General features: G+C 69.7%; 48 protein-coding genes, 1 tRNA gene and 2 pseudogenes (1 of these 51 running past the window's edge). 37 read left to right on the top strand and 14 right to left on the bottom strand.

The annotated features are described in order from the left end of the window. The 4 genes and pseudogenes from GFH49_RS37870 to GFH49_RS37890 all read left to right on the top strand — a co-directional run. A partial coding sequence (locus tag GFH49_RS37870) for an ISAzo13-like element transposase-related protein (protein ID WP_196218142.1) occupies positions 1 to 689 on the top strand: 689 nt, incomplete at its 5' end. Between the two features lie 122 nt (positions 690 to 811). After that, positions 812 to 1,873 (top strand): annotated as a pseudogene (locus tag GFH49_RS41780) (IS630 family transposase). A 162-nt stretch (positions 1,874 to 2,035) separates the two neighbouring features. Then, the gene (locus GFH49_RS37885) at positions 2,036 to 3,010 is read left to right on the top strand and encodes a GNAT family N-acetyltransferase (RefSeq protein WP_196218275.1); all 975 of its coding nucleotides are present in this window, start codon (positions 2,036 to 2,038) and stop codon (positions 3,008 to 3,010) included. 106 nt (positions 3,011 to 3,116) lie between these two features. Next, positions 3,117 to 3,902 carry a hypothetical protein gene (locus tag GFH49_RS37890; RefSeq protein ID WP_155060585.1) on the top strand — a complete coding sequence of 262 codons (786 nt, stop codon included), beginning with the start codon at positions 3,117 to 3,119 and terminating at the stop codon, positions 3,900 to 3,902. Positions 3,903 to 4,065: 163 nt separating this feature from the next. On the opposite strand, the gene GFH49_RS37895 is transcribed toward GFH49_RS37890, so the two are convergent. Together GFH49_RS37895 and GFH49_RS37900 are read right to left on the bottom strand one after the other, a co-directional pair. Further along, the gene (locus GFH49_RS37895; protein ID WP_155060586.1) at positions 4,066 to 4,284 is read right to left on the bottom strand and encodes a hypothetical protein; all 219 of its coding nucleotides are present in this window, start codon (positions 4,282 to 4,284) and stop codon (positions 4,066 to 4,068) included. A 679-nt stretch (positions 4,285 to 4,963) separates the two neighbouring features. Beyond that, a tRNA-Arg gene (locus GFH49_RS37900) sits at positions 4,964 to 5,035 on the bottom strand. A 103-nt stretch (positions 5,036 to 5,138) separates the two neighbouring features. Here GFH49_RS37900 and GFH49_RS37905 point away from each other — a divergent pair. From GFH49_RS37905 to GFH49_RS38030, 26 genes and pseudogenes are all read left to right on the top strand, one after another. Then, complete coding sequence (locus GFH49_RS37905) at positions 5,139 to 5,654, top strand: response regulator (RefSeq protein ID WP_155060587.1); 516 nt, start codon at positions 5,139 to 5,141, stop codon at positions 5,652 to 5,654. A gap of 267 nt (positions 5,655 to 5,921) precedes the next feature. Then, positions 5,922 to 7,448 carry an ArgS-related anticodon-binding protein NrtL gene (nrtL, locus tag GFH49_RS37910; RefSeq protein WP_408055990.1) on the top strand — a complete coding sequence of 509 codons (1,527 nt, stop codon included), beginning with the start codon at positions 5,922 to 5,924 and terminating at the stop codon, positions 7,446 to 7,448. A gap of 13 nt (positions 7,449 to 7,461) precedes the next feature. Next, complete coding sequence (lysA, locus tag GFH49_RS37915; protein WP_155060589.1) at positions 7,462 to 8,862, top strand: diaminopimelate decarboxylase; 1,401 nt, start codon at positions 7,462 to 7,464, stop codon at positions 8,860 to 8,862. Positions 8,863 to 9,009: 147 nt separating this feature from the next. Beyond that, a complete protein-coding gene (locus GFH49_RS37920; protein ID WP_196218276.1) occupies positions 9,010 to 10,302 on the top strand; it encodes a homoserine dehydrogenase in 1,293 nt (430 codons plus the stop codon). A gap of 6 nt (positions 10,303 to 10,308) precedes the next feature. Continuing rightward, complete coding sequence (gene thrC, locus GFH49_RS37925) at positions 10,309 to 11,367, top strand: threonine synthase (RefSeq protein WP_155060590.1); 1,059 nt, start codon at positions 10,309 to 10,311, stop codon at positions 11,365 to 11,367. Positions 11,368 to 11,714: 347 nt separating this feature from the next. Further along, positions 11,715 to 12,644, top strand: a complete 930-nt coding sequence (gene thrB / locus GFH49_RS37930; RefSeq protein ID WP_155060591.1) for a homoserine kinase — start codon at positions 11,715 to 11,717, stop codon at positions 12,642 to 12,644. A 408-nt stretch (positions 12,645 to 13,052) separates the two neighbouring features. Next, a complete protein-coding gene (rho, locus tag GFH49_RS37935) occupies positions 13,053 to 15,128 on the top strand; it encodes a transcription termination factor Rho (protein WP_155060592.1) in 2,076 nt (691 codons plus the stop codon). Positions 15,129 to 15,397: 269 nt separating this feature from the next. After that, a pseudogene (locus GFH49_RS37940) lies at positions 15,398 to 17,178 on the top strand (trypsin-like serine protease). A gap of 216 nt (positions 17,179 to 17,394) precedes the next feature. Then, positions 17,395 to 18,531 (top strand): LCP family protein, encoded by a 1,137-nt coding sequence (locus tag GFH49_RS37945; RefSeq protein WP_155060593.1) that lies wholly within the window; start codon positions 17,395 to 17,397, stop codon positions 18,529 to 18,531. 140 nt (positions 18,532 to 18,671) lie between these two features. Further along, positions 18,672 to 18,893 carry a 50S ribosomal protein L31 gene (rpmE, locus tag GFH49_RS37950; protein WP_030042685.1) on the top strand — a complete coding sequence of 74 codons (222 nt, stop codon included), beginning with the start codon at positions 18,672 to 18,674 and terminating at the stop codon, positions 18,891 to 18,893. Positions 18,894 to 18,998: 105 nt separating this feature from the next. After that, a complete protein-coding gene (gene prfA / locus GFH49_RS37955) occupies positions 18,999 to 20,075 on the top strand; it encodes a peptide chain release factor 1 (protein ID WP_155060594.1) in 1,077 nt (358 codons plus the stop codon). A gap of 104 nt (positions 20,076 to 20,179) precedes the next feature. Beyond that, positions 20,180 to 21,019, top strand: coding sequence for a peptide chain release factor N(5)-glutamine methyltransferase (gene prmC / locus GFH49_RS37960; RefSeq protein WP_155060595.1), 840 nt, complete (start codon positions 20,180 to 20,182; stop codon positions 21,017 to 21,019). Between the two features lie 61 nt (positions 21,020 to 21,080). Further along, complete coding sequence (locus tag GFH49_RS37965) at positions 21,081 to 21,728, top strand: L-threonylcarbamoyladenylate synthase (RefSeq protein ID WP_155060596.1); 648 nt, start codon at positions 21,081 to 21,083, stop codon at positions 21,726 to 21,728. Further along, positions 21,725 to 22,393 (top strand): arsenate reductase/protein-tyrosine-phosphatase family protein, encoded by a 669-nt coding sequence (locus GFH49_RS37970; RefSeq protein ID WP_155060597.1) that lies wholly within the window; start codon positions 21,725 to 21,727, stop codon positions 22,391 to 22,393. Before GFH49_RS37965 ends, GFH49_RS37970 begins: the two co-directional genes overlap by 4 nt. 344 nt (positions 22,394 to 22,737) lie before the next feature. Next, complete coding sequence (gene glyA / locus GFH49_RS37975; RefSeq protein WP_155060598.1) at positions 22,738 to 23,982, top strand: serine hydroxymethyltransferase; 1,245 nt, start codon at positions 22,738 to 22,740, stop codon at positions 23,980 to 23,982. Between the two features lie 139 nt (positions 23,983 to 24,121). Beyond that, positions 24,122 to 25,468, top strand: coding sequence for an MraY family glycosyltransferase (locus GFH49_RS37980; RefSeq protein WP_155060599.1), 1,347 nt, complete (start codon positions 24,122 to 24,124; stop codon positions 25,466 to 25,468). A gap of 299 nt (positions 25,469 to 25,767) precedes the next feature. Continuing rightward, entirely contained in the window at positions 25,768 to 26,214 is a 447-nt protein-coding gene (locus GFH49_RS37985) for a Cg1360 family ATP-synthase-associated protein (protein ID WP_155060600.1), read from the top strand. Between the two features lie 225 nt (positions 26,215 to 26,439). After that, the gene (gene atpB / locus GFH49_RS37990; RefSeq protein WP_155060601.1) at positions 26,440 to 27,264 is read left to right on the top strand and encodes a F0F1 ATP synthase subunit A; all 825 of its coding nucleotides are present in this window, start codon (positions 26,440 to 26,442) and stop codon (positions 27,262 to 27,264) included. 74 nt (positions 27,265 to 27,338) lie between these two features. Further along, positions 27,339 to 27,563 carry an ATP synthase F0 subunit C gene (atpE, locus tag GFH49_RS37995; RefSeq protein ID WP_155060602.1) on the top strand — a complete coding sequence of 75 codons (225 nt, stop codon included), beginning with the start codon at positions 27,339 to 27,341 and terminating at the stop codon, positions 27,561 to 27,563. 39 nt (positions 27,564 to 27,602) lie between these two features. Beyond that, the gene (locus GFH49_RS38000; protein WP_196218277.1) at positions 27,603 to 28,157 is read left to right on the top strand and encodes a F0F1 ATP synthase subunit B; all 555 of its coding nucleotides are present in this window, start codon (positions 27,603 to 27,605) and stop codon (positions 28,155 to 28,157) included. Beyond that, positions 28,154 to 28,978 carry a F0F1 ATP synthase subunit delta gene (locus GFH49_RS38005; protein WP_155060603.1) on the top strand — a complete coding sequence of 275 codons (825 nt, stop codon included), beginning with the start codon at positions 28,154 to 28,156 and terminating at the stop codon, positions 28,976 to 28,978. Before GFH49_RS38000 ends, GFH49_RS38005 begins: the two co-directional genes overlap by 4 nt. Before the next feature lie 130 nt (positions 28,979 to 29,108). After that, positions 29,109 to 30,701 (top strand): F0F1 ATP synthase subunit alpha, encoded by a 1,593-nt coding sequence (gene atpA, locus GFH49_RS38010; protein ID WP_155060604.1) that lies wholly within the window; start codon positions 29,109 to 29,111, stop codon positions 30,699 to 30,701. A gap of 21 nt (positions 30,702 to 30,722) precedes the next feature. Further along, positions 30,723 to 31,640: a F0F1 ATP synthase subunit gamma gene (locus tag GFH49_RS38015; RefSeq protein WP_155060605.1), complete on the top strand. Its 918-nt coding sequence runs from the start codon at positions 30,723 to 30,725 to the stop codon at positions 31,638 to 31,640. Further along, positions 31,641 to 33,077 carry a F0F1 ATP synthase subunit beta gene (gene atpD, locus GFH49_RS38020; protein ID WP_155060606.1) on the top strand — a complete coding sequence of 479 codons (1,437 nt, stop codon included), beginning with the start codon at positions 31,641 to 31,643 and terminating at the stop codon, positions 33,075 to 33,077. A gap of 109 nt (positions 33,078 to 33,186) precedes the next feature. Next, entirely contained in the window at positions 33,187 to 33,561 is a 375-nt protein-coding gene (locus GFH49_RS38025; protein WP_155060607.1) for a F0F1 ATP synthase subunit epsilon, read from the top strand. Positions 33,562 to 33,690: 129 nt separating this feature from the next. Beyond that, a complete protein-coding gene (locus GFH49_RS38030; RefSeq protein WP_155060608.1) occupies positions 33,691 to 34,137 on the top strand; it encodes a DUF2550 domain-containing protein in 447 nt (148 codons plus the stop codon). A 79-nt stretch (positions 34,138 to 34,216) separates the two neighbouring features. Here the strand turns inward: GFH49_RS38030 and GFH49_RS38035 are convergent, their stop codons facing one another. Together GFH49_RS38035 and GFH49_RS38040 are read right to left on the bottom strand one after the other, a co-directional pair. After that, positions 34,217 to 36,043 (bottom strand): glycoside hydrolase family 18 chitinase, encoded by a 1,827-nt coding sequence (locus GFH49_RS38035; protein WP_155060609.1) that lies wholly within the window; start codon positions 36,041 to 36,043, stop codon positions 34,217 to 34,219. A 163-nt stretch (positions 36,044 to 36,206) separates the two neighbouring features. Next, entirely contained in the window at positions 36,207 to 36,779 is a 573-nt protein-coding gene (locus GFH49_RS38040; protein ID WP_155060610.1) for a cob(I)yrinic acid a,c-diamide adenosyltransferase, read from the bottom strand. Between the two features lie 251 nt (positions 36,780 to 37,030). On the opposite strand from GFH49_RS38040, the gene GFH49_RS38045 reads away from it, so the two are divergent. The 3 genes from GFH49_RS38045 (at position 37,031) to GFH49_RS38055 (ending at position 41,151) form a co-directional block, all read left to right on the top strand. Further along, on the top strand, positions 37,031 to 37,879 hold the full coding sequence (locus GFH49_RS38045; RefSeq protein ID WP_155060611.1) for a 3-hydroxyacyl-CoA dehydrogenase family protein: 849 nt from the start codon (positions 37,031 to 37,033) through the stop codon (positions 37,877 to 37,879). Positions 37,880 to 38,028: 149 nt separating this feature from the next. After that, positions 38,029 to 38,352, top strand: coding sequence for an STAS domain-containing protein (locus tag GFH49_RS38050; protein ID WP_155060612.1), 324 nt, complete (start codon positions 38,029 to 38,031; stop codon positions 38,350 to 38,352). A gap of 258 nt (positions 38,353 to 38,610) precedes the next feature. Further along, complete coding sequence (locus tag GFH49_RS38055; RefSeq protein ID WP_155060613.1) at positions 38,611 to 41,151, top strand: ATP-binding protein; 2,541 nt, start codon at positions 38,611 to 38,613, stop codon at positions 41,149 to 41,151. A gap of 73 nt (positions 41,152 to 41,224) precedes the next feature. Here GFH49_RS38055 and nucS read toward each other — a convergent pair whose 3' ends face one another. Beyond that, positions 41,225 to 41,896 (bottom strand): endonuclease NucS, encoded by a 672-nt coding sequence (nucS, locus tag GFH49_RS38060; protein ID WP_155060614.1) that lies wholly within the window; start codon positions 41,894 to 41,896, stop codon positions 41,225 to 41,227. A gap of 299 nt (positions 41,897 to 42,195) precedes the next feature. Between nucS and GFH49_RS38065 the strand changes: the two genes are divergently transcribed. Further along, on the top strand, positions 42,196 to 42,588 hold the full coding sequence (locus GFH49_RS38065) for an SCO5389 family protein (protein ID WP_155060615.1): 393 nt from the start codon (positions 42,196 to 42,198) through the stop codon (positions 42,586 to 42,588). A gap of 83 nt (positions 42,589 to 42,671) precedes the next feature. On the opposite strand, the gene GFH49_RS38070 is transcribed toward GFH49_RS38065, so the two are convergent. Continuing rightward, complete coding sequence (locus GFH49_RS38070; RefSeq protein ID WP_155060616.1) at positions 42,672 to 43,700, bottom strand: LLM class flavin-dependent oxidoreductase; 1,029 nt, start codon at positions 43,698 to 43,700, stop codon at positions 42,672 to 42,674. Between the two features lie 299 nt (positions 43,701 to 43,999). On the opposite strand from GFH49_RS38070, the gene GFH49_RS38075 reads away from it, so the two are divergent. Further along, on the top strand, positions 44,000 to 44,332 hold the full coding sequence (locus GFH49_RS38075) for an Rv1322 family protein (protein WP_155060617.1): 333 nt from the start codon (positions 44,000 to 44,002) through the stop codon (positions 44,330 to 44,332). A gap of 5 nt (positions 44,333 to 44,337) precedes the next feature. Here the strand turns inward: GFH49_RS38075 and GFH49_RS38080 are convergent, their stop codons facing one another. The 7 genes from GFH49_RS38080 to mce form a co-directional block, all read right to left on the bottom strand. Then, positions 44,338 to 45,198: an ABC transporter permease gene (locus GFH49_RS38080; RefSeq protein ID WP_155060618.1), complete on the bottom strand. Its 861-nt coding sequence runs from the start codon at positions 45,196 to 45,198 to the stop codon at positions 44,338 to 44,340. Then, positions 45,195 to 46,778 carry an ABC transporter ATP-binding protein gene (locus GFH49_RS38085; protein WP_155060619.1) on the bottom strand — a complete coding sequence of 528 codons (1,584 nt, stop codon included), beginning with the start codon at positions 46,776 to 46,778 and terminating at the stop codon, positions 45,195 to 45,197. The genes GFH49_RS38080 and GFH49_RS38085 overlap by 4 nt, the downstream gene beginning before the upstream one ends. A 122-nt stretch (positions 46,779 to 46,900) precedes the next feature. Continuing rightward, a complete protein-coding gene (locus GFH49_RS38090) occupies positions 46,901 to 47,671 on the bottom strand; it encodes an ABC transporter permease (RefSeq protein ID WP_196218278.1) in 771 nt (256 codons plus the stop codon). Positions 47,672 to 47,673: 2 nt separating this feature from the next. Then, positions 47,674 to 48,627 carry an ATP-binding cassette domain-containing protein gene (locus tag GFH49_RS38095; protein ID WP_155060620.1) on the bottom strand — a complete coding sequence of 318 codons (954 nt, stop codon included), beginning with the start codon at positions 48,625 to 48,627 and terminating at the stop codon, positions 47,674 to 47,676. A gap of 223 nt (positions 48,628 to 48,850) precedes the next feature. Further along, complete coding sequence (locus GFH49_RS38100) at positions 48,851 to 49,786, bottom strand: coiled-coil domain-containing protein (protein WP_155060621.1); 936 nt, start codon at positions 49,784 to 49,786, stop codon at positions 48,851 to 48,853. 183 nt (positions 49,787 to 49,969) lie between these two features. Continuing rightward, the gene (scy, locus tag GFH49_RS38105; protein WP_155060622.1) at positions 49,970 to 53,818 is read right to left on the bottom strand and encodes a polarized growth protein Scy; all 3,849 of its coding nucleotides are present in this window, start codon (positions 53,816 to 53,818) and stop codon (positions 49,970 to 49,972) included. Positions 53,819 to 54,132: 314 nt separating this feature from the next. After that, on the bottom strand, positions 54,133 to 54,573 hold the full coding sequence (gene mce, locus GFH49_RS38110) for a methylmalonyl-CoA epimerase (RefSeq protein ID WP_155060623.1): 441 nt from the start codon (positions 54,571 to 54,573) through the stop codon (positions 54,133 to 54,135). Between the two features lie 178 nt (positions 54,574 to 54,751). Here mce and GFH49_RS38115 point away from each other — a divergent pair, with 178 nt between their 5' ends. Beyond that, positions 54,752 to 55,954 carry an acetyl-CoA C-acetyltransferase gene (locus GFH49_RS38115; RefSeq protein WP_155060624.1) on the top strand — a complete coding sequence of 401 codons (1,203 nt, stop codon included), beginning with the start codon at positions 54,752 to 54,754 and terminating at the stop codon, positions 55,952 to 55,954. A gap of 34 nt (positions 55,955 to 55,988) precedes the next feature. After that, complete coding sequence (gene meaB / locus GFH49_RS38120) at positions 55,989 to 56,945, top strand: methylmalonyl Co-A mutase-associated GTPase MeaB (protein WP_155060625.1); 957 nt, start codon at positions 55,989 to 55,991, stop codon at positions 56,943 to 56,945. Positions 56,946 to 57,503: 558 nt separating this feature from the next. Here the strand turns inward: meaB and GFH49_RS38125 are convergent. Then, positions 57,504 to 57,671 carry the 3' end of a PepSY domain-containing protein gene (locus tag GFH49_RS38125; protein WP_155060626.1) on the bottom strand. Its footprint extends 537 nt past the window's final position, so 168 of the gene's 705 nt are visible here — the last part of the coding sequence; the start codon falls outside the window, past its right edge — the gene reads right to left on this strand; the stop codon is at positions 57,504 to 57,506.

Here is a 57,671-nt window from a genome sequence, read left to right on the forward strand (position 1 = left end):
ACTGGCGGGGCAGGCCCCTGACCAGCCACGACGTCATCGTGAACAGCATCGCGGCGACCACCACCCGCACCGGGCTGAAAGTCCGCGCCGAACTCGACACCGCCACCTACCCCACCGGCGTCCGCATCAGCAACCGGCAGATGGCCGCCCTTCCCCTGGACCACCACGCCTGGCACGGCGACTGGAACTACAGCCTTCGCCCCGAGCCGTACGACCAGGTCAGTGACGCCCCGGACCCGTTCGACCAGCCCAGTGCCGACCTCGCCTGGCTGTGCCACCCGGCCCTGACCGGGCTCCCGGCCGAGGAGTGGACCAAGCTGATCACCACGCTCACCGCCCTCCACGAGGACCAGCGGGAAACGCACCTGGACAAACGGCGTGGCCACCGGCCGCGCATCAAGGGTGGTCCTCTCACCGGCCGTCGCCCCCTCCTCACCCTCGCCGACCGGCTCCTGGCCACCCTCCTTCACCAGCGGCTCGGGCTTCCGCAGGTCGCGATCGCCCGCCTCTTTACCGTGACACCCGAAACCATCAACCGGCGCATCCGCGACATCCGCCAACTCCTCGACACCGCTGGACACGTCATCCACCCCGCCGACGACCGACTCACCACCCTCGAGGACCTCTACGCCCTCGCCAGCGCGGCAGAGATCACCCACCCACCAAACGTCAAGACAGCGAGTTGTTAATCGGCAAGCCCTAACTACACGGCATTGGTACTAGTCCTGGCGCGGCGATTCGGCGTTACTGACCTTCAAAGCGTGGTGTCGTAGGGGCTGACGTCTCATGATCCCTGCGGTATGGCGACTGCATGAGGTATCCGCAAGGGGGCGGGTTGACCGACGAACGGCGGGCCTTCCGCGAGCAGTTGCGGTTGGAGGCGGCCGAGCGGTTCAGGCAGGGCGACGAAAATACGGTCATCGCTCACGAGCTGCGGGTCAGCGTCCGGTCGGTCCAGCGTTGGCGCAAGGCTTGGTCGCAGGACGGGCCGGGAGCCCTGGTCTCGAAGGGCCCGGCATCGCTGCCGCTGCTCAGCGACGAACTGTTCACCGTGCTGGAGCGTGAGTTGGCCAAGGGGCCGGTGGCACATGGGTGGCCGGACCAGACGTGGACCCTGTCGCGGATCAAGACGCTGATCGGACGCCGCTTCCACAGGAGCTACACAGTGCAAGGGGTGGCCGCCCTGCTCAAGCGGCACGGCTGGAGCTGCCAGGTCCCCGCCCGGCGGGCGGTCGAGCGGGACGAGAACGTGATGGCCGGCTGGATGAAGGAGACCTGGCCGCAGGTGGAAGGACCGTGGCGGCGCTCGACGCCTGGCTCGTCTTCGAGGACGAAGCCGGATTCTCGATGACGCCGCCGACCACCCGCACCTGGTCCCGCCGCGGCCACACCCCTGTGGCGCGTGCGGGGCCGCTCCCGCCGCCGCTTATCGGTGGCCGCCCTGGCCTGCTACAAGGCTGGCGAATCCTCGCGGCTGATCTACCGGCCCTGCCCGGACGCCCGGCCCGATGGGCGCAAAAGCTTCTCCTGGAAGGACTACCGCGACCTGATCCAGACCGCTCACCAGCAGCTTGGCGGCCCGATCGTGCTGGTCTGGGACAACCTCAACACCCACCTCACCGCCGGCATGCGCCGATACATCGCCGACCGCGACTGGCTCACTGTCTTCCAGCTGCCGCCCTACGCACCCGACCTCAACCCGGTCGAGGGCATCTGGTCCGTCCTGCGACGCACCACCGTGGCCAATCGTGCCTTCGCCGATCCCGATGACTTGATCACTGCCGTCCGACGCGGCCTACGCCAGCTCCAGTACCGCCACGATGTCCTCGACGGCTGCCTCACCGGCACCGGCCTCCGACGCCAGCCACCATGACGACATCACGCATTCAAGGTCAAGTAGCCATGGCGGGCTCCAATAGTTCGCTGGGCGAACTTGTCGACGGCGCTCGATCCTTGAGGTATCGCCGGACCTGTCGCTTCGCCCGCGGCGCACGTCCGTGGTGCGATGGAACTGAGGGCGGAAAGGAGAGCGATCATGCCTGCAGCGAAGCGAACGAGTGTCGCCGCCTCGGTGTCGGTCCGCCCGCTGGTTGAGCCGGACCTGGATCGGGCCGACGAGATCTTCAGGGTCGCCTTCGGGACCTTCCTCGGGGCCCCTGAGCCGGAGACGTTCTTCGGGACCGCCGACTATGTCCGCACCCGCTGGGCGGCAGATCCACACGCGGCCTTCGCAGCGACCGTCGAGGGCGAGGTCGTCGGATCGAACTTCGCCGCCAACTGGGGCAGCGTCGGGTTCTTCGGCCCGCTGACCGTACGTCCGGATCTGTGGGACCAGGGCATCGGCAGGCGCCTCATGGAACCGGTCATGGCCTGCTTCGACACCTGGGAGAACCGCCACCTCGGCCTGTTCACCTTCTCGCACAGTCCCAAGCACCTCGAGCTCTACCGCCGGTACGGTTTCTGGCCCCGATTCCTTACAGCCATCATGAAGAAACAGGTCGCCGTCAGTGCCGCAGTCCCCGGCCGAGTGCTGTACGGCGAGCTGACCCCCGCTGAGCGGCCCGACGCACTGAGCCTCAGTCGCGCACTGACGGAGGCCGTGTACGAGGGTCTGAGCCTGGCGCGCGAGATCATGGCCACACAGGCGCAGGGGCTCGGCGACACCATCCTCCTCGAGGGCGCCGACTCCGACCTCGACGGTCTGGCTGTCTGCCACTGCGGAACGGGGTCGGAGGCCGGTGCGGACGTGTGCTTCGTCAAATTCGGCGCCGTACGCCCTGGCCCGGACGCCGCGGACCGGTTCGAACGACTGCTGAATGCGTGCGAGCAACTGACCACCGAGAAGGGACTGGGGCAGCTGGACGCCGGAATGAACCTGGCCCGTCAGGATGCCTACCGGCGCATGGTCGACCGCGGTTTCCGTACCTGGCTGCAAGGCGTGACCATGCACAAGCCCAACGAACCTGGCTACAGCCACCCAGACGCCTACGTGATCGACGACTGGCGCTGAGTCCACCGCCATACTCGGCTTCGAGGAAGACCCGATGCCGTCAGGAGACGACTGACACCCGGCACGGACGGCGGACGCAGGGCATCCTGCAAGTCAAAGGTGGGGCATGGACAGCAGCGAGTACGACGAGTACGAGGCCATCGTCAGAGTCCGGAAAGGCGCGCGTTTCGCGCGGTCGAGGAAGACTGAGGGCGCTCATCGCGGCATGACACGTGACCCCGATACCAATCAGGTGGGTCAAGCCGAGATCTTCTTGAAGGAGAACGAGCCGGATTCGGTGGCGGCGTACCCGCAGGGTTGGCTCGACTCTGACCGACACGAGTCGGAGGCCCGAGAGCAGGAGCTTCGAGAGTTCGCGGAGTTCGTCGCCGAGGTACTCGTCCAGATCGGCTTCAGAGTGGGGGAGAAGGCCGCGCCGCACGTCAGGAAGTGGTGGTACGAGCAAGCGCTCCCATCCGTGAAAGCGAAGTGGAGCAGCATGGCGCGAAGCCGCACGAGTGACCGCCGGGCTGAGGCCGCGGAGGACCTGCAGGAAGTCGTCACCGTTTCAGGCGATCAGCGGACGACCATGAGCGGCGCGGAGGCGCGGAAGCGGTTCACTGCGGCTCTGATGGCCCGGATATACAGCGATGGGCAGCTACGGCTGTTGCGCAACGCCCGGATCGTGGACGAAGGGGAGGACGGTTCGGTGGGGCTGGAGGCGACGGAAGATCTCACGCCTCAGCGCATCGGGGAGCACGTCGCGTTGATGCTCGAGGCGAACCCCTCGCTGCTCGGCGAGGACACCCTGGCCGAACTCGGGAAGCTCGTCGCGAAAATTCGAGCCGACGGAGGCTACGTCCCCATTCCGAGAGCAGAAGGGGTGCTGCCGCACGACGACGGGCACGACTGACGAGGGGGCAAGGGGCGACCGCGGTGAGCTGAGCCCCGGTCGGAGTGTCAGGTTTGTTCGGTTGGCCTCCGGGAGGCACCGGAACTCTCGGACCGGCCGTGGGGAGTGGTGACCAGGGAGGACCGCTGAGGGGCAGCCTGTCCAGGCCGCCCCTCCTGGGCCACTATGCGGTGCGCTTGAGGTGGGACAGTACGCCCATGCCTCCGCTGAAGGCCGCAGCGAAGGCGCTGCCACTCGCACCGAACGTCGCGAGGGGGTTGCCGTGGAAGGCCATCACCACGATGACCGCAACGAGAGAAGCCACAACAGCACACAGACTGACGATCGCGACATCACGCCCGGGATGCGTACAGGCGAGCTGCTGCGTCGAGTTGGCCGACACTCGGTACCTCCATTGACTTGTTCGCTATCTCCGCTGGATTTGGACGCACTTGACCTGGGTCAAGTGGTCTCCAGCGGTACGCAGCGGGGCTTAGGTCGCCCCGGAACAGCCGTCCGGCTGTGTCCACGTATGAAGCGATGAAGTCAAGGAGCCTCCTGTGAGTAGTTGGCAGGGCGACTCTAGCGATCCGTCAACTCCGGTGCAACGGCCTGGACTTCAACGCCTGGGTGGAGGGAAGGCGTCCGGCCCCGCCGCCGGGCCGGACAGATCCAACGCCGGCTCTCCGCCTTTCCAACACCAGCTACGCACCAACGGTGATTACGAGCGGAGCGACAACGGAGAAGCACGCGTTCAGGCGGAATGGGCAACGACCCACCAGACCGTTTGCGTTTCCGTGTGCAGTCGATCACATCAGGGCAGGTCACACGCGTTTCCTGCGGGGTATCGACACCAGGATGCCCGCAACGCGGAATGGTGGGCGTTTATCGGTGAGTGAAGCCACCGAGTTCCCGGTCATGGGCCTTTGACCTGCGGAAATCCGTCGGCGGAAGAGGTTGTCCACAGCATGTGGAGCGATGTGGGTCCTAAAAAGAGCAACGGTCAAAAGACCGTGTGCGTTTTGACATGAACGCAAGAAACCCTGATCTGCATTCCTGCAGGTCAGGGTCTTGATCCGGAGTGCCCCCGGCAGGATTCGAACCTGCGCACACGGCTCCGGAGGCCGTTGCTCTATCCCCTGAGCTACGGGGGCGTGTCGGGCGCGTTGCGCGGCGACGGGTAGAACCCTACCAGCTCTTTCGGGGTGTTCATGAACGGTTTCTGCGGGGGGAGGACGTCGCCCGCACGGGGTGGAAGTGGGGAAAACCCGGACGCGGTGGCCGGTCCGGACCTACTCTCGATTTGTGCCAGGCGCGTCGGGCCGGGTGCTTGTTGTCGACGACAACAAGGTCATCCGGCAGCTGATCAGGGTCAATCTCGAGCTGGAGGGCATCGAGGTCGTGACCGCGGCCGACGGTGCCGAGTGTCTGGATGTCATTCATCAGGTGCGGCCCGATGTGGTCACCCTGGATGTCGTCATGCCGCGACTCGACGGGCTGCGTACCGCTGCACGGCTGCGTGCCGATCCGCGGACCCGTGATCTGCCGCTTGCCATCGTCAGCGCCTGCACGCAGTACGAGGTCGACGGCGGCCTCGACATCGGCGTCGACGCCTTCCTCGCCAAGCCCTTCGAACCCGCCGAACTCGTAGCGCTGGTACGTCAGTTGATCGAGCGGAAGCGGAGCGGGCGAGCCAAGGGAGAGGCCGAGCCGCTGTTCGGGAACGTCCTCGGCGTCGGGGAGACCGAGCGGGCCGGGCGGGCCGGCGGCTGATCGCGGAGTCCGGGGGCGGCACCTCCCGCGCTTCCAGCGGGGCACATCGCGCTTCCAGCGGGGCTCGTGTTCGTTGCGACGTACCTCGCCTCCGCCCCCCGCCGACGCACGTCGCCTCCTCGCCTCCTCTCCTCCCGCGACGTATCTCGCCTCCGCCTCCGTCCACATGCCGGACCCACCTCCAAACCGGTTCGCCTACCCACCCCCCTCCTCCCATACGCTTGCCCCGTGACCCCCGTCGAGCTCTCCCGCCTCGTGCTGCGCGCGGTGCGTCGTGCTGTCGACGGGGGGGAACTGAGGGTGACCGTGCCGGAGCGGGCAGTCGTCACGGCTCCTGGTGCCGGTGGTTGTGGTGACTACGCGACCAACATCGCCCTGCAGCTCGCCCGCCCGGCCGGGCAGCCGCCGCTGCGGGTCGCCGAGGTTCTGCGGCCGTATCTCATTGATACGGCCACCGTCTCCGACGTCGTCGTCACCGGGCCCGGGTTCCTCAACATCAGTCTGCACAGCGTCGCGCCTGTGGCCCTCGTCGAGGAGATCCTGCGGCGCGGGAAGCGGTACGGACATGTCGAGGGGCCCGACGTGCAGCCCCTCGTGCGGCTGCACGCCCCGCATGAGGTCCGCGCCGTCGTCGTCATGGACGCCACTGCCCGGATCCTCCGGTCGCAGGGTGTCTTCGTCCGCACCGGCTGCGAGGCCCGCCCAGAGCCCGAGTGGACCGACATCCTCGGTGTACGGGTCGACGACATCGGCAGCCCCGAATCACCGGATCCCGTCATACGGCCGGTCCTTGCCGCCGCCGACCCTCTTCCCTGCGGCCCCGACTCACCGGCCGTCGACGTGGGGCCGTCCCCGGTGGTCCATGGCTCTCCTCCCTCCGGCGCCGACTCACCGGCCGTCGACGTGGGGCCGTCCCCCGCGGTCTACGGCCTTCTTCCCCCCGACCCCGACTCACCGGCCGTCGACGTGGGGCCGTCCCCCGCTCCGTCCCCCGCTCCCTCCGGCCCCCTTCCTTCCGGCCTCTTCCCCCCCGCCCCTCTTCCCTTCAGCGCCAAGTCACCCGCCCCCGGCGTGGAGTCGTCCCCCGCCCCCCTCCTTCCCGGCGTGGAGTCGTCCCCCGCCCCCCTCCCCCCCAGCCCCGAGTCACCCCCCCTCTTCATACGCCCCACCCCCGCCCCCGCCACCCCCCTCCCCCTGGGCCCCGACGCCGCCCGCTGGGCGCTGCTCTACCCTGCTGCCCACGACCGGCCTCGTATCACCGACGAGCACCTGGTCCAGCGTGAGGGCAACCCACTCTTCCGTGTCCGGTACGCGCACGCCCGTACGCGGGCCCTCAGCCGTAACGCCGCCGAGCTGGGTTTCACAGCCGGAGCAGGGCCCGTGCCTGACCGGCATGGTTTGCTCGACCGGCACGGCTTTCCCGACCGGCATGGTCTTCCCGACCGGCACGGCTTTCCCGACCGGCACGGCTTTCCCGACCGGCATGGTCTTCCCGACCGGCACGGCTTTCCCGACCGGCATAATCTTCCCGACCGGCATGGTCTTCTCGCTGCTCTGGCGGACCACCCCCGCGTCCTGGCCCGGGCGGCAGCCGGCCGTGCCCCCGACCGTCTTGCCCGGCACCTCGTCACCGTCGCCGATGCCGTGCTCGCCCTTGCGCCCACCGTGCTGCCGATCGGTGAGGAGAAACCCTCGGCCGCCCATCGTGCCCGGCTGGCGCTCGCCGAAGCCGCCGGGGCGGTGCTGGCCGGCGGCCTGTCCCTGCTCGGTATCGACGCACCCGACCACCTCTGAAAGAACACGCGACATGAGCCGTTCCGCACACCCCGCCGGGCCCCGTCACGCCGACGTCCTCCCCGAGGGCCGCTCCGTAGGAAGCACAGTGCCGCCCACCGACCTCAACGCCCTCGATCCCAAGGTGTGGGCGCAGACCGTCGGCCGTGACGCCGAAGGGACGGTCACCGTCGGCGGTGTCGATGTGAAGACCCTCGCCGAGCAGCACGGCACCCCCGCCTACATCCTCGACGAGGCCGACTTCCGGGCCCGTGCCCGTGCCTGGCGCACCGCCTTCGGCCATGACGCCGACGTCTTCTACGCCGGTAAGGCGTTCCTGTCCCGGGCCGTCGTGCGCTGGCTGCACGAGGAGGGGCTCAACCTCGACGTCTGCTCCGGCGGCGAACTCGCCACCGCACTCTCCGCCGGCATGCCCGCCGACCGCATCGCCTTCCACGGCAACAACAAGTCCATCGACGAAATCACCCGAGCCATCGACGCCGGCGTCGGCCGTATCGTCCTCGACTCCTTCCAGGAGATCGTCCGTGTCGCCCACATCGCGCGGGAACTCGGCAAGCGGCAGCGCGTGCAGATCCGTATCACCGTCGGCGTGGAAGCACATACGCACGAGTTCATCGCCACAGCCCATGAGGACCAGAAGTTCGGGATTCCGCTCGCGGGCGGGCAGGCCGCCGAGGCCGTACGGCGTGCCCTGCAGCTCGACGGGCTCGAACTCATCGGGATCCACAGTCACATCGGGTCGCAGATCTTCGACATGTCGGGGTTCGAGGTCGCCGCGCACCGCGTCGTCGGGCTGCTGAAGGACGTCCGGGACGAGCACGGCGTCGAGCTGCCCGAGATCGACCTCGGGGGCGGGCTCGGGATCGCGTACACGAGTGACGACGATCCCCGCGAGCCCCACGAGATCGCCAAGGCGCTCACCGAGATCGTCACCCGTGAGTGCGAGGCCGCCCGGCTGCGGACCCCGCGCATCTCCGTCGAGCCGGGACGCGCCATCGTCGGGCCCACCGCCTTCACGCTCTACGAGGTCGGCACGATCAAGCCCCTCGACAGCATCCGCACCTACGTCTCCGTCGACGGCGGCATGTCCGACAACATCCGCACCGCGCTGTACGACGCCGAGTACAGCGTCGCCCTCGTCTCCCGCACCTCCGACGCCGAGCCCATGCTCGCCCGCGTCGTCGGCAAGCACTGCGAGAGCGGCGACATCGTCGTGAAGGACGCGTTCCTGCCGTCCGACCTGGCACCGGGTGACCTGATCGCCGTACCGGCCACGGGTGCCTACTGCCGTTCCATGGCCAGCAACTACAACCATGTGCTCCGGCCGCCCGTCGTCGCCGTGAACGAGGGCGGGAGCCGGGTGATCGTCCGCCGGGAGACGGAGGAGGATCTCCTGCGTCTCGACGTCGGCTGAGCAGCAGGAAAGCGGGGGCGGAAGATCTCCTGTCTTCCGCCCCTGGAAAGATGAAATAAACGTCTCAGGATCCGGACAACAGACAGAAACTCCAGTCCGGTGAGTGAGACTGGTTCAACCGAAGACGGTATGAGGAAACGAGGTCGGATGATGCGTACGCGTCCGCTGAAGGTGGCGCTGCTGGGCTGTGGAGTGGTCGGCTCAGAGGTGGCGCGCATCATGACGACGCACGCCGACGACCTCGCCGCCCGTATCGGAGCCCCCGTGGAGCTGGCGGGAGTCGCTGTACGGCGCCCCTCCAAGGTGCGTGAGGGCATCCCCGCCGAACTCATCACCACCGACGCCACCGCCCTGGTCAAACGCGGCGACATCGACGTCGTCGTCGAGGTGATCGGCGGGATCGAGCCGGCCCGCTCCCTCATCACCACCGCCTTCGAGCACGGCGCCTCCGTCGTCTCCGCGAACAAGGCCCTCCTCGCCCAGGACGGCGCCGCCCTGCACGCGGCGGCGGAGAACCACGACGCGGACCTCTACTACGAGGCCGCCGTCGCCGGCGCCATCCCGCTGATCCGCCCGCTGCGCGAGTCCCTCGCCGGCGACAAGGTCAACCGCGTGCTCGGGATCGTCAACGGCACGACCAACTTCATCCTCGACAAGATGGACTCCACGGGGGCCGGGTATCAGGAGGCCCTCGACGAGGCCACCGCCCTGGGTTACGCGGAAGCCGACCCGACCGCTGACGTCGAAGGGTTCGACGCCGCCGCCAAGGCCGCCATCCTCGCCGGAATCGCCTTCCACACGCGCGTGCGCCTCGACGACGTCTACCGCGAGGGCATGACCGAGGTCACCGCCGCCGACTTCGCCGCCGCCAAGCAGATCGGCTGCACCATCAAGCTGCTGGCCATCTGCGAGCGGGCCGCGGACGGCGGCTCGGTCACCGCGCGCGTGCACCCCGCGATGATTCCGCTCACCCACCCGCTCGCCTCCGTACGCGGCGCGTACAACGCGGTGTTCGTCGAGTCGGACGCCGCCGGGCAGCTGATGTTCTACGGCCCCGGCGCCGGCGGTTCCCCGACCGCGTCCGCCGTCCTCGGCGACCTCGTCGCCGTCTGCCGCAACCGGCTGAGCGGCGCCACCGGGCCGGGCGAGTCGGCGTACGCCGCACTGCCCGTGTCGGGCATGGGCGATGTCGTCACGCGCTACCACATCAGCCTTGACGTCGCCGACAAACCGGGCGTTCTCGCTCAGGTGGCCACCGTGTTCGCCGAGCACGGTGTCTCGATCGATACGGTTCGGCAGCAAGGGAAGGACGGCGAGGCCTCCCTCGTCGTCGTCACCCACCGTGCGTCCGACGCGGCCCTCGGCGGCACCGTCGAGGCGCTGCGCAAGCTCGACACCGTGCGGGGTGTCGCCAGCATCATGCGGGTTGAAGGAGAGTAACCAGCAATGACCCACCAGTGGCGCGGAATCATCGAGGAGTACCGGGACAGACTGCCGGTCTCCGACAACACGCCGGTCGTGACGCTCCGTGAGGGCGGCACGCCGCTCGTGCCCGCGCAGGTGCTCTCCGAGCGCACCGGCTGCGAGGTCCACCTCAAGGTGGAGGGTGCGAACCCCACCGGGTCCTTCAAGGACCGCGGTATGACCATGGCCATCAGCCGGGCCAAGGAGGAGGGCGCGAAGGCCGTCATCTGCGCCTCCACGGGCAACACGTCCGCCTCCGCGGCCGCGTACGCCGTGCGGGCGGGCATGGTTTCGGCCGTTCTCGTGCCCCAGGGCAAGATCGCGCTCGGCAAGATGGGCCAGGCACTCGTGCACGGCGCGAAGATCCTCCAGGTCGACGGCAACTTCGACGACTGCTTGACGCTCGCTCGCGCCCTGAGCGAGAACTACCCGGTGGCGCTGGTCAATTCGGTCAACCCGGTACGGATCGAGGGGCAGAAGACGGCCTCGTTCGAGATCGTGGACATGCTGGGCGACGCCCCCGACATCCACGTCCTGCCGGTGGGCAACGCGGGCAACATCACCGCGTACTGGAAGGGCTACACGGAGTACGCCGCCGACGGTGTCTCGAAGCAGACCCCGCGCATGTGGGGCTTCCAGGCCTCCGGCTCCGCGCCCATCGTGCGCGGCGAGGTGGTCAAGGACCCGTCGACCATCGCCACCGCGATCCGCATCGGCAACCCCGCGTCCTGGCAGTACGCCCTGGCCGCGCGGGACGAGTCGGGCGGCTTCATCGACGAGGTGACGGACCGTGAAATCCTGCGCGCCTACCGGCTGTTGGCCGCTCAGGAGGGCGTTTTCGTCGAGCCCGCCTCGGCCGCGTCCGTGGCCGGCCTGCTGAAGGCCGCCGAGCAGGGCAAGGTCGACCCGGGACAGACGATCGTGTGCACGGTCACCGGCAACGGCCTCAAGGACCCCGACTGGGCCGTCGCCGGTGCCCCGCAGCCGGTCACCGTCCCGGTCGACGCGGCGACGGCGGCCGAGCGCCTCGGTCTCGCCTGATCAGCGGGCCGTAGGGGTAAACCCGACAGCCCGTAACAGGGGTAAACCCGACAGCCGCCCGTAACCCGACAGCCGTAGGGGTAACCCGGCAGGGGGTGCACAAGGGGCTTACGACACGCATCGTGCGCCTCCTGTGCGCCCTATGTCGCCACAGAACCTTCCTTCGATAGGCTGTACTGAACCCGCCCGCCGCATATGCCGACCACCGGCACAGTGCCGCGCTGTCTCCGTGGTCCGACAGCGGCGTCGGAAGCGCCCGTCCGTCAGGCCGGGAGCAGCCCGCGGGCTTCCCCGTACGTCATCGAATGTCTTCGACAGTCACGCAGCTCAAGGAGAGTCATCGAGCGATGGCCGGTCCAGCTTTCCGCGCCGCCGCCGTCAGGGTGCGCACCCCCGCCACCAGCGCCAACCTCGGCCCGGGCTTCGACGCCCTCGGCCTGTCGCTGGGGCTCTACGACGACGTCGTCGTCCGGGTGGCCGACTCCGGGCTGCACATCGACATCGCGGGTGAGGGCGGCGAGACGCTCCCGCGTGACGAAAGCCACCTTCTCGTACGGTCCCTGCGCACCGCCTTCGACCTGCTCGGCGGGCAGCCGCGCGGCCTGGAGATCGTCTGCGCCAACCGCATTCCGCACGGCCGTGGCCTGGGCTCCTCGTCGGCCGCCATCTGCGCCGGCATCGTCGCCGCACGCGCCGTGACCATAGGCGGGGACTCCAAGCTCGACGACCCGGCCCTCCTGGAACTCGCCACCGAGATCGAGGGACACCCGGACAACGTGGCCGCCTGTCTGCTCGGCGGATTCACGCTCTCCTGGATGGAGGCGGGATCCGCGCGCGCGATCAGGATGGAGCCCGCCGATTCCATCGTTCCGGTGGTTTTCGTGCCCGGTAAGCCGGTCCTCACCGAGACCGCGCGCGGCCTGCTCCCGCGCACCGTGCCGCACGTCGACGCCGCCACCAACGCGGGCCGTGCGGCCCTGCTCGTCGAGGCCCTGACCAGGCGCCCCGAGCTGCTGCTGCCCGCCACCGAGGACCGCCTCCACCAGGAGTACCGCGCACCGGCCATGCCGGAGAGCGCGGCGCTGGTGGAGCGGCTGCGGGCCGATGGGATCCCCGCGGTGATCTCCGGAGCGGGCCCCACCGTGCTGGCGCTGGCCGATGACGACAGCGCCGACAAGGTGGCCGACCTGGCAGGCGCGGGCTGGGCCGCGAACCGGCTTGAGCTCGACGCCCAGGGAGCGAGCGTGCTGCCGCTTGCGGCCTCCGGTGACATTTAAAAGCGTACGGTTGCCGGATTTCGAGAGGGGGAATGTTTGTTGGATCCGGTAGTGTTAACCTCAAGTCTGCACCCGACCCCACCATGGCGAGGTGCTTCGTGTCCCCGTCCGGGACAGACATCCTTCCGGGAGCCTCCCAAGCCGCACTGTGTTCCGTACGACGTACGCGAGGCGTATCTCGTACGCGGGCACTGAGCGACTGGCCGGGCATGCTCCGGAATCGGTGCGACCAAGCCTAGTGACACCGACACTCAGTGCCACAGCTCCGGGAAGCGCCATCACCCATTTCCTCCGCCTCTTTGGCGGACCACCGCCCCGGCACGGTCCACACAGCAAGGACCGATGCCGGACAGCACAACCGGTCGCCGAGCCAGACAGGCCGACGTCCGCTCCAGGGAAGGACCCTTCGTGAGCGACACCACCGATCTGATGGGCGCACGTGTCGAGGAGACCGCTGCCGCGCCCGCCACGGACGCCTCCGCGCCTGCCACCGGTGCCGGCTCCCGGCGGCGCCGCGGTACCGGCCTCGACGGCATGGTGCTGGCCGAGCTGCAGCAGGTCGCATCCGGCCTCGGCATCAGGGGCACCGCGCGTATGCGCAAGAGCCAGCTGATCGAGGTCATCAAGGAGGCGCAGGCGGGCGGGGGTGCCCCGGCCAAGACCGCCGAGGCAGCCACCGAGACCAAGCCCAAGCGCCGCGCCACCTCGAAGGCGCGCACCGGCGAGGACTCCGCTCCCGCCGCGAAGGCCGCCAAGAAGGCCGAGAACGCCGAGAACAAGGCCGAGGCTCCGGCCGAGAAGGCCGTGGCCCAGCAGCAGATCGAGATTCCCGGCCAGCCGGCCGGGGGCGCCGCCCGCGACGGGGGTGCCTCCCGCGCGAGCGAAGCCGAGCGTGGGGGAGAGGCCGAGCGCACCGGCGAGGACGCCCCCGAGCGCCGCCGTCGCCGTGCCACCGCCGAGGCGGGCAGCCCCGAGACGGTCGCCGCCGAGGCGAAGAGCGAGCCGAAGGCCGAGACGCCCGCCCCGCAGGCGCAGGGCGACTCCAAGGCCGACGCCGACGGCGGCGAGGGCCGCCGCCGCGACCGCCGGGACCGCGGCCGTGACCGCGACCGCCGCGGCAAGGGCGACGACCAGCAGAACCAGGGCGGCCAGCGGCAGCAGGGCCAGCAGCAGGGCGGCGGCCGTCAGGACCGCCAGGACCGCCCGGACCGCCAGCAGCGGGCCGATGAGGACGGGGACGACTTCGAGGGCGGCCGGCGGGGCCGTCGCGGGCGCTACCGCGACCGCCGTGGCCGTCGTGGCCGCGACGAGATGGGCGGCCAGGAGCCGCAGATCGCCGAGGACGACGTCCTGATCCCGGTCGCGGGCATCCTGGACATCCTCGACAACTACGCCTTCATCCGCACGTCGGGCTACCTGCCGGGTCCGAACGACGTGTACGTCTCCCTCGCCCAGGTCCGCAAGAACGGCCTGCGCAAGGGTGACCACATCACCGGCGCCGTCCGTCAGCCCAAGGAAGGCGAGCGGCGGGAGAAGTTCAACGCGCTGGTGCGGCTGGACTCCGTCAACGGCATGGCGCCGGAACACGGCCGTGGCCGCCCGGAGTTCAACAAGCTCACCCCGCTGTACCCGCAGGACCGGCTCCGCCTGGAGACCGACCCGGGTGTGCTGACCACCCGCATCATCGACCTCGTGTCGCCGATCGGTAAGGGCCAGCGCGGTCTGATCGTGGCCCCGCCGAAGACCGGTAAGACCATGATCATGCAGGCGATCGCCAACGCGATCACGCACAACAACCCCGAGTGCCACCTGATGGTCGTCCTGGTCGACGAGCGTCCGGAAGAGGTCACCGACATGCAGCGGTCGGTCAAGGGCGAGGTCATCTCCTCGACCTTCGACCGCCCGGCCGAGGACCACACGACGGTCGCCGAGCTGGCGATCGAGCGGGCGAAGCGGCTCGTCGAGCTCGGCCATGACGTGGTCGTGCTGCTCGACTCCATCACGCGTCTGGGCCGTGCGTACAACCTGGCCGCGCCGGCTTCCGGCCGCATCCTCTCCGGTGGTGTCGACTCGACCGCGCTGTACCCGCCGAAGCGCTTCTTCGGTGCGGCCCGGAACATCGAGGACGGTGGCTCGCTCACCATCCTCGCGACGGCTCTCGTCGACACCGGGTCCCGCATGGACGAGGTGATCTTCGAGGAGTTCAAGGGCACGGGCAACGCCGAGCTGAAGCTGGACCGCAAGCTCGCCGACAAGCGGATCTTCCCGGCGGTGGACGTCGACGCGTCCGGTACCCGTAAGGAAGAGATCCTGCTCGCCAACGACGAACTCGCCATCGTCTGGAAGCTGCGCCGGGTGCTGCACGCGCTCGACCAGCAGCAGGCGGTCGAGCTGCTCCTCGACAAGATGAAGCAGACGAAGTCGAACGCGGAATTCCTGATGCAGATTCAGAAGACGACGCCGACACCGGGTAACGGTGACTGAGCGCTCCGCGGGAAGTGCCGCGATCGGCCGTCGATCGACTGCTGCGCCGTCGTGGCTGGGCACGCAGTTCCCCGCGCCCCTTCGGGGCGCTGTCGAACCGTAGCTGACTTCGCCGAGCCGGCTTAGTCGCGGCTGAGGTGGCCGCCCCCTGTTCAAGGGGGCGGCCATCTTGTTGCCTGCAGCCGGTGTACGATCACGCGGCTCGGACTGCTTTTCGAATCCGCGGTCCGCATTTCTGATCCCGAGGGGGGACTTGAGTGGGTACATCCATGTCTGGGGGCGGGCGGCACAGACGCCGGTTGCGGATCGCTCTTCCGTTCACCGCGGCCGGAGTGGCCGCCGCCGTCGCCGCCGCGTTGCTGACGAGTTCCGCCGACGCCGCCACGGCGCTTCCGAAGCCGACGGTCAAACCCGCCGTCGGCTCGGTCTCGGCCGCCGAGCTGGAGAAGCGGGTCGCCGGTGCGGCCGCCGGTGACGACACCGCGGGGAGACGACCGGCAGGTCGTCCCTGAGCGCAGGCACCTCCGTGGACGCGAAGATCATCGGCGGGTCCACCACGACGATCACCTCGGCACCGTGGATGGCCCAGCTCTGGTACTACGACGAGGCAAGCGACCTCGGCTTCTTCTGCGGCGGCACCGTCGTCGCGCCGACGAAGATCCTGACCGCCGCGCACTGCGTCAAGGGCTACAACTGGGCCGCCTACGGCGCGGTGGTGACCGGGACCCCGACGTTGCCCGACGACGAGGGCAACACCGACGGCACGGTCTCGCTGCCGCTGCGCCAGTGGACTCACCCGTCGTACAGCGCGCTGACCATCGACAACGACATCGCCGTCATCACCCTGGACACGCCGGTCAAGACGACGCCGATCCGCATGACGACGTCCGGCGACACCGCCTCGTACGCCGCCGGCACCAATGCGAAGGTCTACGGCTGGGGCCGTACCAGCTCCACCACCCAGGACATCTCCCAGACCCTGAAGACGGCCACGCTGCCGATCCAGTCGGACACCACCTGCGCCGGCTACTACGGCGCCGACTTCGTCAAGAACCACATGGTGTGCGCGGGCAACCCCGCCAGCGGCAGCGACAGCGGTACGACGTCCGCGTGCAACGGCGACTCCGGTGGCCCGCTGGTCGTCGGCACCGGTACCAGCGCCCGTATCGTCGGTGTCGTCTCCTGGGGCGTCGTGGACTGCGTCGAGAAGGGCGCGTACAGCGTCTTCGCGAAGGTCAAGTCGTATGTCGGTGCCGCCTATCCGCAGGTCGACGACGCCAACATGAGCTACACCGACGGCAAGGCGGACCTGTTCGTGCGCAACGCGTCCACGAAGACCGGCTACGAGAAGGACTCCAAGGGCACCTCGTTCGGCGCCCGGCAGAGCCTCGGCAACTGGACCGGCGTCAACACCGTCCTCCAGACCGACCTCGACCGTGACGGCGTACAGGACTTCGTGTACCGCGTCGCCTCCACCGGGGACGTCTACTGGATGCACTACGTGCGCTCCACCGAGGTGTGGACCGAGAAGCAGATCTACGACAACTGGAAGACCCGCACCCGGATCGTCACCCCCGGCGACCTGACCGGCGACTACCTGCCCGACCTGCTGTCCGTGGACTCCGGCGGCAAGCTGTGGCTCTACCCGGGCAAGGGCAACGGCTCCTTCGCGGCCCGTACGCAGGTCGGGTCGGGCTCGGGCTGGAACCAGTACAACACCCTGCGCGGCAAGGGCGACTTCAACGCCGACGGCAAGGCCGACGTGATCGCCCGCAACAGGAGCACCGGCGCGGTCTACCTGTACAAGGGCACCGGCAAAACTTCCAGCCCCTTCTCGGCCCGTGTGAAGGTCCGCACCTGGAGCAACACCACCTACAACGCCTTCGACGCGATCGGTGACGTCAACGGCGACAGCAAGGCCGACTTCCTGGCCCGTACGCCCGGCGGCACGCTCTATCTGTACAAGGGCACCGGGAACGCCACGAGCGAGATCTTTGCCACAAGGATCTCGGTCGGGACGGACTTCAAGCAGTACGACATCTTCGGCTGAAACAGCAGAAACAGCAGATGAATTGCGGTGCATCCGGCACCGCCGGTCACGCGCTGTGCCCACCGTCCCACGCGGTGGGCACAGCGCGTTGTGCAACCCTTTCCCGGGTTTCCCCGTCTGACCGGTCAGAACGAAGAGGGAGCGATCCATGTCGCTTCGCCCGGGCCTGACCCTGAACGCGGGGGGTAACCGACCCGTCGGAGAACCGAGGAGCACATGTCTGCCGAGAGCACACCGGACCCCGGCATACCGGGTGGGGCCGGGACCACGGGTGGGCGCCGCCGCGCCAAGGGCCGCCGCCGCAAGCCCCGCGGCAAGCGCCGCAAGGGACTGCTCGTCACGGCCTGGGTGGCCGGCGGCATCCTCCTGGTGGGCGGCACCGGCGCCGGGTACGTGTACTTCAGGCTCAACGGCAACATCGACAGCGTCGACATCGACCAGGCTCTCGGCGCCGACCGGCCGGCCAAGGCCGACAACGGCTCCGAGAACATCCTCGTCCTGGGCTCCGACACCCGGTCCGGCTCCAACCAGGAGCTGGGCGGCGGCGCCGACGACGGCAGCGCCCGCTCCGACACGGCGATGGTCGTGCACGTCTACGAGGGCCGCAAGAAGGCCAGCGTCGTCTCCATCCCGCGCGACACCCTCATCGACCGGCCCGAGTGCACCGACACCGACGGCGAGACCCACGACGCCGCGACCGACGTGATGTTCAACTCGGCGTACGCCACCGGCGGCGCGGCCTGCGCGGTCAAGACCGTCGAGTCGCTCACCGACCTCCGCATGGACCACTACCTGGAGGTCGACTTCAGCGGCTTCCAGAAGCTCATCGACGAGCTGGGCGGCGTCACGGTGACCACCAGCCAGGCCATCAACGACCCCGACAGCCACCTGGACCTGCCGGCCGGCACCCACCGGCTCAACGGCGAGCAGGCACTCGGCCTGGTCCGCACCCGGCACGGCGTCGGCGACGGCTCCGACCTCGGCCGGATCCAGCTCCAGCAGGCCTTCATCAAGGCGCTCGTCGAGGAGGTCAAGGACGTCGGCGTCTTCACCAACCCGAAGAAGCTGTACGACCTCGCCGACACCGCAACCAAGACCATCACCACCGACTCCGACCTCGGCTCGGTCACCTCCCTGATGTCCTTCGCCAACGGCCTCAGGGGCATCGACACGAAGAACATGAACATGGTCACGATGCCGGTGCAGTACGACACCGCCGACGCCAACCGCGTCCTCGTCGACGACGCCAAGGCCCAGCAGGTCTGGACGGCCCTGAAGAACGACAAGCCGATCCCGAAGTCGGCGACGAAGGGCACGGCGACAGGCCAGGCGAACGGCGTGGTGACCTCGTAGCGCGCTGCCGGGAATAGATCACCGCAACCCCCCGTTTTGGGGGATGGCCCCAGTCCTGGCAGACTGGTACGTCGGCTCCGGTTCACGCCTCCGCATCCCGCGGCTGCGACCCGGCGCCCTCCCGAAACTAGGAGACACCCTTGAAGCGCGACATCCACCCCGAGTACGTCGAGACGCAGGTCAGCTGCACCTGCGGCGCGTCGTTCACCACCCGTAGCACGATCGACAGCGGCACCATCCGCGCCGAGGTCTGCTCCGAGTGCCACCCGTTCTACACGGGCAAGCAGAAGATCCTCGACACCGGTGGCCGTGTGGCCCGCTTCGAGGCCCGCTTCGGCAAGGCCGCCGGCTCCAAGAAGTAGCGAGCCTCCTTTCGCCGGTCCACGGCCGCGCCCCTCTTCGGCGTGCCGGGACCGGCGTTTTTGGTCGCCCGCCCTTCACCCACGTACGCACCACAGGAGCCAGAGATGTTCGAGGCCGTCGAGGAGCTCGTCGCCGAGCACGCCGACCTGGAGACGAAGCTCGCCGACCCGTCGGTCCACGCCGACCAGGCCAACGCGCGCAAGCTGAACAAGCGCTACGCCGAGCTGACCCCGATCGTCGCCACGTACCGCTCCTGGAAGCAGACCGGCGACGACATCGAGACGGCCCGTGAACTCGGCGCCGACGACCCGGAGTTCGCCGCCGAGGTGAAGGAGCTGGAGAAGCACCGTGAGGAGCAGACGGAGAGGCTGCGGCTGCTCCTCGTCCCGCGCGACCCCAGCGACGACAAGGACGTGATCCTTGAGATCAAGGCGGGCGCGGGCGGCGACGAGTCCGCTCTCTTCGCCGGGGACCTGCTGCGCATGTATCTGCGGTACGCCGAGCGCGTCGGCTGGAAGACCGAGATCATCGACGCCACCGAGTCCGAGCTGGGCGGGTACAAGGACGTCCAGGTCGCCGTGAAGACGAAGGGCGGCCAGGGCGCCACCGAGCCCGGGCACGGCGTCTGGGCCCGGCTGAAGTACGAGGGCGGGGTGCACCGCGTGCAGCGTGTCCCGGCGACCGAGTCCCAGGGCCGGATCCACACCTCCGCGGCCGGCGTCCTGGTGACCCCCGAGGCCGAGGAGGTCGACGTGGAGATCAACCCGAACGACCTCCGTATCGACGTCTACCGCTCCTCCGGACCCGGCGGACAGTCCGTCAACACGACCGACTCCGCCGTGCGCATCACGCACATTCCCACCGGAGTGGTCGCCTCCTGCCAGAACGAGAAGAGCCAGCTGCAGAACAAGGAGCAGGCACTGCGTATCCTGCGCTCCAGGCTGCTCGCCGCGGCGCAGGAGGAGGCGGAGAAGGAGGCCGCCGACGCCCGCCGCAGCCAGGTCCGCACCGTCGACCGCTCCGAGAAGATCCGTACGTACAACTTCCCGGAGAACCGCCTCTCGGACCACCGCGTCGGCTTCAAGGCGTACAACCTGGACCAGGTCCTGGACGGCGACCTCGACGCGGTGATCCAGGCCTGCGTCGACGCGGACTCGGCCGCCAAGCTCGCAGCCGCGTAGGGGACGTTCTCATGGGCACCCCCTGACGGACGTACGAGAAGGACCAGTACCGGAGGACATGCGTGCAGCCATCATTTGGGGGGCGACCCTCAAGCCCCCGCAGCGTGCTGCTCGCTGAGGTAGCCCAGGCCACCCAGCGGCTCGCCGACGCCGGCGTGCCCTCGCCGCGCAACGACGCGGAGGAACTCGCCGCGTTCGTGCACGGCGTGAAGCGGGGCGAGCTGCACACCGTGCGGGACGCCGACTTCGACGCCCGGTACTGGGAGGTCATCGCGCGCCGTGAGCAGCGCGAGCCGCTCCAGCACATCACCGGGCGGGCCTACTTCCGCTATCTCGAACTCCACGTCGGCCCCGGGGTGTTCGTCCCGCGCCCGGAGACCGAGTCGGTCGTCGGCTGGGCCATAGACGCCGTACGCGCCATGGACGTCGTAGAGCCGCTCATCGTCGATCTGTGCAGCGGCTCCGGCGCCATCGCGCTCGCCCTCGCCCAGGAGGTCCCGCGCTCCCGTGTGCACGCCGTGGAGCTGTCCGAGGACGCCCTTCAGTGGACGCGCAAGAACATGGCGGGGTCCAGGGTCGACCTGCGTCAGGGTGACGCCCTCACCGCCTTCCCCGACCTCGACGGCCAGGTCGACCTGGTGATCTCCAACCCGCCGTACATCCCGCTGACGGAATGGGAGTACGTCGCACCCGAGGCGAGGGACTACGATCCCGAACTCGCCCTGTTCTCCGGCGAGGACGGCCTCGACCTCATCCGCGGCCTCGAACGGACCGCACACCGGCTCCTGCGCCCCGGCGGGGTCGTCGTCATCGAGCACGCCGACACCCAGGGCGGTCAGGTGCCGTGGATCTTCACCGAGGAGCGGGGGTGGGCCGACGCGGCCGACCACCCCGACCTCAACAACCGCCCCCGGTTCGCGACCGCCCGCAAGGCGCTGCCGTGACCAGCCCGCAGACTGTTGTCCCGAAGCACGTGACGTACGTGTACGAGGAGGCCCGCTAGATATGGCACGGCGATACGACACCAACGACGCGACCGACCGCATCACCGGTCTGCGTGAGGCCGCGTCCGCCGTCCGCCGTGGCGAGCTCGTGGTCCTCCCCACCGACACGGTGTACGGCATCGGGGCCGACGCGTTCTCCTCGGAGGCCGTCAGCGACCTGCTGGAGGCCAAGGGGCGGGGCCGCAGCATGCCCACCCCGGTGCTCATCGGCTCCCCGAACACCCTGCACGGCCTCGTCACGGACTTCTCCGAGCTGGCCTGGGAACTGGTCGACGCCTTCTGGCCGGGCGCGCTGACGCTGGTCGCCAAGCACCAGCCGTCCCTCCAGTGGGACCTGGGGGACACCCGGGGCACGGTCGCCGTGCGCATGCCGCTGCACCCGGTCGCCATCGAACTGCTCACCGAGATCGGCCCGATGGCCGTGTCGTCGGCGAACCTCACCGGCCACCCGGCGCCGGAGGACTGTGACGCCGCGCAGGGCATGCTGGGCGACTCGGTGTCGGTCTACCTCGACGGCGGGCCCACGCCCGGCAACGTGCCCTCCTCCATCGTCGACGTCACCCGCGAAGTGCCGCTGCTGCTGCGAGCGGGCGCCATCTCGGCGGAGGAGCTGCGCAAGGTCGTCCCCGACCTTGAGGTGGCCAATTGACAGCCCCTGACGCGGGGCGTGGCATATGGAACGGGGAAGAGACGGGGACCTTCGGGCTTCCACTGGACAGCTTCCGCATCCTCCACGTCAGCACCGGCAACGTGTGCCGCTCGCCGATCACCGAGCGGCTGACCCGTCATGCCCTGGCGGACCGGCTCGGCGACCCGCTGTGGGGCGGGCTGATCGTGGAGAGCGCGGGCACCTGGGGCCATGAGGGAGCGCCCATGGAGGCCAACGCGGAGACGGTGCTGGCCGACTTCGGCGCGGACCCCTCCGGGTTCGTCGGGCGGGAACTGCTGGACGAGCACGTGATCCGCGCCGACCTGGTGCTGACCGCCACCCGCGACCACCGGGCGCAGGTCATCTCCATGGGGCACTCCGCCGGCCTGCGGACCTTCACCCTCAAGGAGTTCACCCGCCTGGTGAAGGCGATCGACCCGGCGACCCTGCCCCCGCTGGAGGACGGCATGGTCGCCCGGGCACGCGCCCTGGTGCGAGCCGCGGCAGCTCTACGCGGGTGGCTCCTGGCGCCCACGGCGGAAGCAGACGAGGTGTACGACCCGTACGGCGCCCCGCTGACCTTCTTCCGCTCCATCGGCGACGAGATAAACCAGGCCCTGGATCCGGTGGTGACGGCGCTGACCGGGGTGGCTGCGCGCGCGTGACGCGTGACGCGGGGGGAGCTGGGCCGGCGGACGGAGTCCGGCGCAGCGCTCCGAAGCCTGGGAGGCCCGCCTGGGCCGAGTGGTGCGAGGGGCGCGTTGGGGGGTGGGGCTGGACCGGGCGCTGGATCCGGTGGTGACGGCGCTGACCGGGGTGGCTGCGCGCGTGATGTGGGGGAGCTGAGTCGGGGCGGCTGGACCAGGCGCTGGATCCGGGCGTCAGCGCGCTCGCCGGTGTGCCCGCCAGGACGTGACAACCGCGCGTCCCCGGGAGCGCGGGCCTACATTGGAGCTACGCGTCAGCACGGCGAACCGAGTCCTTACAAGCGTCGCCCCCGGAGCCCATCATGACGGTCAGCCACACCCTTGAGGCCGATGCCGATGTCCTGCGCCGCCAGGACCCGGAACTGGCCGGGATTCTGCTGGGGGAGCTGGAGCGGCAGTCGACGACGCTGCAGTTGATCGCCGCCGAGAACTTCACGTCACCGGCGGTGCTGGCGGCGCTCGGGTCGCCGCTCGCCAACAAGTACGCGGAGGGGTATCCCGGGGCCCGGCACCACGGAGGCTGCGAGATCGTCGACGTCGCCGAGCGCATCGCCGTCGAACGGGCCAAGGCGCTGTTCGGGGCGGAGCACGCCAATGTGCAGTCCCACTCCGGATCGTCGGCCGTGCTCGCCGCGTACGCCGCCCTGCTGCGGCCCGGCGACACCGTCCTCGCGCTGGGCCTGCCGTACGGCGGCCACCTCACCCACGGCTCGCCCGCGAACTTCTCCGGCCGCTGGTTCGACTTCATCGGCCACGGGGTGGACGCGGAGACGGGGCTCATCGACTACGACCAGGTGCGCACCCTCGCCCGTACCCATCGGCCCAAGGCGATCGTGTGCGGGTCCATCGCCTATCCGCGGCACATCGACTACGCCCTGTTCCGCGAGGTCGCCGACGAGGTGGGCGCCTATCTGATCGCCGACGCCGCGCACCCGATCGGGCTGGTCGCCGGGGGAGCGGCGCCCAGCCCGGTGCCGTACGCCGATGTCGTCTGCGCCACCACGCACAAGGTGCTGCGCGGTCCGCGCGGCGGCATGATCCTGTGCGGCCACGAACTCGCCGAGCGGGTCGACCGGGCCGTGTTCCCCTTCACCCAGGGCGGCGCCCAGATGCACACCATCGCCGCCAAGGCGGTCGCCTTCGGCGAGGCCGCCACTCCCGCCTTCACCGTGTACGCCCATCAGGTCGTCGCCAACGCGAGGACCCTCGCGGCGGGACTGGCCGCCGAAGGGCTGGTCGTCACCACGGGCGGCACGGACACACATCTCATCACCGCCGACCCGGTACCCCTCGGCGTCGACGGGCGGACCGCCCGGGGCCGGCTCGCCGCCGCCGGGATGGTCATGGACTGCTGTGCGCTGCCGCACGGCGACGCCCGCGGCCTGCGCCTCGGCACGGCGGCGGTCACCACTCAGGGCATGGGAGAGGAGGAGATGGGACACATCGCCGCCCTGTGCGCAGGGGTGCTGCGCGGCGCGGTCGAGAGCCAGCAGGCTCGTGAAGAAGTGCGGGAGCTGGCCGGTAGATTTCCGCCGTATCCCGGCTGAGCGGGGGTAGGCGCCACCCAGTGCACAGCCACGCGTGCAACCATCGTCGCTACCCGGTTGTCCCCACACATATGCGCTCCGTATGAGACCGTCGCTAGGGTGTGGGCTGAGATGGCCAGCGAGACCTGTGGGGAAGCCTGTGCGTGAATACCTGCTGACGCTCTGCATCACGGCCGCGGTGACGTACCTGCTGACAGGGCCGGTACGGAAGTTCGCGATCGTGGCCGGGGCGATGCCGGAGATCCGGGCCCGTGACGTGCACCGGGAACCCACTCCGCGGCTCGGCGGGATCGCGATGTTCTTCGGCCTGTGCGCGGGCCTCCTGACCGCCGACCACCTCACCAACCTGAACCAGGTCTTCGCCGAGTCCAACGAACCGCGCGCCCTGCTCTCCGGCGCGGCCCTGATCTGGCTGATCGGCGTCCTGGACGACAAGTTCGAGATCGACGCCCTGATCAAGCTGGGCGGCCAGATGATCGCCGCCGGCGTCATGGTCATGCAGGGTCTGACCATCCTGTGGCTGCCGATCCCGGGCGTCGGAAACGTCGCGCTGACCCAGTGGCAGGGCACCCTGCTGACGGTCGCGCTCGTCGTCATCACCATCAACGCCGTGAACTTCGTGGACGGCCTCGACGGCCTCGCGGCGGGCATGGTCGCCATCGCCGCGACCGCGTTCTTCCTCTACGCCTACCGCGTCTGGGTCTCGTACGGCATCGAGGCCGCCGCCCCGGCCACGCTGTTCTCGGCGATCCTGATGGGCATGTGCCTGGGCTTCCTGCCGCACAACATGCACCCCGCGCGGATCTTCATGGGCGACTCCGGCTCGATGCTCATCGGGCTGGTGCTGGCGGCGGGCGCGATCTCCATCACCGGACAGGTCGACCCGGACGCGCTCAAGCTGTTCGCGGGCTCCGAGAAGGCGGCCGTGCATCAGACGGTGCCGGTCTACATCCCGCTGCTGCTGCCGCTCACGATCATCGCCATCCCGGCCGCCGACCTGATCCTCGCGATCGTGCGCCGCACCTGGCGGGGCCAGTCCCCGTTCGCCGCCGACCGCGGCCATCTCCACCACCGCCTCCTGGAGATCGGCCACTCCCACAGCCGCTCGGTGCTGATCATGTACTTCTGGTCGGCGCTGATCGCGTTCGGCGCGCTCGCCTACTCGGTGAACTCGGCGTCGATGTGGATCGTCCTCAGCATCGTCTTCCTCAGCGCCATCGGCCTGGTCCTGCTCCTGCTGCCCCGCTTCACCCCGAGCGCCCCGCGCTGGGCCGAGGGCCTCATGCCGCCGCGCTACCGCCGCAGGGGCAAGGAGGTTGCCGTCGAGCCGGCCCCGGAGGCGGTCGCTCCGGTCGTCGAGGAACCCCGCACCCCGGTCGCCGCAGGCGTCTCCCGGGTCAACGGAGGCAACGGAGTCAACGGCTCTACCGCTCTCGGTGCCCGTGCCCGGCTGCTGGACCGGCGCAAGGCCGGAACGTCGCGCTGACGCTTCAAGGTAAGAATCTGACGAGAGCATTGCCAACTCGTGGGGGAACGAAGCTCCCAATACCAGACAAAGTGGCGCCGTTTCCGCACAGACGCGCACTGTCACTCTCATGTGTGACACCCAGCACAGCCACTAGGTAAAGACCTCATCAAATAGTTTGTGATACGGTTCACGAGAACCCCGGGACCCAGCCAAGGGCCGTCATACGACGGCACATTGGCGTGAGGACCACTCCCCACCCGGGGCTACGCTCGTCCATGACGACACCCCTGCCCCCCTGCGAAAGCGGAGTTGCCGCCATGCCGTCCAATGACGTCCGGATCCTGCTCCAGGCCGCTGTGCCCACAGTCGCCGTCGGCGCGATCGCCGCCGTCGTCAGCGGTGTGGTCGCCGGCGGCGAAGGGGCGATCGGGGCCGTCGTCGCGACGCTGGTGGTGATCCTCTTCATGGGGATCGGCCTCTACGTTCTGCAGCGCACTGCCAAATCGCTTCCGCACCTCTTCCAGGCGATGGGTCTGATGCTGTACTCGGCACAGATCCTTCTGCTGTTCATCTTCATGGCCGCGTTCCGGGACACCACCCTGTTCAACCCCCGGGCCTTCGCCCTCACACTCGTCGCCGGCACCCTCGCCTGGATCGCCATGCAGACGTATGCCCACATGAAGTCCAAGATCCTCTACGTCGAACCGGACTCGTCCGCCCCCAAGCACGGCGACAAGCCCGAAAAGACGGGGCACTCGTCGTGAGAGGTAGGGCCGGAATAAAGGCGCATGAGAGACCCTGCTATCGTCCGGTGCCAACTGCGGCATCGCGGGCGCGGGCATCTGAGCTGACGCCTGCTCACACGCAGGGCGAGATGCCCCACAGCCGCCCCCATATCCGTAACACCAGTCCCGTGCCGAACCGCGGCCTCATGCCGCGCCGACACAACGAGGTTGCCGTACCTATGCGCCACGCTGAAGGAGCCCGCGGTGAGTGCTGACCCGACGCAGACGCTCGCCTTCGAGACCGACTGCCACCTGTTCGACGGGTGTGGCTTCCCGGCTCCGGGCCTGCACTCGTTCCTGTTCGAGCCGCTCGTGGGTGACGCCGACGGCAACGGCGTCTACTTCAACAAGCCGATGCTGCTGGCCCTTCTCGGCTCCATCATCGTGGTGGGCTTCTTCTGGGCCGCGTTCGCCAAGCCCAAGGTCGTCCCCGGCAAGCTCCAGATGGTCGCCGAGGCGGGCTACGACTTCGTACGCCGTGGCATCGTCTACGAGACGATCGGCAAGAAGGAGGGCGAGAAGTACGTTCCGCTCGCCGTCTCCCTGTTCTTCTTCATCTGGATGATGAACGTCTGGTCGATCGTCCCGGTCGCCGCCTTCCCGGTGACGTCGATCATCGCCTACCCCGCGATCCTGGCCCTGATCGTCTACATCACCTGGGTCTCGCTCACGTTCAAGCGGCACGGCTTCGTCGGCGCCTTCAAGAACTTCACCGGCTACGACAAGTCGTTGGGCCCGGTGCTGCCGCTGGCCATGACCATCGAGTTCTTCTCGAACCTGCTGGTCCGCCCCTTCACGCACGCGGTGCGACTCTTCGCGAACATGTTCGCCGGCCACACGCTGCTGCTGCTGTTCACCATCGCCAGCTGGTACATGCTGAACGGCATCGGCATCGCCTACTCCGCCGTCTCGTTCGTGATGGTCATCGTGATGACCGCCTTCGAGCTCTTCATCCAGGCGGTTCAGGCGTACGTCTTCGTCCTCCTGACCTGCACCTTCATCCAGGGCGCGCTCGCCGAGCACCACTGAGCACCGCCTCCCGAACCCCCATAGTCGTCCGGTGGTCAACCCCCGCCGGTCCGTAAAGAGAAGGAAGAACTGGCATGTCCCAGATGCTTGCTGCTGTCGATGGCAACCTCGGCTCCGTCGGTTACGGCCTCGCGGCCATCGGCCCCGGCGTCGGCGTCGGCATCATCTTCGGTAACGGCACCCAGGCTCTCGCCCGCCAGCCCGAGGCGGCCGGTCTGATCCGCGCCAACCAGATCCTGGGCTTCGCCTTCTGCGAGGCGCTCGCCCTGATCGGTCTGGTCATGCCGTTCGTCTACTAAGACGAACGCTGACGACCGACACTGACGAAAGGCACTGATGTGAACAACAGCGCCCTGGTTTTCCTGGCGAGTGAGAGTGAGAAGGAGAATCCCCTCATTCCGCCGTGGCCGGAAGTTGTCATTGGCCTGATCGCCTTCGTCATCGTCTTCGGCTTCCTCGCCAAGAGGCTCCTCCCGACCATCAACAAGGTTCTCGAAGAGCGTCGCGAGGCCATCGAGGGCGGTATCGAGAAGGCCGAGGCCGCGCAGACCGAGGCCCAGAGCGTCCTTGAGCAGTACAAGGCCCAGCTCGCCGAGGCCCGGCACGAGGCCGCGCGTCTGCGCCAGGAGGCGCAGGAGCAGGGCGCCACGCTCATCGCCGAGATGCGCGCGGAAGGCCAGCGGCAGCGTGAGGAGATCATCGCCGCCGGTCACGCCCAGATCGAGGCCGACCGCAAGGCCGCTTCGTCGGCGCTGCGCCAGGACGTCGGCAAGCTCGCCACCGACCTGGCCGGCAAGCTCGTCGGCGAGTCCCTTGAGGACCACGCCCGGCAGAGCCGGGTGATCGACCGCTTCCTCGACGAGCTTGAGGAGAAGGCCGAGGCGGCCCGATGACATCGCCGCACGGAGCGAGCCGCGAGGCTCTGGCAGCCGCACGCGAGCGTCTCGACGCGTTGACGGACAACACGGCCGTCAACGCCGGCTCGCTCGCCGACGAGCTGGCCTCCCTCACCGCGCTGCTCGACCGCGAGGTGTCGCTGCGTCGGGTCCTGACCGACCCGGCGCAGTCCGGCGAGGCCAAGGCCGACCTGGCTCAGCGCCTCATCGGCGGCCAGGTCAGCGGCGAGGCCGGCGACCTGCTGTCCGGGATGGTGCGCTCGCGCTGGTCGCAGTCGCGCGACCTGGTGGACGCGCTGGAGGAGCTGGCCGATGTCGCCGACTTCACCGCGGCCCAGAAGGCGGGCACGCTCGACGACGTCGAGGACGAGCTGTTCCGGTTCGGCCGGATCGTCTCCTCCAACACCGAGCTGCGCGCCGCGCTCACCAACCGGGCCGCGACGGCCTCCGCCAAGGGCGAGCTGCTGCGCAGCCTGCTCGGCGGCCGGTCGGCCGGGACCACCGAGCGTCTGGTGACGCGCCTTGTGACCGTGCCGCGGGGACGTAGCCTGGAGACGGGACTGGAGTCCCTGTCCAAGCTCGCCGCCGAGCGCCGGGACCGGATGGTGGCCGTGGTCACCTCGGCGGTACCGCTGAGCGACGGGCAGAGGCAGCGCCTCGGCGCCGCCCTGGCGAAGCTCTACGGCCGTCCGATGCACCTCAACCTGGATGTGGACCCCGGGGTCGTCGGCGGGATCCGGGTGCAGGTCGGTGACGAGGTCATCAACGGCTCGATCGCGGACCGCATCGAGGACGCCGGCCGCCGCCTGGCGAGCTAGCAGCAACTTCATAAGCAGTACGTGTACCTACGGCCCGGTTGGGCCGTGCAGAGGATTCACCTCTTTCAGGGGGGAGTCCCCATCCCCCCAAGTGAAACTTCGGGCCCAACAAGGAGAGCAGGGAACCCAGATGGCGGAGCTCACGATCCGGCCGGAGGAGATCCGGGACGCGCTGGAGAACTTCGTCCAGTCGTACAAGCCGGACGCGGCCTCGCGCGAGGAGGTCGGTACGGTCACCCTTGCCGGCGACGGCATCGCGAAGGTCGAGGGTCTGCCCTCGGCCATGGCCAACGAACTGCTGAAGTTCGAGGACGGCACCCTCGGCCTCGCGCTCAACCTGGAAGAGCGCGAGATCGGCGCCATCGTCCTCGGTGAGTTCAGTGGCATCGAGGAGGGTCAGCCGGTCTCCCGTACCGGTGAGGTCCTCTCCGTGGCCGTCGGCGAGGGCTACCTCGGCCGCGTCGTCGACCCGCTCGGCAACCCGATCGACGGCCTCGGCGAGATCGAGACCACCGGCCGCCGCGCCCTCGAACTGCAGGCCCCCACGGTCATGCAGCGCAAGTCGGTGCACGAGCCGATGGAGACCGGCTACAAGGCCGTCGACGCGATGACCCCGATCGGCCGCGGCCAGCGTCAGCTGATCATCGGTGACCGGCAGACCGGCAAGACCGCCCTGGCCGTCGACACGATCATCAACCAGCGCGACAACTGGCGCTCGGGCGACGTGAACAAGCAGGTCCGCTGCATCTACGTCGCCATCGGCCAGAAGGGCTCGACCATCGCCTCCGTGCGTGGTGCCCTCGAAGACGCCGGCGCCCTGGAGTACACGACCATCGTCGCCGCCCCGGCGTCCGACCCGGCCGGCTTCAAGTACCTTGCGCCGTACACCGGTTCGGCCATCGGCCAGCAGTGGATGTACGAGGGCAAGCACGTCCTCATCATCTTCGACGACCTCTCGAAGCAGGCCGACGCCTACCGCGCCGTGTCCCTGCTGCTGCGCCGCCCGCCGGGCCGTGAGGCCTACCCGGGTGACGTCTTCTACCTGCACTCCCGTCTGCTGGAGCGCTGTGCGAAGCTCTCCGACGACATGGGCAAGGGCTCGATGACCGGTCTGCCGATCGTCGAGACCAAGGCCAACGACGTGTCGGCGTTCATCCCGACCAACGTCATCTCCATCACCGACGGCCAGTGCTTCCTGGAGTCGGACCTGTTCAACGCCGGTCAGCGCCCCGCGCTGAACGTCGGTATCTCCGTCTCCCGAGTCGGTGGCAGCGCGCAGCACAAGGCGATGAAGCAGGTTTCCGGCCGGCTCCGCGTCGACCTCGCCCAGTTCCGTGAGCTGGAGGCGTTCGCCGCGTTCGGTTCCGACCTGGACGCCGCGTCGAAGGCGCAGCTGGAGCGCGGTCAGCGGATGGTCGAGCTGCTGAAGCAGGCTCAGTACCAGCCGATGCCGACCGAGGACCAGGTCGTCTCCGTGTGGGCCGGTACCACCGGCAAGATGGACGACGTTCCGGTCGCCGACGTGCGCCGCTTCGAGAAGGAGCTCCTTGAGTACCTGCACCGCAAGGAGCAGGGCCTCATGACCTCCATCAAGGAGGGCGGCAAGATGTCGGACGACACCCTCACCGCCGTCGCCGACGCCATCGCCGAGTTCAAGAAGCAGTTCGAGACCTCGGACGGCAAGCTGCTCGGCGAGGACACTGCCGTCAGCGTCTCCAAGTGACGTAAGGAAGGGACCTGACTCATGGGAGCCCAGCTCCGGGTCTACAAGCGTCGCATCCGATCCGTCACCGCGACCAAGAAGATCACCAAGGCGATGGAGATGATCGCCGCCTCGCGCGTCGTCAAGGCGCAGCGCAAGGTGGCGGCCTCCACGCCGTACGCGACCGAGCTCACCCGCGCGGTCACGGCGGTGGGTACCGGCTCGAACACGAAGCACCCGCTGACCACGCAGGCCGAGACGGTCACCCGGTCCGCGGTGCTGCTGCTGACGAGCGACCGTGGCCTCGCCGGTGCCTTCAACTCCAACGCCATCAAGGCGGCGGAGCAGCTGACCGAGCGCCTGGAGCGCGAGGGCAAGCAGGTCGAGACGTACATCGTCGGCCGGCGCGGGCTGGCCCACTACAACTTCCGTGAGCGCAAGGTCGCGGAGTCGTGGGCCGGCTTCACCGACGAGCCGACGTACGCGGACGCCAAGAAGGTCGCGGCTCCCCTGATCGAGGCCATCGAGAAGGAGACCGCGGACGGCGGCGTGGACGAACTCCACATCGTTTTCACCGAGTTCGTCTCGATGATGACGCAGACGGCCCTCGGTGACCGTCTGCTGCCGCTCAGCCTCGAAGAGGTAGCCAAGGAAGCAGCCCCCAAGGGCGAGATCCTTCCGCTCTACGACTTCGAGCCCACGGCGGAGGACGTCCTCGACGCCCTGCTGCCGCGCTATGTGGAGAGCCGTATCTACAACGCGCTGCTCCAGTCGGCCGCCTCCAAGCACGCCGCCACGCGGCGCGCGATGAAGTCGGCCACCGACAACGCGGGAGAGCTCATCGAGTCGCTCTCGCGGCTTGCCAACGCGGCCCGCCAGGCCGAAATCACCCAGGAAATCAGCGAGATCGTCGGTGGCTCCGCAGCCCTGGCCGACGCGAGCGCGGGGAGTGACAGGTAAATGACGACGACAGTTGAGACGGCCGCTGCCACGGGCCGCGTCGCCCGGGTCATCGGCCCGGTCGTCGACGTGGAATTCCCCGTCGACGCGATGCCCGACATCTACAACGCCCTTCACGTCGAGGTGGCCGACCCGGCCAAGGACGGCGAGAAGAAGACGCTGACCCTGGAGGTCGCCCAGCACCTGGGTGACGGCCTGGTCCGCACCATCTCCATGCAGCCCACCGACGGTCTGGTCCGCCAGGCCGCGGTCACCGACACGGGCACGGGCATCACCGTCCCGGTCGGCGACTTCACCAAGGGCAAGGTGTTCAACACCCTCGGTGAGGTGCTGAACGTCGACGAGACCTACGACGGTGAGCGCTGGACCATCCACCGCAAGGCGCCGAACTTCGACGAGCTTGAGTCGAAGACCGAGATGTTCGAGACCGGCGTCAAGGTCATCGACCTTCTCACCCCGTACGTCAAGGGTGGAAAGATCGGCCTGTTCGGTGGTGCCGGCGTCGGCAAGACGGTGCTCATCCAGGAGATGATCTACCGCGTCGCCAACAACCACGACGGTGTCTCCGTGTTCGCCGGTGTCGGTGAGCGCACCCGTGAGGGCAACGACCTCATCGAGGAGATGTCGGACTCGGGCGTCATCGACAAGACCGCGCTGGTCTTCGGTCAGATGGACGAGCCCCCGGGCACCCGTCTGCGCGTCGCGCTGGCCGGCCTCACCATGGCCGAGTACTTCCGTGACGTCCAGAAGCAGGACGTGCTGTTCTTCATCGACAACATCTTCCGCTTCACGCAGGCCGGTTCCGAGGTGTCGACCCTGCTCGGCCGCATGCCCTCCGCGGTGGGCTACCAGCCGAACCTGGCCGACGAGATGGGTCTCCTCCAGGAGCGCATCACCTCGACCCGTGGTCACTCGATCACCTCGATGCAGGCGATCTACGTCCCCGCGGACGACCTGACCGACCCGGCCCCGGCCACCACGTTCGCCCACCTCGACGCGACGACGGTGCTGTCCCGTCCGATCTCCGAGAAGGGCATCTACCCGGCCGTGGACCCGCTGGACTCCACGTCCCGCATCCTGGACCCGCGCTACATCGCGCAGGACCACTACGACGCCGCCATGCGCGTCAAGACGATCCTGCAGAAGTACAAGGACCTCCAGGACATCATCGCGATCCTCGGTATCGACGAGCTCGGCGAGGAGGACAAGCTCGTCGTCCACCGTGCCCGTCGCGTGGAGCGCTTCCTGTCCCAGAACACCCACGTCGCCAAGCAGTTCACCGGCGTGGACGGTTCGGACGTGTCCCTTGAGGAGTCGATCGCGGCGTTCAACGCGATCTGCGACGGCGAGTACGACCACTTCCCGGAGCAGGCGTTCTTCATGTGCGGTGGTCTTGAGGACCTGAAGAACGCCGCCAAGGAGCTGGGCGTCTCCTGACCTCGCGTTCTTGACGAGGGGGCGGGGGCGCCCCGCCCCCTCTCTCACGCCCTTTAGAATTGACCCAACACCCGGCACTACCGCCGGGTGGTGACCCGAGGAGCCACCCTTGGCTGCTGAGCTGCACGTCGCGCTGGTCGCGGCCGACCGAGAGGTCTGGTCCGGCGAGGCCAAGCTGGTCGTCGCGCGCACCACGTCCGGCGACATCGGCGTCATGCCCGGTCACCAGCCGCTGCTCGGTGTGCTGGAGTCGGGCCCGGTGACCATCCGTACGAGTGATGGTGAGACGGTCGTCGCCGCGGTGCACGGCGGTTTCATCTCGTTCGCGGACGACAAGCTGTCGCTGCTGGCCGAGATCGCCGAGCTGTCGGACGAGATCGATGTCCAGCGCGCCGAGCGGGAGCTCGAACGCGCGAAGGCGGAGGGCGATGCCACCGCCGAGCGGCGCGCGGACGTACGACTGCGTGCGGCGGCGGCGAGCTGACACTGCTCACCGCGTGATGACGTCACTCAGCCGCGGCTGGAACCGGAGCGATCCGGTACCAGCCGCGGCTGAGGCGAATGTGGGTGTTTTTTCCATTCCGTTACCGAGGAGACGAGGAGGTCGGTGCCGATGGTCCTCGCTCTGACTGTGTGCGGAATTGTCGTCGCCCTCGTGGTGGTGGGGCTGTTCGTCTTCGGTCTGCGCCGCAGGCTCATCCAGCGCTCCGGCGGCACCTTCGACTGCTCCCTGCGCTGGGACGTCCCCGAGAAACCCGACACCAGCGGCAAGGGCTGGAGCTACGGCGTCGCCCGCTACAACGGCGACCGTGTCGAGTGGTACCGCGTCTTCTCCTACGCCTACCGCCCCCGCCGCATCCTGGAGCGTGCCGCGATCGAGGTGGCCGGCCGCCGGCTCCCCGAGGGCGAGGAGGAGCTGGCGCTGCTCTCCGACGCGGTGATCCTCACCTGTCTGCACCGGGGCACGCGCCTGGAACTCGCGATGAGCGAAGACGCGCTGACCGGTTTCCTCGCGTGGCTTGAGGCAGCCCCGCCCGGCCAGCGAGTGAATGTGGCGTAGCCACATTCACTCGCTGGGTGGGGGTCCTACCGGACGAAGTCTGGGGGAGCGTCAACGTCGCTTAGGTCGTTTAGGTCGCTTACGAGAGCCCGTTGTTGATCGCGGTCACCAGCTCGCCGTCGCTGGTGTCACCGCTGAACTCCCAGAAGAACGCGCCGCCCAGGCCCTGGTTCTTGGCCCAGGACATCTTCCCGGCGATCGTCGCGGGAGTGTCGTACGACCACCAGTTGCTGCCGCAGTGGGCATACGCCGTGCCGGCGACGGTGCCGGTCGCCGGGCAGGAGTTCTTGAGCACCTTGTAGTCCTCGATGCCGGCTTCGTACGTGCCCGGGGCCGCGCCGGTCGCCGTGCCGCCCGGGGCGGACTGGGTGACGCCGGTCCAGCCGCGGCCGTAGAAGCCGATGCCGAGCAGGAGCTTGTTCGAAGGCACGCCCTTCGACTTCAGCTTGGCGATCGCGTCGGCGGAGTTGAAGCCCGCCGTCGGGATGCCGGGGTAGGAGGTGAGCGGCGAGTGCGGGGCGGTGGGGCCGTCCGCGTCGAAGGCGCCGAAGTAGTCGTACGTCATCACGTTGTACCAGTCGACGTACTGGGAGGCACCGCCGTAGTCCGCGACGTCCAGCTTGCCGCCGGAGGAGCCGTCGGCGGTGATCGCGGAGGTGACGAGGTAGTCGGGGCCGAACTCCGTGCGCAGCGCCGACATCAGGTTCCTGTAGGCCGCCGGCCCGGAGGTGTCGCAGGTCAGACCGCAGGCGTTCGGGTACTCCCAGTCGATGTCGATGCCGTCGAAGACATCGGCCCAGCGCGGGTCCTCCACGACGGCCTTGCAGGAGGCGGCGAACGCGGCCGGGTTCTGCGCGGCCTGGCCGAAGCCGCCGGAGTAGGTCCAGCCGCCGAAGGAGTACAGCACCTTGATGTGCGGGTACTTGGCCTTCAGCTGGCGGAGCTGGTTGAAGTTGCCGCGCAGCGGCTGGTCCCAGGTGTCGGCGGTGCCGCTGACGGACTGGTCGGCGGTGTAGGCCTTGTCGTAGGCGGCGTAGGTGTCGTCGACGGTGCACTGGCCGTTCTTGACGTTGCCGAACGCGTAGTTGATGTGGGTGATCTTCGACGCGGTGCCGGAGGTCACCAGGTTCTTGACGTGGTAGTTGCGGCCGTAGACGCCCCACTCGGTGAAGTAGCCGAGCTTGACCTTGTCACCGGTGGGCGGGGGTTCGGTGGTGCCGCCGGTGGTGCGGACCGCGCGGGCGCCGCTGACCGGTCCGGTCTGGTCGGCGGTGTCGCGGGCCTGGACGGTGTACGAGTAGTCCGTGCCGGCGGTCAGACCTGTGTCGGTGTACGAGGTCGAGGTCACCGTCGCGACCCTGGTGCCGCCGCGCAGGATGTCGTAGTTCTTGACGCCGTTGTCGTCGGTGGCCGCGCTCCAGCTCAGTCTCACCGAGGTGCTGGTGATGTCGGAGGCGGCCGGGGTGCCGGGGGCGGACGGCGGGTTGTCGCCCGGGACCGTCGGGCCGCCGTCACAACTGCCGCTGTTCAGCTTGCAGTTCGCGGGGGCGCCGGAGCCGGTGCCGTTGAAGCCGAAGGAGACGGAGGCGCCGGGGGCGAGGGTGCCGTTCCAGGACTTGTTCTTGGCGGTCCAGTGGGTGCCGGCGGAGGTGACGTCGGCGTCCCAGGCCGAGGTGACGGACGTGCCGGAGGGGAAGTCCCACTCGACCGTCCAGGAGTTGATGGTGGTGTCGCCGGTGTTCTTGACGGTCCACTTGCCTTCGAAGCCGGTGCCCCAGTCCTGGGTCTTGGCGTAGGTGGCGGTGGCGGAGGTGGCCGCCTGGGCGGGGCTTGCGAGCCCGACCAGGCCGGCGAGGGGGAGGAGCAGGGTCGCGAACCCTGCGACCGCTCTGTGTCTGAAGCGCATCGTGCGCCTCCTCAGGGGGGTTGGGGGCGGGACTGAGCCTTCACGCCCACGGTGCCGCGAGAATAGAAAGGTCTGTACCACAGGTCAATAGGTCCAGACCAGTTATTCCCAAAGCTCTGCCAGATCCCCAACTCCTGTGCCGGTGCTGCCGCTTGGAAGGGAGTCAGCGCTCCCCTCCCGGGACCCACAGCACGTCTCCGGCGCCGCTGTTGGCCGTCCGGGCCAGGATGAAGAGCAGGTCTGAGAGGCGGTTGAGGTAGGTCGCGGTGAGCGGGTTCATGACCTCTCCGTGTACCTCCAGCGCGGCCCACGTCGACCGCTCCGCCCGGCGTACGACCGTGCAGGCCTGGTGGAGCAGGGCCGCGCCCGGGGTGCCGCCGGGGAGGATGAAGGACCGCAGCTTCTCCAGCCGCTCGTTGAAGCGGTCGCAGTCCGCCTCCAGCTTGTCGATGTAGAACTGCTCGACCCGCAGGGGCGGGAACTCCGGGTTCTCCGCCACCGGCGTCGACAGGTCCGCGCCCACGTCGAACAGGTCGTTCTGCACGCGGGTGAGAACCTTGACGATCTCCTCGGCGAGCCCGCCGAGCGCGATCGCCGTACCGATCACCGCGTTCGCCTCGTTGGCGTCCGCGTACGCCGAGATCCGCAGATCCGTCTTGGCCACCCGGCTCATGTCGCCGAGGGCGGTGGTGCCCTGGTCGCCGGTTCTGGTGTAGATGCGCGTCAGATTGACCATGTGACCCAATCTAGACGCTCGCCCATGGTGCGGGTCGCAGGGCGTGGAGACCTCGGCGCCGCCCCGTCCACGAAGCGCCAACCGGCGTGAAACCGCACGGAATCAGTCCGTCCGGCGAGACGTGACGACTGTCTCACGCCGTGAGACGTGACACGCGTTACTAACAAGGTCACACAGCCCCTCGCTGCCGCTAGGGTCCGCCGGAGAGGCACAAATAAACAGGCTGTAAGCGTTCATAGGGGAGTCGCACAGTGGTACGGAAGCTTGCCGTCATCGGCGCCGGCTTGATGGGTTCCGGTATCGCCCAGGTCTCCGCGCAGGCGGGCTGGGACGTCGTCCTGCGCGACGTCACCGACGAGGCCCTGAAGCGGGGCACCGACGGGATCAAGGCGTCGTACGACAAGTTCGTGAGCAAGGGCAAGCTGGAGGCGCACGACGCCGACGCGGCCCTCGCCCGGATCACCGCGACCACCGACCTGGACGCCGCCGCGGACGCGGACATCGTCGTCGAGGCCGTCTTCGAGAAGCTGGAAGTCAAGCACGAGATCTTCCGTGCCCTGGACAAGATCGTGCGGAACGACACCGTCCTCGCCTCCAACACCTCCGCCATCCCGATCACCAAGATCGCGGCCGTGACGGAGCGCCCGGAGCGGGTGGTCGGTACGCACTTCTTCTCGCCGGTACCGATGATGCAGCTGTGCGAGCTGGTCCGCGGCTACAAGACGAGCGACGAAACCCTCGCCACCGCACGGGAGTTCGCCGAGTCCGTCGGCAAGACCTGCATCGTCGTCAACCGGGACGTGGCCGGGTTCGTGACCACCCGTCTGATCTCCGCCCTCGTCGTCGAGGCCGCCAGGCTCTACGAGTCGGGCGTCGCCACCGCCGAAGACATCGACCTCGCCTGCAAACTGGGCTTCGGCCACGCCATGGGACCCCTGGCCACCGCCGACCTGACGGGCGTCGACATCCTGCTGCACGCCACCGGCAACATCTACACCGAGTCCCAGGACGAGAAGTTCGCCCCGCCCGAGCTGATGCGCCGGATGGTTGACGCCGGTGACATCGGGCGCAAGAGCGGGCAGGGCTTCTACAAGCACTGAAACCGCACATGCCCCTGGAGTATCACTCCGTGGGGTGAATTCGGTATCGGTTCGCTTACAGATGGCAACCTCAGACCACTCCACACAGTCAGAGGTTGCATCACTGGGCATCACCACGCGGAGACATCAGACGCACCAGGGGAGCGCATATGTTCATCAGGGGCGACCACGCCGAGCTGGTCGTCGGGGGCCGCCTCGACGTCCGCAGCGCGGCGGACGCCCGTACGGTCCTGCACTCGGCCGTCGACGACGGAGTCGGCGATCTGGTGCTGGACCTGTCCGAGCTGGACTCCTGGGACGCCACCGGACTCGGCGTGATCATGGGGGCCCACCGGCGGGCCGGCCGCTGCGGCCGGCGCCTGGTGCTGCGCGACGTACCGCCGCAGATGCAGCGCCTGTTGGTGGCTACCCGGCTGCACCGGATCCTGGCCATCGAGGGCGGCATCGGGGTGGAATCACTGCCCCGCGTGTGACGCCCGGCTCAAGGGGTACGCCGCAGGTCGTACGTTCCGTTTGCGAAACGTACGACGCACACAATCCGCACGAGACTGTGACGTCTCGGACGGCGCGGTACCCCGGGCTGTCGTAGATACTGTGCGAAGGTTTAGGGTTCGGTCGCCCGCTGCCTGACATCCCTTCGAGTGGGCCCGGACCAGAAGCGACAGCGCGGTGTGCAACAGGCCGGGAGGGGCCGGTGCCGGCACACGACGCTTTTGGGGGGCTTGGAACCTATGGACCCGAACAACCGGGGACCCGAGGAGTACGGCCACGACGATGGGGGTCCCGCCCGCTTGAGTGGATTCGAGAGTGGGGGAGGTGACGTGCCGCGCCAGCGCCAGCCAAGGGAATCCCTCTCATCAGACTTCGGACAGCACGCACCCGCACTCGCCCGCACCGTGCAACTCGTCGCGGGCGACTTCCTGCTCACCGTCAACCCCGTCGACGGCAGCGAGATAGAGGCCTGCCCGCCCGGCGAGCGACCCGGACGGCCCGTCAAGTTCACCGCCGCCGAGCGCGCCGAGGTGGACCGCGCGGCCAAGCCGCCCGTGCCGCCAGGCCCCAGCCGGCCCGCACTGCCACTCCTGGCCCGCCAGGAGGAACGCGAGCGGCTCGTACGGCTGCTCGCCCGGGGCCGCTCCGTACGCCTCACCGGTGCGGCCGGATCCGGCCGCACCGCCCTCCTCGACGTGGTCGCCGAGGACTGCGTGGACCTCGCCCCCGACGGCGTCGTCCGCCTCAGCGGCTACCACCGCACCGCGAGCGATCTGCTCCACGACCTCTTCTGCGCCGTCTACAACGCGCCGCTGTACCGCCCCGACCGGGACGAACTGCACGAACTCGTCCGGGAGATCGGCGCGGTCGTCGTCCTGGACGACATCGAGTTCGGCGGCGCCGCGCTCGACGAACTGCTGGACGCCACCCCGGAGTGCGCCTTCCTGATCGGCGCCGCCCCGGACGTCCCCGCGCCCTCCGCCGACTCCGCCGTCGAGGAGGTCTTCCTCAGCGGCCTCGACCGCGCGGGCACGGTGGAGTTGCTCGGGCAGGCCGTCGGCCGCGTCCTCACCGAGGACGAGGCGAGCTGGGCCGGTGACCTCTGGTTCGAGTCCGAGGGACTGCCGCTGCGCTTCGTCCAGGCCGGTGCCCTGCTGCGTCAGCGCGACCGGATGCGGGCCAGCGCCGACGCCTTCGACGAGTTCGGCGTCTTCCACGACGCCCCGGTCGACGCGCCCTTCGAGGCCGGCGACGGTCACGACGTACCACTGCCGTCGCTCGCCGAGGGAGCCGCGCCCGCCGTGCTGCTCGCCTCCCGGCTGAGCGAGTCGGCACGGGCCACCCTGCGGTTCGCCGTCGCGCTCGGCGGCGAGGTACCGCACCAGGCGCATCTGCCCGCCCTGGTCGGCGACACCCACGCGGACGCCGCCCTGGGCGAGCTGCTCAGCTGCGCGCTGGTCTCCCCGGTCGGCTCCCGCTACCGGCTGGCCGCCGGAGTGCAGACCCAGCTGGAGGCCGTCGGATACGGCGACGACGTGCAGGGCCGGGCCCTCACCGCCGCCCAGCACTACGCCTGGTGGGCCGGACATCCCTCGGTCACCCCGGAGCGGGTGTGCGCCGAGGCGGACGCCGTGCTCGCTGCCCTCGGCGTCCTCGCGCCGGTGACCAGGCCCCCGGCGGCGGGGGAGGAGAGCACCACCGTCCAGCTCGCTCGCACGGCCGCGCCCGCCTTTGCCGCGGGGCTGCACTGGAGCGCCTGGGAGCGGGCCCTGCGCCACGGCTCCGAGGCCTCCCGGCTCACCGGCGAGGTGCCCGAGCAGGCCTACTTCCACCACGAGTTGGGCGTCCTCGCGCTCTGCGGCGGACAGCTCGACCGCGCCCGCGCGGAGCTGGAGGCCTCCATCGGCCTGCGCGGCGCCGTCGCCGACAAGCGCGGCACCGTCGCCGGCCGCCGCGCCCTCGCCCTGGTCGCGGACCGCTCCGGCACGCCGATCGGAGTCGCCGCCACGGCCGGGGAGGAGGTGCCGGACGCCCGCCACGAGGAGTCGCAGTCCCCGCCCGGCGGCATCCCGGCCGCGTTCCCGCCCCTCCAGTCACCCAGCCCCGTCTCCGCGACCCTCGTCACCCACCGCACCCCCTCCGGCCCGGCCGCACACAAGGGCCGCGGCGGCCTGCGTGGCCTCGCCCGGCGCAACCTGGTCGCGGTCGGCGCCGGCGCGCTCCTCGCGGCCGTCCTCGGCACGGTGGTGACCCTCGGCGCCACGTCCGACAACGACCCGACCGCGCCGTCCAACGAGGTGCGCCCCAACCCGTCCGCCAGCCAGGGCACCGGCGACGACAGCCTCGGCGCCGACAAGGCGGACGACGGCGACGACAACGACGACTCCGGAGACATCGGCGCGGCGACCAGCAGCCCGACCGACCCGGGTCCGGACGGTACGTACGGCACCGCGGACGACCCGACGCCGACGGACACGGATGAGCCTTCGGACGATCCGAGCGGGACGAGGAACCCGGGAGGCGGTGGCGACACGTCGTCGTCGCCGACGAAGCCGCCGTCCAGCACACCCACGTCGAAGCCGCCCACGTCGACGCCGTCCTCGACTCCGTCCGAGACCGAGACCGAGACCGAGGAACCGTCCAGCCCGCCTCCGTCCGAGACGTCGCCGTCCGAACCCCCGCCCACCTCTGACTCCGCCCCCGCCGAGATCACCAGTTCGGCGAGCGCCCCGGAGACCAGCGAGGCGAGCAGCCCCAGCAGTTCGGGCGACGTGATCTGACGTCCCAGCGCAGCAGCACAACAGGGCCGGGTCCTTTCCATGGACCCGGCCCTCGTCGTCGTAGCGCTGCCCCTCAGAACAAACGCAGCTTGTCGTCCTCGATGCCCCGCATCGCGTCGTAGTCCAGGACCTGGCAGCCGATGCCGCGGTCGGTGGCGAGGACGCGGGCCTGGGGCTTGATCTCCTGGGCGGCGAAGATGCCGCGGACCGGGGCGAGATGGGGGTCGCGGTTGAGCAGTTCCAGATACCGCGTGAGCTGTTCCACGCCGTCGATCTCGCCGCGCCGCTTGATCTCGACCGCGACCGTCCGGCCGTCGGCGTCGCGGCAGAGGATGTCGACGGGGCCGATGGCCGTCATGTACTCGCGGCGGATCAGCGTGTAGCCCTCGCCGAGCGTCTCGATGCGGTCGGCGAGCAGTTCCTGAAGGTGTGCTTCCACGCCGTCCTTGATCAGGCCGGGATCCACGCCCAGTTCGTGCGAGGAGTCGTGCAGGACCTCCTCCATGGTGATGATGAGCTTCTCGCCCGTCTTGTTGATGACGGTCCAGACGCCCTCCTCGTCGCCCGCGCCCTCCTTCAGGGTGCAGGGCGGCGACATCCAGTTCAGAGGCTTGTAGGCCCGGTCGTCCGCGTGAATCGAGACGCTGCCGTCCGCCTTCACCAGGATCAGGCGGGGGGCCGAGGCAAGGTGGGCGGTGAGCCGGCCCGCGTAGTCGACGGAGCATCGGGCAATGACGAGACGCATGGTCGGCAACGCTACTCGACGGTCCCCCGTGAACGCGATTCGCCCGCCCGTCTCCCACCACCCCCTCGACCGGGGCCCTGCGGGCCGCCCCCTTGATCCTGGTTAACCCCTGTTCATTTATGGCCGGTTGTGTGCCTACTGAGACCGCCCCATATACGCATTCTGCTGGTGCCGTCACCGTCCGTTGCTTACCGTATTGAACGGGAGGTCGCGATGTGTGTACGCAGCGTGTTCGGTATCGCGAACTCCCTTTCCGTGTCCGGCAACCCCTCTGATCCGGGGGTGCGAGAGGAGAACCCATGTCGCTCGACGTCTCACCGGCCCTACTCGAACAGGCCGAGCGAGGCGAGGTCGACGAAGCAGCCTTCGTCGACTGCGTCCGGACCTCCCTGCCCTACGCATGGGAGATGATCAGTTCCCTGGTGGCTCAGCTGAAGGTGGACGGCGGCCAGTTCGCCGACAACCTGACGCCCCCGCCGGACGAGCAGGCACGCGGCCAGTTGCTGCGTGCGCTCGCCAGTGACGCGATCCGCGGCGCGCTGCAACGGCACTTCGGTGTCCGGCTGGCCTTCCAGAACTGCCACCGGGTGGCGGTGTTCCCGCTCGACTCCTCGGTCGACGAGACGCTGGCCCGTTTCACCTCGGTCCGCAGTCAGCTGCTCAACCAGTCACCGGAATTCCGGGACTGCTGAGGAGCGAGCCGCTTTGCTTGCCGCTCCGTACGCGGGAGGTGCATTCAGTACTGGAGCGGCAAGCTCCCGCCGTGCAGGCCCGTTCACCCGAGGTGCGGGAGCACTTCGGCGCCGAGCCGTCGGATGTTCTCCTCGGTGGCCGCGAGGTCGCCCGAGCCTTCGACCAGCAGGGCGAAGCGGTTGATGCCGGTCCGCTCGCTGGTCGCCGCGAGGCGGTCGGCGCACAGTCGCGGGGTGCCCACCGGGTGCAGCCCGCAGAGGAGTTCGGTGTAGGCCAGCGGGTCGCGCATCCGCCGTGCGCGGTCGTCGACCGTGACATGGGCGTCGAGGCCCTGCTTCAGCCAGCCCGGCATCGCCTTCAGCAGCGTCTCCGCCGCGTCGGTGCGCCGGTCGGCGATCTGGCAGAGGCCGGCGGAGACATGGCCCGCGCCGAGGATCTCGTCCGCCGGCCTCCCGCACGCGCGCGCGTGGCGCCGCCACAGGGCGACCATCTCGGCCTTCTCCTCGTCCCCGACATGCATCCCGAGGAGCATCGGCAGCCCGCGCTCCGCGGCCAGCCGCACACTCGCCGGTGAGGTGCAGGCGAGCACGACCTCGGGGCCCGGGGTGCCGGACAAGGACTCCGACGGCCGGGGTACGACGGCCACTTCACGGAAGGCGAAGCGGTCCCCGTCCGCCGCCACCGAGGGTTCGCTGAGCCAGCGCAACAGCAGATCGAGTGATTCCGGGTACGACTTCTCGTACGCCTCCAGACCCGAGCCGAACACCTCCAGGTCGACCCAGGGCCCGCCGCGCCCGACGCCCAGCGTGAAGCGCCCGCCGCTCGTCAGGTGCAGCAGCGCGGCCTGCTCGCCGAGGGCGACGGGGTGGACGGTGGGCAGCACGCTGACCGCTGTACCGACCCTCAGGCGGTGGGTGCGGCCGAGCAGTAACGCGGCCAGGGTGATGGCCGAGGGACAGGTGCCGTACGGCACGAAGTGGTGCTCGGCCAGCCATACCGTGTCGAGCCCCGCCTCCTCGGCCACGTCCGCCGAGCGGACCGCGCGGTGCAGTGCCTCCCCCTGGCCCTGGCCCGGGAACTGGGCCGCCAACACGAAACTTCCTACGTGCATCGTTCTTTCCTGCTTCCTCGGCTCCGACCCGGAGCTCCCCCACCGGGCATAACCGTCTGACACGTGCCGAAGACACGGCTTGACGAAGAGATTTGCGGATTGTCTGGAGAACGGATCAAGAAACGGGCCGGACAGGGATCGGTAGGGCTCGGTAGGAGATGGGGAAGGAATCGGGAAAGGAGCGGGAAGGGAGCGGTCTGGAGGGGGACTTGCGGTGATTGGCGCCCTACGCGTACCCCTGACCGCGCCGCGTAGGCTGTTTGGGCCCGTGCTTCCTGTATAGCCCCGTGAGGTGTTCCGTGTCCCCGCGTCGCAACCGACCCAAGGGCAGTGAGTCGTCCGGCCGGAGCGCCGAGGACGACCGGCCGGGCCGTTACGGCGGCTGGGAGTCGACGGAGAGCTGGCGGGGCGAGGAGTGGAACGTGCGGCATGTGGCCGGGGCCGGTGCGCAGGGCAAGACGTACCGCTGCCCGGGTTGTGACCAGCTGATCCCCTCCGGCGTCCCGCATGTCGTCGCCTGGCCGGAGCACTCGGGCGTCGACGACCGCCGCCACTGGCACAAGGCGTGCTGGAACGCGAAGGACCGCCGCACCACACGGGTGCAGCGGTCCAGGAACGCGCCGAAGTTCTGACGGACTCAGACGTCCCGCCGCTCCAGCAGGGCGTACGCGCCGACGAAGGCCGCGGCCGTCACGCCGAGGACGATCCACAGCGGGTCCCAGCCGGACGGGCCCGTGTCGGTGAGCGACTGGGAGTAGAAGACGCTGAGCTGGTTCGGGATCGAGTACTCGAACAGCGCCTGGCGCAGGTCCTCCAGCGACGGCGAGAACATGAACAGCGCGATCACCAGCGGGGCCAGGACGATGCCGATCATGATCGTGATCGCGCCCGCCGAGTGCCGGACGATCGAGCCGACGACCAGCGACAGCAGGCCGAGCAGCGCGATGTAGAGGGACACGCCGACCGTGCCCTTCAGCCACTCGGCGCCGGACGGATCCCGTGCCTCGGTCACCATGCCCACCTGGACGAAGGCCACGAACGAGGACGCCACCAGCGTCACCCCGAACGCCACCGCGAAGAACACGATCGCCTTCGCCGCCATCACCCGCCCCCGCGAGGGGCACGCGGTCATCGTCGTACGGATCATGCCCGTGCCGTACTCCGAGGCCGTCGTCAGCACACCGAGGGTGATGATGCACATGGTGCCGAGGAGCAGTCCGAAGAAGCCCAGGGACAGCGGGGTCTCGTCCCCGAGATCGTCGGACGAGTTGGCGACCAGCGCGCCGGCCGCCAGCCCGATGCCGATGACGAGCAGGACGAACACGCCCAGCGTCCACATCGTGGAGCGCACCGACCGGATCTTCGTCCACTCCGAGGCGAGGGCATGCCCGAGGTGCGTCCGGATGACGGGGATCGGCGAGGTGTACGTCGGGTACGGCGAACCGGGCACCGCCTGCCAGGCGGGCGCGGCCTGCGTCGGGGGCTGCGGCGTGCTCATCGGACATCCTCGGGCTTGGTCGGGGCGGCGGCGGCCTGCACGGGGGCGGTGGCGGGCTGTGTGGGGGCGGCGGCGGCCTGCACGGGGGCGGTGGCGGGCTGTGCGGGTGCGGTGGCGGGCTGTGCGGGGGCGGCGGCGGCCTGCACGGGTGCGGCGGCCGGTTGTGCGGGCATGGTGGCGGGCCGTGGGGTGGCGGCGGGCTGCACGGTGGCGGCGGCCGGTTGTGCGGGCGTGGTAGCGGGCTGTGCGGGTGCGGGTGCGGTGGCGGGCTGTGCGGGTGCGGGCGCCGGTTGTGCGGTGGCGGGCTGCTGAGCCGGTGGGGCGGGCTGGGCGTACGGGTTGGGCTGTCCCGTGCCGGGACCCGGCCCCGTGCCGGGACCCGTACCGTGCCCCGCGCCAGGCCCCGCACTGGGACCCGTACCGTGCCCCGCGCCAGGCGCTCCCGGCGCGGCAGGAGCGCCGTACAGGCCCTGCCCCTGCCCCTGCCCCTGCCCCTGCCCCTGTGCCGGGCCCGGCGCGGCGGTCGGCGGGGCGAACGGCTGCCCGCCCTGCTGGGGTGGCGGCGGCGCGTACCAGCCGGGCTGGCCCTGGCCCGGAACCGGCATCGGCACGGGCGGCTGTGCGCCGGGCGGCAGGGGCTGCCTGAGCCCTTCCCGCTGGTCGATCGTCGACCGGTAGTCGACGGCGCCCTGTGTCATCCGCATGTACGCCTCCTCCAGCGAGGCCTGGTGCGGCGACAGCTCCCACAGGCGTACGTCCGCCCCGTGCGCGATGTCGCTGATGCGGGGAAGCGGCAGTCCGGTCACCCGCAGCGCGCCGTCCTGCTCGGGCAGCACGTGCCCGCCCGCCTCGGTGATCGCGGTGATCAGCTTCTCGCGCATCTGCGGTTCGCTGTCGGGCGTGCGCAACCGCGCGAAGTCGGCGGAGTTCGCCGAGATGAAGTTCCCGATGCTCATGTCGGCGAGCAGCTGACCGCGGCCGATCACGATGAGGTGGTCGGCGGTCAGCGCCATCTCGCTCATCAGGTGCGACGAGACGAAGACCGTACGGCCCTCCGCCGCGAGCGACTTCATGAGGTTGCGCACCCAGAGGATGCCCTCGGGGTCGAGGCCGTTGATCGGCTCGTCGAACAGCAGCACCTGGGGGTCGCCGAGCAGCGCGGCGGCGATGCCGAGGCGCTGGCCCATACCGAGGGAGAAGCCCTTGGAGCGCTTCCTGGCCACGCCCTGCAGGCCGACCACGCCGAGCACCTCGTCCACGCGGCGGGCCGGGATGCCGGACAGCTGGGCGAGGCACAGCAGGTGGTTGCGCGCCGCCCGGCCGCCGTGCACGGCCTTGGCGTCGAGCAGCGCGCCGACCTGGCGGGGCGCGTTGGGCAGCCTGCGATACGGGTAGCCGCCGATCGTCACCTGCCCCGCGGTGGGGTTGTCCAGGCCGAGGATCATCCGCATCGTCGTCGACTTGCCCGAGCCGTTCGGCCCGAGGAAGCCGGTGACGGCACCGGGCCGCACCTGGAAGGAAAGGTTGTACACAGCGGTCTTGTCGCCGTAGCGCTTGGTCAGGCCGACTGCCTCGATCATGCTCCGCACCCATCGAAAGGTTCAGGACAGCGGGGCCCACGCCCCCCGTAAGGGTTAGGAGGATATCCGGCCGCTGACGGTTCCCTTCAAGGCGAAGTAAAATCGCGGGTTCAGACACCCCATCAGGCGTCCCGCCTCTTCAGCAGCACATAACCGCCCACAAGCGCCGCGACCACCCACAGCACCATGATCGCGAGCCCGCCCCAGGGGCCGTACGGTGTGTCGTCGTCCACCGGCGTGACCACCTGCATGATCCTGCTGCCGGCCTGATCGGGCAGGTACTGGCCGATCCTCTCCGTCGCCGAGACATTGCCGAGGATGTTGGAGATCAGGAAGAAGAACGGCATCAGGATGCCCAGCGACAGCATCGGCGAGCGCAGCATCGCGGCCACGCCCATCGAGAACATCGCGATGAGGGTCATGTAGAGCCCGCCGCCGATGACCGCGCGCAGTACGCCCGGGTCGCCGATGGAGGCCTTGAGGTCGCCGAGCATCGCCTGCCCCACGAAGAAGGTCACGAAGCTGGTGACGAGGCCGACGGCCAGGCAGAGGCCGGTGGCCACCGCGATCTTGCTGACCAGGAATTTGCCGCGCTGCGGTACGGCCGCCAGCGAGGTGCGGATCATGCCGGTGCTGTACTCGTTCGAGACGACGAGCACACCGAACACGATCATCGCCAGCTGGCCGAGACTCATGCCCGCGAAGCTGATGAAGGTCGGGTCGAAGGAGAGCTGGTCGTCCCGGCTCATGTTGTCGAACTCGTTCTTCGACAGGGCCGAGATCAGGATGCCGAGGCCGATGGTGACCACCACGGCGAGCGAGAGCGTCCAGACGGTGGACGCGACGGAGCGGATCTTCGTCCACTCGGAGCGGATGACCTGCGTCGTCGCCATGCTCAGGCCCCCTTGTTCCAGCTGTCGCCCCACGGTTGTTCCCGGGGGGTGTCGGAGTGTGCGTGGTATTCCACCGATTCGGCGGTCAGCTGCATGAACGCCTCCTCCAGCGAGGCCTGCTGCGGGCTCAGCTCATGCAGCACGATCTGGTTCTGTGCGGCCAGCTCACCGATCCGCTCCGACTTCCCGCCCTCCACTTCGAGGACCCCGCCGCCGCTGTCCACGGCCGTGACCCCGGCTTCGTGCAGCACATCGAGCAGCCGCTCGCGCTGCGGGGTGCGGATCCGGACGTACGACCGGGAGTTGCGCTCGATGAAGTCGGCCATGGAGGTGTCGGCGAGCAGCCGGCCCTGGCCGATGACGACGAGGTGCTCGGCGGTCAGCGCCATCTCGCTCATCAGGTGCGACGAGACGAAGACCGTACGGCCCTGTGCGGCCAGCGATTTCATGAGGTTGCGGATCCAGTGGATGCCCTCGGGGTCAAGCCCGTTGACCGGCTCGTCGAACATCAGGATCCGTGGGTCGCCGAGGAGCGCGCCCGCGATGCCGAGCCGCTGGCCCATGCCCATCGAGAAGCCCTTGGTCTTCTTCCGGGCCACCGCCGTCAGCCCGACCGTCTCCAGTACCTCCCGCACCCGGCTCGTGGAAATGCCGTTGCTCTGGGCCAGGCAGAGGAGGTGGTTGTAGGCGCTGCGCCCGCCGTGCCAGGCCTTGGCCTCCAGCAAAGCGCCGATGTACGTCAGCGGGTCCTTCAACTGGTCGTAGTGCTTGCCGTCGATGCGGACGTCCCCGGCGGAGGGGTGGTCGAGCCCGAGAATCATCCGCATGGTCGTCGACTTCCCGGCACCGTTCGGCCCGAGGAATCCTGTGACGATCCCGGGTCTCACGGCGAAGGTGAGGTTGTTGACCGCCACCTTCTCGCCGTACCGCTTGGTCAGCCCCTCAAGCTCAATCATGTGGCAACGCTAAAACGGGCGTTCGGCGGATGCCACCCGGAGTGGCAAACCCGGGCCGACGGGTGTGGCAACAATCGCCGAAGCCGTCACTCACAAGGCGGCATACCGGATGGACGGCGACGAGGTGTTTCTGCCACGGGCCCGCATGACTCCGCCGGACAGGACAAAGGCCCGCACCCCCCTTCCCAGGGGATGCGGGCCTCGGCCGCACTAGCTCACGTGCTTACCGGGTCTGCTGCGCGGGAACCCCGCGGGAGATCGGCTCGTCCTCGGCCGGCGTGCCGGCGGCGGCCACCGCGGCGCCCGTGAGGGTCGCCAGCATCTCGCGCACGTTGGTCAGCTGCGCGTTGATGGAGTCGCGGCGGTTGGTGAGGGCGGCCAGCTCGCGCTCGGATTCCGAACGGATGCGGTCGGCCTTGGCGTTGGCGTCGGCCACGATGTCCTCGGCCTGGCGCTGAGCCGTCTCCACCGTCTGGCGGGCGCGGCGCTCGGCGTCCGTGCGCAGCTTCTCCGCCTCCAGGCGCAGCTGCTCCGCGCGGTGCTCGATCTCGGCGAGGCGCTTCTCGGCCTTGGCCTGACGGGAGGCCAGGTCCCGCTCGGACTGCTCGCGGCGCTTGGCGAGGTTCGTCTCGAAGTCGGCGGCGGCCTGCGCGGCCTTGGCGCGGGTCTCCTCGAAGAGGGCGTCCGCCTCCTCGCGCTTGGACTGCGCGTCCTTCTGCGCTTCGGCACGCAGCTGGGCGGAGTCGCTCTTGGCCTTCTCGACGATCCGGACGCCCTCGTCCTCGGCCTTGGCCTTGCGCTCCGCAGCGAACGATTCTGCGTCGTTGCGGACCTGCTGGGCCGCCGACTCGGCGAGTTCGCGGTGCTGCTCGGCGGCACGGCGGGCCTCCTCGCGCAGATCCTTGGCCTCTTCCTCGGCGAGGCGAAGGATCTTCTCGACCCGCGCGCCGAGACCGGCGTACGACGGCTCCGCGTCGCTCACCTGGGCCTGGGCGTTCTGCGTTTCGAGGTGGAGTTCCTCGATGCGCTTTTCCAGAGCGGTGATGCGGGCGAGAGCGCTGTCACGGTCGGAGACGAGCTTGGAGATCCGTTCGTCCACCTGAGCGCGGTCGTACCCACGCCGCACTAGCTCGAAGCCGTAGGGGGAAGTGTCGCTCATGGGGTTCCTGTCGAAAGAGACCGGTGAGGTGATAGGGGGAATCCTAGGGGCCGAAGCGGTGTGTCATCGAGCGGATGCGTGTTTGATCTGGAGAATGACACCTCTTTTGGGTGGCGAACCGTCAGACGGCTTGCCAAGGAGTTGACCAAAGGCCCCAGAAGACACCGAAATGTACCGACTGCGCTAGCTCTCCGGCGACTTGCCACCCGATCGGGGGGCGCCGACCGTCGCACCCGCCTTGACCGCGCCGTCCTTGCCGGCCGACGGCGCCTCGAAGGATTCGAGCGCCTCCAGGACGTCCTGGACGCGGGAGATCTCGGCGTTGATGTCCTCGCGGCGCCGCACGAGGATCTCCAGCTCGCGCTTGCCCTCCTCGACCGTGCGCCGCGCCTCGCGGATCGCCTCGGCCTTGAGCTCCTCGGCCTCCTTCACGAGCGCCGACTTCTTCTGCTCGGCCTCCTTGAGGAGTCCTTCGGCCTTCTTGACGGCGGCGATACGGACCTTGCCCGCCTCGGAGTTGGCCTCCGAGACCAGCTCCTTGGCCTTCGCCTGCGCCTTGGCGAGCTGCTCCTCGGCGGCCTTGATGAGCGCGTCGCAGCGGTCGCCCGCCGACTTCATCGTCTCGGCCGACTCCCGGCGGGCCCGCTCGTGCAGCTCCTCGATCTCGGTGGTGATGCGGTCGCGCAGCTCCTCGGCGCGCTCGCGGATCGCGGTGGCGTCCCGGCGGGCGCCGACGAGCAACTCGTCCGCGTCCGTACGGGCCTGCTCCACTGTGGCGTTGCCCTCGACCGTCGCCTCGGACACCAGCCGGTCGGCCTCGCTGCGGGCCGCGCCGACCATCGTGTCGGCCTGCGCCTCGGCCTCGGCCGTCGTCTTGTGCGCCTGCTGCTGCGCCTCGGTGAGCAGCTTGTCCGCCTCGGCCGTGGTCTCCGTGATGAGCTTGTCGACCTGCTCGGCCGCCTCGGACCGCCGCTTGTTGGAGTCCTTGCGGGCCTCGTCCAGGGTGCGCTCGGCCTCCTCGCGCGCGGACGACACCAGCCGCTCCGCCTCCGCTTCGGCCTCCGCCTTGACCCGCGCCGACTCGGCACGGACCCGCTCCGCGTGCTGCTGAGCCGCCCCCACGGTCTCGGCGGCCTCCGCGCGCAGCCGCTCCGCGTCGCCGGTCGCCTCCGACATCCGCTGCTCGGCCCGGGCCACGGACTCGGCCCGTACCCGCTCGGCCTCCGCGGCCGTCTCCGTGGTCAGCCGCTCCGCCTCGGAGCGCGCCTCGGTGATGAGGGTGTCCGCCTGCGTCGCCGCGTCCGACCGGATCCGGTTGGCGTCCTCGCGGGCCTCCGCCCGGGAGCGTGAGGCGTCCTGCTCGGCCTGCGCGGTGGTCTCCGAGGCCTGAGTGCGCACCCGCTGGGCGTGCTCGGCGGCGTCCGAGCGCAGCCGCTCCGACTCCGCGATCGCCTCCGAAACGGTGTGCTCCGCGAGGGACTTCGCGGCCTGCGCCTCCTCGGCCGCCTCCCGCCGGATGCGGCCCGCGTCCTCGCTGGCCCGCTCCCGCTCGGCGTAGGCGTCCGCGCGAACCCGGTCGGCCTCCTCCTGCGCCTCGCGACGGGCGCGGTCCGCCGCGTGCTCGGCGGCGGAGCGCAGCCCCTGGATCTCCTCCTGGGCCTGCTCGTGCAGCCCGACGACCGAGTCCCGTACCTGCTGGGCGTGCTGCTCGGCCGCCGACACCATCTCGGTGGCACGCCGGTCGGCCTCCTCGACCAGCCTGACCGCCTCGGTCTGCGCCTCCTCCACGCGGCCCCGCGCTACGGCCAGCAGCTCCTCGCTCTGCTCGCGGGCCCGCTCCCGCTCCTGGTCCGCCTCCTGGCGCGCGGAGCCGAGGAGTTCCTCGGCCTCACGGCGGCGCCGGGCGGCCTCCTCCTGGGCGGCGGCCAGCGTCTCCGTGGCCTCCGCGGCGAGCCGCTCGGCGGCGGCCTGCGCCTCCGCCCGTACCCGGTCGGCGGTGTCCTGGGCCTCCGACTTCAGCCGCTCGGCCTCCGCCGCGGCCTCCGACCGCAGTCGTACGGCGATGGCCTCGCCCTCCGCGCGGGAGGCGGAGGCGTCCGACGCGGCCTCGTTGCGCAGCCGTTCGGCCTCCGCCTGGGCCTGCGCCTGGAGCGTACGGATCCGCTCGGCGGCCTCGGCGCGCAGCCGCTCCGTCTCCTCGGCGGCCTCGCGGCGGATCCGCGCTGCCTCCTCGCGGGCGTCGGCCAGTGCCTGCTCGGCGGCGGCGAGCCGCTCCTCGGCCTCGGTGTGCAGCCGCGCCAGGCCCTCGGCGGCCTCGGCGCGACGGGCCTCTATGGTGCGTTCGGTCTCCTCGCGCAGCTCGCGCGAGGCCCGCTCGGCGTCCGCCCTGATGCCGTCGGCCTGCTCGGCGACCTCCTCGCGGTGCCGCTCGGCCTCCTGGCGGGTGCGCTGCAGCGTCTCCTCGGCCTGGCGGCGCAGCGTCGTCGCCCGCTCGATCGCCTCCGTACGGACCTTCTCGCTGTCCGTCTGGGCGCTCTGGCGCAGCTCGTCGGCGTCGGCCTTCGCCTTGGAGAGCAGTTCCTCGGCGGTCTTGGCCGCCTCCTCGATCTGCTGGACGGCCTCCTTGCGGGCCTCCGCGCGGATCTTCTCGCCCTCGGCGACCGCGTCGGCGCGCAGCTGCTCGGCCTCGCCGCGCAGCCGGCGGGCCTCCTCCTGCAGCTCGACCGTCTTGGCGCGGTACTCCTTGGTGTCGTCCTTCGCCGAGCCCTTCAGCTGCTCGGCGATGTCGTGCGCCTCGGCACGCAGCCGGTCCGCCTCGGTCTCGGCCTCGCGACGGATCCGCTCGGCCTCCTCGCCGGCCGCCTTGGTGGTGTTCTGCGCGTCCTCCTGCGCCTTGTTGAGGACGTCCTCGGCGGTCTTGGCCGCCTTCGACAGCTGGGTGGCGCTCTCTTCGGCGGTGATCGTGCGGGCCTTCTCGGCGGCCTCCTCCACGATCTTCTCGGCCTCGCCGCGGGCGTCCGCGACGATCTGCTCGGCGTCCGCCTTGGTGGCCTCGGCCTCCTTGGTGGCCTCGCTGACCAGCCGGGCGACCTGCTCCTTCGCCGTACGGGTGCGCTGCTCGTTGGCCGCCTCGGCGCTGGAGAGGGCCTTGGCGGCGGCCTCCTTGGCCTCGGTGAGCACCTTCTCGGCCTCGGACTGCGCCGTGCGCAGCGCCTCCCCGGCCTCCGCCATGCGCTGCTCGGCGGCCCGGCTGAGCTCCTGGGCCTGGCGCCGGGCGGAGTCCGACTCGGTCACCGTGGAGGTGCGCAGCTGCTCGGCGTGGTCGGTGGCCTCCTGGGCCTGGGTGGACGCCGCGTTCAGCAGCCGCTCGGCGTCCGCGCGGGCGCGGCGCAGAAGTTGCTCGGCCTCCGCACGGGCCGTCTCGGCCTCGCTGGTCAGCCGCTGCCGGGCCTCGGTGGTGATCCGCTCGGCCTCGGCGCGGGCGGTGGCCATGGCCTGCTCGGCCTCCGCGCGGGACTCGTCGAGGAGCCGGCGGGCCTGCTGCTCGCTGCGGGCGCGCAGCTGCTCGGCCCAGGCCACGTTCTCGTTGACGTGCGACTCGACGGTCTGCCGGCGCTCGGCCAGCTCCTGGTCGAGCTGCTGGCGGCGGGTGACCGCCTCCTGATGCAGCTCCGCCTGGAGCCGGGCCGCCTGCTCGGCGTGCTCCTGGAGGATCCGCTGGGTCTGCGCCCGGGCCTGGCTCATCTCCCGCTCGGCGTCCAGCCGCAGCTGGTCAGCCTGCATCTGGGCGTTGCGCAGCATCTGCTCGGCCTGATAGCCGATGTCGCCGCCCTCGTAGGCGGGCCGGGACATGAGGGTGCGCCGCGCCTCGTGCAGCTTGGCGCGCAGCACCTCGACCTGGTAGCCGAGGTCCTCGGCGTGCTGGATCGCCTTTTCCCGCTCGGTCTTCAGCCGATCCATCTCGGCCTCGAACCGAGAGAGGTGGTCGACGTCAGCCGCCGGCTCTCGCTCCTGGCGTTCGTAGCCCCGCACTGCGCGGTCCCATCCGTCCCCTGGTCGCAAGTCTCTCCAAACGAGCTCCGTCCATCCGCCGAACGGGGCCCCCGGGGAATGGTGTCAGATCCACGGCGGAGCACGGGCTGCTGCCCCGACGCTCGCCCCCCGAAACCTGGAACCCCGGCGGTCCTGGAGTGCCAAAGGCGGCATCGACCGCCCGGAGGACGGGCCTCGCGGCGTCCGTGCGTGCCGGACGTTGCGAGGCAGGCGCCACCTCTGACGCCAGGACCTGGTCACCACAGGGTTGAGCGGCGACCGCCCCCAACCCTACCGGCCCATATGTACGGGGGTCAGTGCTCAGGTGACTCAACGGGCGCCGAAGTGACCAGTTCTGTCAGGACGCCATGGCAATCCTTTGGATGCAGGAAGGTGATCCTCGACCCCATCGAGCCGCGCCGGGGCTCCTCGTAGAGCACGCGTACGCCCTTGTCCTCGATGTCCGCGGCGTCGGCGTCGACGTCCGCCGTGCCGAAGGCGATGTGGTGGACGCCCTCCCCGTTCTTCGCGAGCCACTTCGCGACGGTGGAGTCGTCGCGGACGGGCTCCAGGAGCTGGAGGTAGGACGCTCCGCCGTCGGACGTATCGTTGATCTTGAGCATGGCCTCGCGTACGCCCTGCTCCTCGTTGACCTCGGAGTGGAACACCTCGAAGCCGTAGGTGGCCCGGTAGAACTCGACGGTCTTGTCGAGGTCGAAACAGGCGATCCCGATGTGGTCGATTCGCGTCAGCATGAAGTCAGTGCAGCGCCATGTGGCCGGTTACGCAACGTGCGCGCGATCACACCGAACGCCGGATGACGGGGTGGACTACCGCTCAGTACATTCGAAGTACACCCTCATCTGGGGGGATCCCCCCAGACCCCCAACTCGTTCACTCCTCAGCTGTGCAGCTGGAAGGGGATCGCACCTCATGTCTGGAACGAACACCACGACATCCGTCATCGTCGCGGGTGCCCGCACTCCGATGGGCCGGTTGCTCGGCTCGCTCAAGTCGTTCTCCGGGGCCGACCTGGGCGGCTTCGCGATCAAGGCCGCCCTCGACCGCGCGGGAATCGGCGGCGACCAGGTGCAGTACGTCATCATGGGCCAGGTGCTCCAGGCCGGGGCAGGGCAGATCCCGGCACGCCAGGCCGCGGTCAAGGCGGGCATTCCGATGAACGTCCCGGCGCTCACCGTCAACAAGGTGTGCCTGTCCGGCCTCGACGCGATCGCGCTCGCGGACCAGCTGATCCGCGCCGGCGAGTTCGACGTGATCGTCGCCGGCGGCCAGGAGTCCATGACCAACGCCCCCCACCTGCTCCCGAAGTCCCGCGAGGGATTCAAGTACGGGGCGATCGAGATGCTCGACGCGATGGCGTACGACGGACTGACCGACCCGTGGGAGAACGTCCCCATGGGCGAGTCGACCGAGAAGCACAACACGAGGCTGGGCATCGTGCGCCCCGAGCAGGACGAGATCGCCGCCCTGTCCCACCAGCGCGCCGCTGCCGCCCAGAAGAACGGCCTCTTCGAGGCCGAGATCACCCCCGTCGAGATTCCGCAGCGCAAGGGCGAGCCGGTCGTCTTCAGCAAGGACGAGGGCATTCGCGCCGAGACGACGGCCGAGTCGCTGGGCAAGCTGCGCCCGGCGTTCGCCAAGGACGGCACGATCACCGCGGGTTCGGCCTCGCAGATCTCCGACGGTGCGGCGGCCGTGGTCGTGATGAGCAAGGCCAAGGCACAGGAGCTGGGCCTCGACTGGATCGCCGAGATCGGCGCCCACGGCAATGTGGCCGGTCCCGACAACTCTCTCCAGTCGCAGCCGGCGAACGCGATCCTGCACGCCCTGAAGAAGGAGGGCCTGGAGGTCGCGGACCTGGACCTCATCGAGATCAACGAGGCGTTCGCCGCGGTCGCCGTCCAGTCAATGAAGGACCTCGGAGTGTCCAGCGAAAGGGTGAACGTCAACGGTGGCGCGATCGCCCTCGGTCACCCGATCGGCATGTCGGGCGCCCGTCTCGTGCTGCACCTCGCGCTGGAGCTGAAGCGCCGGGGCGGCGGCGTCGGCGCGGCCGCGCTGTGTGGCGGCGGCGGGCAGGGTGACGCGCTCGTCGTGCGGGTACCCAAGGCCTGATGCCGTTTACGTCGGTGAGCCGAACGGAGCTGTGATGCAGGACGTCGCCACACTGGTGGACCAGGCCAGAGAGGGCCGGCCGCGGGCCGTGGCCCGGCTGATCTCCCTGGTGGAGGGGGCGTCCCCGCAGCTCCGCGAGGTCATGACGGCGCTCGCCCCGCTGACGGGCAACGCGTACGTCGTCGGCCTCACCGGCTCGCCCGGTGTCGGCAAGTCGACATCGACGTCGGTGCTCGTGACGGCCTACCGCAAGCAGGGCAAACGGGTGGGCGTCCTCGCCGTCGACCCGTCCTCGCCCTTCTCCGGCGGCGCCCTGCTCGGCGACCGCGTCCGCATGTCGGAGCACGCCTCCGACCCCGGCGTCTACATCCGCTCCATGGCGACACGCGGCCACCTCGGCGGCCTCGCCTGGGCCGCGCCGCAGGCGATCCGCGTCCTCGACGCGGCGGGCTGCGACGTGATCCTGGTCGAGACCGTCGGAGTCGGCCAGTCGGAGGTCGAGATCGCGTCACAGGCCGACACGAGCGTGGTCCTCCTGGCACCCGGCATGGGCGACGGCATCCAGGCCGCCAAGGCCGGAATCCTGGAGATCGGCGATGTGTACGTCGTCAACAAGGCCGACCGCGACGGCGCCGACGCCACCGCCCGCGAGCTGAACCACATGCTGGGCCTCGGCGAGACCCGGGGCCCCGGCGACTGGCGCCCCCCGATCGTCAAGACGGTCGCCGCCCGCGCCGAGGGCATCGACGAGGTCCTCGAAGCGCTGGAGAAGCACCGCGCCTGGATGGAGGAGCGGGGCGTCCTCGCCGAGCGCCGGCTGGCCCGCGCCTCCCGCGAGGTCGAGACGATCGCCGTCACCGCCCTGCGCGAGCGGATCGGCGACCTGCACGGTGACCGGCGGCTGGGCGCGCTGGCGGAGCGGATCGTCGCGGGGGAGTTGGATCCGTACGGGGCGGCGGACGAGCTGGTGGCCGGGATCACGGCGGGCTGACGGGAAGCGGGCGTACGTGTGTGCTGAGCCCTCCGCCGGCCGCGCCGGTTTCGCCGCTCCGCCGCGGGGCCGCGATGCGCCGTCGTTCGTCCGCGGGCCCGCCGTGGCTGGCCGCTCCCGCGCGGCGGAGCCGCGAAATCGGCCCGGCCCCGCGCCCCTCGGGCACCGCAGAACCGCGGCGGACCCAGCCCGACCTGCTTGGTACGGCGGCCGGTGCGGATGGCTTCCCGCCGGGTGACCGCTGGTGCGGATGGCTTCCCGCCGGGTGACCGCTGGTGCGGATGGCTTCCCGCCGGGTGACCGCTGGTGCGGATGGCTTCCCGCCGGGTGACCGCCGGGTGACCGCCGGATGGTGTAGCGGATCATGGCGCCGGAACTCGCAGGTCGAGGGCGGTGGTCACGCCGGAGCAGGTGTCCGGAGCGCCTGAGCAGGGCGCCTCGCGGACTGCCGCCGCCACGAGACCGCCGTGGGCCTCGACCGGAACCCCAAGCCCTTGATCCCTACACCACCCCGCGGGACACGACCCCGGCGCGTGCCCGCGGGACGCCCGCTGATCGTCAGTCGACGTCGTGGCGGTCGTCGTGGCGGTCGTCGTGGTCGTCGTCGTGGTCGTCGTCCGCGCGGCTGTCGCGGTCGCCGTCGTCGCCGTCGTCGTCCGAGTCGGCCGTGACCTTGCCGGTGTTCAGGTCGACGTGCCAGTCGCGGTCGTCCTTGCCCGAGCCCGT

Source organism: Streptomyces blattellae (genome assembly GCF_009709555.1).
Classification (GTDB): Bacteria; Actinomycetota; Actinomycetes; order Streptomycetales; family Streptomycetaceae; genus Streptomyces; species Streptomyces blattellae.

Coding starts and splice junctions, on each gene's coding strand:
- glyA (WP_155060598.1), top strand. CDS start 22,738: ATGACGGTCAGCCACACCCTTGAGGCCGATGCCGATGTCCTGCGCCGC.
- thrB (WP_155060591.1), top strand. CDS start 11,715: ATGGCCGGTCCAGCTTTCCGCGCCGCCGCCGTCAGGGTGCGCACCCCC.
- GFH49_RS37965 (WP_155060596.1), top strand. CDS start 21,081: ATGGCACGGCGATACGACACCAACGACGCGACCGACCGCATCACCGGT.
- thrC (WP_155060590.1), top strand. CDS start 10,309: ATGACCCACCAGTGGCGCGGAATCATCGAGGAGTACCGGGACAGACTG.
- GFH49_RS37885 (WP_196218275.1), top strand. CDS start 2,036: ATGCCTGCAGCGAAGCGAACGAGTGTCGCCGCCTCGGTGTCGGTCCGC.
- GFH49_RS37945 (WP_155060593.1), top strand. CDS start 17,395: ATGTCTGCCGAGAGCACACCGGACCCCGGCATACCGGGTGGGGCCGGG.
- meaB (WP_155060625.1), top strand. CDS start 55,989: ATGCAGGACGTCGCCACACTGGTGGACCAGGCCAGAGAGGGCCGGCCG.
- GFH49_RS38030 (WP_155060608.1), top strand. CDS start 33,691: ATGGTCCTCGCTCTGACTGTGTGCGGAATTGTCGTCGCCCTCGTGGTG.
- GFH49_RS37890 (WP_155060585.1), top strand. CDS start 3,117: ATGGACAGCAGCGAGTACGACGAGTACGAGGCCATCGTCAGAGTCCGG.
- atpD (WP_155060606.1), top strand. CDS start 31,641: ATGACGACGACAGTTGAGACGGCCGCTGCCACGGGCCGCGTCGCCCGG.
- GFH49_RS38065 (WP_155060615.1), top strand. CDS start 42,196: ATGTCGCTCGACGTCTCACCGGCCCTACTCGAACAGGCCGAGCGAGGC.
- atpE (WP_155060602.1), top strand. CDS start 27,339: ATGTCCCAGATGCTTGCTGCTGTCGATGGCAACCTCGGCTCCGTCGGT.
- mce (WP_155060623.1), bottom strand. CDS start 54,573: ATGCTGACGCGAATCGACCACATCGGGATCGCCTGTTTCGACCTCGAC.
- GFH49_RS38005 (WP_155060603.1), top strand. CDS start 28,154: ATGACATCGCCGCACGGAGCGAGCCGCGAGGCTCTGGCAGCCGCACGC.
- nucS (WP_155060614.1), bottom strand. CDS start 41,896: ATGCGTCTCGTCATTGCCCGATGCTCCGTCGACTACGCGGGCCGGCTC.
- GFH49_RS38050 (WP_155060612.1), top strand. CDS start 38,029: ATGTTCATCAGGGGCGACCACGCCGAGCTGGTCGTCGGGGGCCGCCTC.
- atpA (WP_155060604.1), top strand. CDS start 29,109: ATGGCGGAGCTCACGATCCGGCCGGAGGAGATCCGGGACGCGCTGGAG.
- GFH49_RS38085 (WP_155060619.1), bottom strand. CDS start 46,778: ATGATCGAGGCAGTCGGCCTGACCAAGCGCTACGGCGACAAGACCGCT.
- GFH49_RS38080 (WP_155060618.1), bottom strand. CDS start 45,198: ATGAGCACGCCGCAGCCCCCGACGCAGGCCGCGCCCGCCTGGCAGGCG.
- GFH49_RS38040 (WP_155060610.1), bottom strand. CDS start 36,779: ATGGTCAATCTGACGCGCATCTACACCAGAACCGGCGACCAGGGCACC.
- GFH49_RS38035 (WP_155060609.1), bottom strand. CDS start 36,043: ATGCGCTTCAGACACAGAGCGGTCGCAGGGTTCGCGACCCTGCTCCTC.
- GFH49_RS37985 (WP_155060600.1), top strand. CDS start 25,768: ATGCCGTCCAATGACGTCCGGATCCTGCTCCAGGCCGCTGTGCCCACA.
- GFH49_RS38115 (WP_155060624.1), top strand. CDS start 54,752: ATGTCTGGAACGAACACCACGACATCCGTCATCGTCGCGGGTGCCCGC.
- GFH49_RS38100 (WP_155060621.1), bottom strand. CDS start 49,786: ATGAGCGACACTTCCCCCTACGGCTTCGAGCTAGTGCGGCGTGGGTAC.
- GFH49_RS38070 (WP_155060616.1), bottom strand. CDS start 43,700: ATGCACGTAGGAAGTTTCGTGTTGGCGGCCCAGTTCCCGGGCCAGGGC.
- prfA (WP_155060594.1), top strand. CDS start 18,999: ATGTTCGAGGCCGTCGAGGAGCTCGTCGCCGAGCACGCCGACCTGGAG.
- GFH49_RS38090 (WP_196218278.1), bottom strand. CDS start 47,671: ATGGCGACGACGCAGGTCATCCGCTCCGAGTGGACGAAGATCCGCTCC.
- lysA (WP_155060589.1), top strand. CDS start 7,462: ATGAGCCGTTCCGCACACCCCGCCGGGCCCCGTCACGCCGACGTCCTC.
- GFH49_RS38015 (WP_155060605.1), top strand. CDS start 30,723: ATGGGAGCCCAGCTCCGGGTCTACAAGCGTCGCATCCGATCCGTCACC.
- GFH49_RS38095 (WP_155060620.1), bottom strand. CDS start 48,627: ATGATTGAGCTTGAGGGGCTGACCAAGCGGTACGGCGAGAAGGTGGCG.
- GFH49_RS37920 (WP_196218276.1), top strand. CDS start 9,010: ATGATGCGTACGCGTCCGCTGAAGGTGGCGCTGCTGGGCTGTGGAGTG.
- GFH49_RS38055 (WP_155060613.1), top strand. CDS start 38,611: ATGGACCCGAACAACCGGGGACCCGAGGAGTACGGCCACGACGATGGG.